Below are 54,961 nucleotides of genomic sequence, written 5' to 3' on the forward strand. Positions count from 1 at the left end.
GGCCAGCACCGCGCCCAGGCCCACGGCCACGACCACGAACTGGAACAGGATGCCCATGATCAGGCCGGCCGTGTTCCAGTAGCCGCGCGCGAACCCGTACTTCAGCCCGGAAGACATGGCCGAGATCGCGCCCGCGCCGGGCGAGAACGAAATGGCCCAGGAGGCCAGGAAAAACGTCAACCAGGTGGATAAGGGCATGGCGCGGGTCCGTGATCGCGGTTCTGGGGTTGCCGGTGATATTACTTGCTCAGCAGCGCGGCGCGCGCGGGGCGTCCCGCGCCGCCATTGCCGGCCGGACGGGCGGCGCCTTCCGGACGGCGATGGTTCTGCTGCGGGCGGTTTTCGTTGCGGCCGGCGTGGGCCGGGCGGTCGGCGGGCTTGCCGTCGCGCGGGGCGTGGCTGGCGCGGCCTTCGCCGGCGCGGGCCGGCGCCGGCGCGCGGCCGCCGGCGGCCGAACGGGGCTGGCCCTGGGCCGGACGTCCGCGCCCGCCATTGGCGTTGCCGCCGCGGCCGTTGCGGTTGCCGCCGCGCGGGCTGCGGTTGTCTTCCTCGCGCTCCTGGCGCTCGTAGGCGGCGGCGCTGGTGGCGGGCGGGGTCCAGCCTTCGACCGGCTTGCGCTCGATGGTCTTCTTGATCAGGCGCTCGATGTCCTTGAGCAGCTTGATTTCGCTGTTGTCGACCAGCGAGACCGCGGCGCCGGTGGCGCCGGCGCGGCCGGTGCGGCCGATGCGGTGCACGTAGTCCTCGGGCACGTTGGGCAGCTCGAAGTTCACCACCTGGGGCAGCTGGTCGATGTCCAGGCCGCGCGCGGCGATGTCAGTGGCCACCAGCACCGCCACGGAGCTGTCCTTGAAGCCGGCCAGCGCGCGGGTGCGGGCCGACTGGCTCTTGTTGCCGTGGATGGCGGCGGCGGTCAGGCCGTCCTTGACCAGCTTTTCGGCCAGGCGGTTGGCGCCGTGCTTGGTGCGCGTGAACACCAGCACCTGGTGCCAGCCGCTTTCGCGGATGATGTGGCTGAGCAGGTCGCGCTTGTGGTGCTGTTCCACCATGTGCACGGTCTGGGTGACCAGCTCGGTGGCGGTGTTGCGCGGGGTCACGGAGACCTCGCCGGGATTGTTCAGCACGCCGCGCGCCAGGGTGCGGATGTCGTCGGAGAAGGTGGCCGAGAACAGCAGGTTCTGGCGCTGCTTGGGCAGCAGCGCGAGGATCTTGCGGATATCGCGGATGAAGCCCATGTCCAGCATGCGGTCGGCTTCGTCCAGCACCAGGATCTCGACGCCGGACAGGTCGATGGTTTTCTGGCCGCAGTGGTCCAGCAGGCGGCCGGGCGTGGCCACCAGGATGTCCAGCGGCTTTCTCAGCGCGGAGATCTGCGGGTTGATATTGACGCCGCCGAACATCACCATGGACGTCAGCGACGTGTACTTGCCGTAGGTCTGCACCGATTCCGCGACCTGCGCGGTCAGTTCGCGCGTCGGGGTCAGGATCAGGCAGCGCGGGCGGCCGGGCTTTCTCTGCTCGGGTTTTTTCTGCATCAGCAGATGCAGGATGGGCAGCGTGAAACCGGCGGTCTTGCCGGTGCCCGTCTGGGCGGCGGCCAGCAGGTCGCCGCCTTTGAGCACCTGCGGAATGGCCTGGGCCTGAATGGGAGTGGGCGCGGTATAGCCGGTCTCGGCGATGGCACGCAACAGGGAATCAGCCAGCCCGAGGTCGGCGAAAGGGGAAGAGGTAGTCAAGACAACTCCAACGGCAGCCCGTCGCTCAAGTTGAGAGACTCCAATCCAGGCGGACGAACAAGGAGAAAAGGGAAGCGCCCTGATGGGCGAGGCTTGGCAGCGAAGGGCCTAGCGGACGTGTGCAGATTGGCAAAACACACGCAACGATTGTAGCCGATGTGGCGCTGCAGCACCGGTTCACGGGGGCGGATGCGTATCACCAGGTAACAAATAGCAGCGCCTGTGCACCAAATAAGTGTTTTCCCTAGGCTCCACTCCCTATAATCCGTGCGCTTTCCTCCATATTTGAAGAACAAAGGGTTGTTATGAAGAAATCGGCAGTAGTGGGCGTGGTCGTCGCGCTGGGCGCGGTCTGGACCGGCACGGCGTGGTACACGGGCCAGAAGGCCGAGGCCTTCGTCAAGCAATCGGTCGAGCAGGCCAACGTCGAACTGCAGAAATTCGGCGAGAAGTGGGGCGTGGCCGCCGTGGTCGAGCTGGTGTCGTTCGAGCGCGGCGTGTTCTCGTCGACCGAGCGCTACCGCGTGAAGATCACCGAGCCCGCGGCCGACGGCAAGCCGGCCCAGGAACATGAGATCCAGTTCGTCGAGCACCTGGACCACGGCCCGTTCCCGCTGTCGAACCTGAAGTCCGGCTCCTTCGCCCCGGCCATGGTGGCCAGCCGCTTCCAGCTCGAAGAAACGCCCGCCGTCAAGGATTGGTTCGCCGCCACCAAGGGCGTCGTGCCGCTGTCGGGCGCCTACAGCGTCAGCTACGCCAGGAACGTCGCCGGCACGTTCGACATGGCGCCGGTCGAGTTCGCCAAGGACGACACCAGCCTGTCGTTCTCGGGCATGAAGGGCGACGTCACCTACGCCACCGACAGCAAGCACGGCACCATCGCGCTGGCCGCCGAAAGCCTGGTGGCCGCCGGCCCGGCCTCCGAGGACAGCGACATCGAGCGCATGGCCCTGCAGGGCCTGACGCTGACCAGCGACATGACGCCCGGCAAGAACGACATGTATGTGGGCAGCCAGAAGCTGGGCATCAAGAACTGGACCATCACGTCCAAGGAAAAGCCGCCGGTCCAGCTCAAGGACACCAGCATGGCCGTCGACATGACCGAAGCCGACGCCACCGTGGGCGCCAAGATGGTGCTCGACCTGGGCATGATCAACATCCAGGAAAAGGACATGGCCGGCGCCAAGCTGGTCATCGACGCCCAGCGCCTGGACGCCAAGGCGTTCAAGGCCATCAACGACGTCTACGAAGCCGCTTCGCGCCGCATGCTGCAAAGCGATGACGAAGAGCAGGCGCCCGAGTTCACCGATGAAGAGAAGCAGGTGCTCAAGACCAACGTCGAACTGCTGCTGGCCGGCAACCCGACGCTGAACGTGGCGCCGCTGGAAGTGCGCACCGCCAACGGCACCTCGACCTTCACGCTGGACCTGGACCTGACCAAGCCCGCCACGATGGACGGCGAGTTCGCCGACACCGCCAAGGATGTGGTGCGCAAGCTCGCGGCCAGGCTGGTGCTGTCCAAGGCCAACCTGAGCGACCTGATGGCCATCGAGCCGCAGGTGCGCGGCGTGCCGGCCGAGCAGGCCCTGCAGACCGCCAAGGGCCAGGCCGAGATGGTGGGCACCATGGCCACGGCGATGGGCCTGGCCAAGATCGAAAACGACAACATCGTGACCTACCTGAACTACGCCGACGGCCAGGTGGACTTCAACGGCAAGAAGATGCCGGTCGAGCAGTTCCTGATGATGGTGCTGAGCGGCGCGATGGGCGGGGGGCGCTGAGCGTCTGCCGCAGTCGTGGCCAAGGCCGCCGCGCATCGGGCGCGGCGGCTTTTTTCATGGCGCGTCCGCGCGCCGGATCACGACGGCAAGGCGCCCGCGGCCAGCTCCCCGTGGCGCAGCACGGCCACGTGGAAGCGCTTGTCGGCGGCCTTGAGAATGTCCTGCGTGGGGTCGCCCTGCACCAGCAGCAGGTCGGCCACGTTGCCTTCGGCGATCACGCCGTGGCGGTCCAGTCCCATCAGGTCGTGGCCGCGCGAAGTGCCCGCGATCAGCGCGTCGACCGGCGTCATGCCGAATTCCACCATGTAGGCCAGCTCCATGGCGTTCTCGCCGTGCAGGTTGAAAGGCGTGCCGGCGTCGGTGCCCATGGCGATGCGGCCGCCCGCCTTGTAGTACATCTGGAAGGACTCGCGGTGGCGCTGCTCGACCGCGCGGGCCTTCTCCACCGCATAGGCCGGAATCCCGTTGTCGGCGTTGGCGATGATGTTGCGCACCGCGGCGATGGTGGGCACCAGGTAGGTTTCGGCCTCCAGCATTTCGCGCAGGCAGTCGTCGTCCATGAAGATGCCGTGCTCGATCGAGTCGATGCCGGCGCGCACCGCGTTCAGGATGCCTTGCGTGCCCTGTGCATGGCTGGCGGTGCTCTTGCGAAAGCGCTTGGCCTCGTGCACGCCCGCCTTCATTTCCTCCGCGCTGTAGTGCGCGTCCATGGGGCTTACGCCCGGCGTCATCACGCCGCCGGTGGCCATGATCTTCACCAGGTCGCAGCCGGCGTGAACCTGCTCGCGCACCGCCTTGATCACTTCCTCGCAGCCGTCGGCGACGCGGCCGATGCGGTTGCCGTGGCCGCCCGTCATGCAGATGATGCGGCCCGAGGCGCGGATGGTCGGCCCGGAAAACACGCCGCGCGCGATCGCGTCGCGGACCCCGAATTCCAGGTAGTCCTTGCCGCCGCAATCGCGCACCGCGGTGACGCCGCCGCGCAGGCTGGCCTGGGCGTTCTCCAGCGCCGTCAGCGTGATCTGGGCAGGCCCCTGTTTGCTCAGTTGCGCGTTGGGATCGGCGCCGCCGGTATAGACCAGGTGGACGTGGCAATCGGCCAGGCTGGGCATCAGCGTCATGCCCTCGGTGCGTACCCTGGCGCCGGCGTAGCCGGAGAATTCGCCGGCCGGCGCCACCCGCGCCACGCGCTGGCCTTCGACCAGCACGCCGTGCCCGGGCAGCAGCGCGCCCTTGCCGTCGAATACCTGGCCGCCGATGAAAAGCGTCTGTGGTGTCGTCATGTCCGCTCCGGATTGGGTTAGCCCGCCACCACGTCCAGCCCCTCCCGGGACATGGACTGCAGGCGCGGCATGAGCCCCAGCAGATGTTTGCTGTACGGATGCTGGGGCCGCTCGAACAGGTCTTCGGTGGCGGCGACTTCCAGCAGTTCGCCGTAGCGCATCACGCCCACGCGGTCGCACATCTGGCGGATCACCGGCAGATCGTGGCTGATGAACAGCATGGTCAGCCCCAGCTCTTCCTGCAGGTCCTTGAGCAGGTTGAGGATCTGCGCCTGGATCGAGACGTCCAGGGCCGAGGTCGGCTCGTCGCAGATCAGGAAGCGGGGGCGCGTGGCCAGGGCGCGCGCGATGCAGATGCGCTGGCGCTGCCCGCCCGAGAACTCGTGCGGAAAGCGTTCGGCCGCGCGCCCGCCCAGGCCGACCACGTCGAGCAGGTCGGCCACGATGCGGCGCGCCTCGGCCTCGCTGGCGGCCAGCTTGTGGAAGCGGATCGGCTCGGCCACGATGTCCAGCACGCGCATGCGCGGATTGAGCGAGGAGAACGGGTCCTGGAAGATCATCTGGATCTGCCGCCGGAACGGGTTGAGCTGCCTTTCCCCCTTGAGTGCGGTCAGTTCGACGCCGCCAAAATTCACCGACCCCGCGCTGGGCGTGTACAGCCCGGAAATCAGGCGCGCCACGGTGGATTTGCCCGAGCCCGATTCGCCCACCAGGCCGAACACCTCGCCTTCGGCGATGGAAAAATTGACGCGCTTGACCGCGTCCAGCGTGCGCTGGTTGCGCTTGAAGAACGCGCTCTTGAGCACGAAGCGCATGCTCAGGTCGCGCACCTGCACCAGCGGGCCGTCCGTGCGCGCGCCGAAGTCGCGCCGCTGCCCCAGCCAGTGCGTGGCCAGGTCCAGCGGCTGCGACGGCGTCTTGACGTCCTCGATGTAGGTGACCAGCGGAAACCGCTTGAGCTTGATGTCCGGGCGCGGCACGGCCGAGATCAGGCTGCGCGTGTAGGGATGGTCGGGGTCGCCCAGGATCTTGGCGGTGGGGCCCTGCTCGACCAGCTTGCCGTGGTACAGCACCGCGACGCGGTCGGTCACGTCCGCGATCACGCCCATGTCGTGGGTGATGATGATCATGCCCACCTGCTCTTCGCGGCACAGGCGCTTGAGCAGCTCCAGGATCTGCGCCTGGATCGACACGTCCAGCGCGGTGGTGGGTTCGTCGGCGATGATGACTTCGGGTTCGCAGCACAGGGCCAGCGCGATCACCACGCGCTGGCGCATGCCGCCGGAGAACTGGTGCGGGTATTGCTTGACGCGCAGCTCGGGCTGGTCGATGCCGACCTGTTCCAGCAGCTGCACGGCGCGTTTCTGCGCCTGGGCGTGCGACAGGTTCAGGTGCACCTGCATGGTTTCGACCAGCTGGCTTTCCACCGTCTGCAACGGGTCCAGCGAAGTCAGCGGGTCCTGGAAGATCATGCCGATGCGGCGGCCGCGCACGCGGCGCTGCTGCGCCGGGCTCAGGGTGTCGATGCGTTCGCCGTTGAGCAGCACCTCGCCGCCGGCCAGCCGTCCCGGCGCTTCCAGCAGCCCGATCACGGCGTTGCCGATGGTCGATTTGCCGGCGCCGGATTCGCCCACCACGCCCAGGATTTCGCCTTTTTCCAGCGCCAGCGATACGCCGTCCACCGCCACCAGCGTGCCGCGGCGGCTGGGGAATTCGATGCGGATGTCTTCGATGTTCAACAGGGCCATGGCGTCCTCAGCGCAGCTTGGGGTTGAGCGCGTCGCGCAGCCAGTCGCCCAGCAGGTTGACCGACAGCACCAGCGCCACCAGCGCGATGCCGGGGAAGATGGAGATCCACCACATGCCCGAGAACAGATAGCTGTTGCCGATGCGGATCAGCGTGCCCAGCGACGGCGCGGTCGGCGGCACGCCCACGCCCAGGAACGACAGCGTGGCTTCGGTGATGATGGCGATCGCCAGGTGGATGGTGGCGATGACCAGCACCGGTCCCATGACGTTGGGCAGGATGTGGCGGCGCAGGATGGTGATCGGGCCGATGCCGATCAGGCGCGCCGCCTGCACGTATTCCTTGTTGCGCTCGACCAGCGTGGAGCCGCGCACCGTGCGCGCATACTGCACCCAGCCGGAGATGCCGATGGCGAAGATCAGCACGTACAGCGCGAGCTGGTCATGCAGGTCGCGCGGCAGCAGGCCGCGCGCCACGCCGTCGATCAGCAGCGCCACCAGGATGGCGGGAAACGACAGCTGCACGTCGGCGATGCGCATGATGAAGCTGTCGACCCGGCCGCCGGCATAGCCGCTGATCAGGCCCAGCGTCACGCCCAGCACCATCGAGAACAGCACCGAAGCGAAGCCCACCAGCAGCGACACGCGCGAGCCGTACAGCACGGCCGACAGGATGTCGCGGCCCTGGTCGTCGGTGCCGAGCAGGAAATCCGGGCTGCCGCCCTCTTCCCAGGACGGCGGGGTGTTGGCGTCCATGATGCTCAGGGAAGCCAGGTCGAAGGGGTTGTGCGGCGCGACGATGGGCGCGAACAGCGCGCCCAGCAGGATGGCCAGCGTGACGATGGCGGCGATGATGGCGCCGGGCGTGCGCTTGAAGCTGTGCCACAGGTCGCTGTCGGCGGCGCGCGAAAAGAAAGGGGCGATGCGGGCGATCATGCTGATTCCTTTATTTTCTCTGCACGCGCAGGCGCGGGTCGACGGCGAAGTACAGCAGGTCGACGATCAGGTTGATGACCACGAACATGAAGGCGATCAGCACCAGGTAGGCCGCCATCACGGGGATGTCCACCATGCTGATGGCCTGGATGAACAGCAGCCCCATGCCGGGCCACTGGAACACGGTTTCCGTGATGATGGCGAAGGCGATGATGGAGCCCAGCTGCAGCCCCGTGATCGTGATGACCGGCACCATGGTGTTCTTGAGCGCGTGGCGGAAATTGATCAGCCGTTCGGGCAGGCCGCGGGCGCGCGCGAACTTGATGAAGTCGGCGCGCAGCACCTCCAGCATCTCGGCGCGCACCAGGCGCATGATCAGCGTCATCTGGAACAGCGCCAGCGTGATGGCCGGCATGATCAGCGCCTGCCAGCCCGACTTGGTCAGAAAGCCCGTGGTCCACCATCCCAGGCTCACCACGTCGCCGCGGCCGAAGCTGGGCAGCCAGCGCAGCTGCACGCCGAAGAACAGGATGAGCAATATGCCGATCAAAAAGGTGGGCAGCGAGATGCCGGCCAGCGATATCGCCATGAAGGCCTTGGACAGCACGCCGTGGCGCTTGAGCGCGGTGTAGATTCCCATCGGGATGCCCAGCACCAGCGCCATCACCGCGGAAACGAAAGACAGTTCCAGCGTGGCCGGCATGCGTTCTTCGAGCAGTTCGCTGACGGGGCGGCGATGGCGGTACGAGATGCCGAAATCGCCGCGCACGGCGTCGGCCACGAAATGCGCGTACTGCACCACGAAGGGATCGTCCAGGCCCAGCTGCTCGCGCAGCTGCGCCCGTTGTTCGGGCGTCGTGTCCTGGCCGACCATGCTGGCGATGGGATCGCCCACGTAGCGGAACATGGCGAACGCGATCAGCGCCACCGTCAACATCACCAGCACCGACTGGATAAGCCGTTGCGCAATAAAGGAAAGCATTAGGAGTGCCCCTCTGGTTCGGATAACGCCGGGCCGCGTTTCGCTGCTTGCGCAAAGCGGGGCTGGGCCGGGCGCGCCCGGGCGGCGCGCGCCGACCGGGCCTTTGCGTCAAGCCGTCAGGGCATCACGACGTCGCGCAGGTCGAGCACGTCGTCGGCGCGCTGCACGACCTGGATGTTGTCCTTCACGCCCCAGGACATGGGCTGCTGGTGCAGCGGCAGATAGCCGAAGTCGCTGCGCACGATGCCGAAGGCTTCCTTGATCATCGCGTTGCGCTTGGCCTGGTCGGTCTCGACGCCGATCTTGGCGGTGAGTTCGTCGACCTTCTTGTTGCAGTAGCCGCCCAGGTTGAACTGCCCCGCGGCCGTCTTGGCGTCGCGGCACGACGTCAGGTTCAGCAGCGTGTTGTGCGCGTCGGTCGAGCTTGGCGTCCAGCCCAGCATGTACATGCTGGTCTGGTTGCCGGCCTGCAGCAGGATCTTGCCGAAGTACTTGGACTTGGTCTGCGCCAGCAGATTGATCTTGATGCCCACGCGCGCCAGCATGCCGGCCACCGCCTGGCAGACCTTTTCGTCGTTGACGTAGCGGTCGTTCGGGCAGTCCATGGTGACGGTGAAGCCCTTGGGATACCCGGCCTCGGCCAGCAGCTTCTTGGCGCGTTCGGGGTCCGGCTTGTAGGGCGCGCCGAAGGATTCGTCATAGCCGTTGATCGCCGTGGCGATGAGCGAGCCCAGCGGCTTGGCCGCGCCGCGCATGATCTTTTCGTTGATGGCCTTGGTGTCCACGGCCAGCACCACCGCTTCGCGGACCTTGGGGTCCTTGAACGGGTTCTTGCCCTTGACGTCCGAGAACAGCAGCTCGTCGCGGTCCTGGTCCATGCCGATGAAGATGGCGCGGGCTTCGGGCGCGGTCAGCGGCTTGACGCCCTTGGCGTCTTCCAGGCGCTTCCAGTCCTGCACCGGCACCGGCTGCACCAGGTCCATCTCGCCCGAGATCAGCGCGGCCACGCGCGTCGCTTCCTGCGTGATCGGCTGGAAGATGACCTCGTCCACGTTGGTCTTGATGTTCTTGTTCCAGTAGCCGTCGAAGCGCTTGAGCACCGTCTTCACGTCGGGCTGGCGTTCGGCCAGCATGAAGGGGCCGGTGCCGTTGGCGTGCAGGTTGGCGTAGTTGCCCTGGTTGTCGCCCTTGACGTTGGTGGCCTCGGTGGTCTTGTTCTTCTCCGACCACGACTTGCTCATGATGTACAGGAACACCCACTCGCGCGGCAGGATCGGGTTGGGCGTCGGGGTGATGACCTCGATGGTGTAGTCGTCGATCTTCTTGATGTCGGACGCCTTGGCGCCGTAGCCCTTCATGTCCGAACCGGGGGTCAGGCTGCGCTTCCACGAGAAGATCACGTCGTCTGCCGTGAACGGCGAGCCGTCATGGAACTTCACGCCCTTGCGCAGCTTGAACACCCACTTCGTGGGCTCCGGGTTTTCCCAGCTTTCGGCCAGCAGCGGGGTCAGTTTCAGGTTGCCGTCGTAGCCGGCCAGCGTTTCGTAGATATTGCCCTGGAAGCCCAGCGTGAACGTTTCGTTCAGGGCCATCGGGTCCATGGAAGTGGCGTCGCCCTGGTACGACCAATGGAAGGTCTTGGCGGCGACGGCGCTGGCGCTGAACGCCAGCGATGCCGCGACGGCCGCAGCCAGCGCCGCTTGCTTCAGGTGGGGAAAAGTACGCATAGCCCTCATGCTCCGTGTGATGCGCGGATAGCGCGACAGAAGTGATAGGCCCCTGGCCCCATCGGGGCGGGGCATGGCGTTGCTGCTTACGACGAAAGGCGGAGCGGGGTCGAACGGGATGCAGCGCGAAGCGCGCGCGGGCCGGTGATGGCGCGGCCGGGAATCACTGCGTGGGACTTCGAATTCACGATCGATCCAACCCCTTGTGATTATCATGACGGGGACGGACCCGCCGATGCAAAACGAATCTTATAGACGCATTCGTTTAAGCGTCAATCGGTTTGGATTGGGGTTAGTACGCGCTTGCCGCCGGCCTTGAATGGTGCGTGCCGCGGCCCTGCGGGTCAGGCGGGGAGCGGCGGCTGCGAAGCCAGGGTTTTCGCCAATTCGCCGACGATGCGCTTGCGCCGTTCGCTGTCTTCGTAGTGTTCGCCCAGCGCCGACCACTCGGGCCGGCTGCGCGCTTCTTTCAGCGCTTCGGGCAGCGGGCCCTTGCGCCAGGCCTCGTCATCCGGGCGGTCCAGCTGCAGCGGTTCGCGCGCGGCATGCCCGCGGCGCTCCAGCGCTTCGATCAACTGCCGCTGGCGCAGCGCCAGCAGGCGCAGCACGGCGTCGTCCACGCTCAGTTCGCGCCAGCCGCGCAGCTTGCCGGCCATGCGCTTGCCCAGTTTCTCCACGCCCTGCCACAGGCCGCCGGCGGCGGCCCCGATCAGCATGCCGGTGCCCAGGCTCAGGCCGGCGCTGAGCAGGTCCACCGCGGCGCCCGCCATCGCGCCGGCGGCCGCGCCCATGCCCACCTGCACGCCCATGTCTTTCAAGGCCTGCGGATGGAACAGATCCATGCCCCAGCGTTCGCCGGCCAGCGGCAGCGCATCGCCCGCAAAATCGGAACGACGGAAGTTGTAGAGCGCCAGCAGGGCTTCGACGCAGGCCTGCTCGCGCTGGCGCACCAGCGTGCGCAGGCGCTCGGAAGCGGCGGCCAGCGCCGCTTCGTCGCTGGCGCTGGCCAGGTGCAGCGCGGCCGCGTCGACCAGCAGGTCGGCCAGCATTTCGTAGGCGGCCGCGCGCCGCGCGCGGCGCTGCGCGGCCAGGCTGTCGGCCAGTTGCGCCAGCGCGCCGGCGTGGCGGTCCAGCAGCACCCCGAGCTTGGCGTACAGCTGTTGCTCGCCGTCCAGCGGCGGGGCGACGGTATCGAACTCCACCACCGCGTGCAGCCCCAGGCGGGCCATGGCGTCGCGCCATTCATCGGCGCGGTGCGCCGGCGCGTTGACGAAATTCAGCACCGGCAGCAGCGGCCGGCCGCAGGCGGCCAGGATGGCGAGTTCGTCGCGGTGCTTGCCGAGAACCGGATCGCGCGCGTCGATCACGTACAGCGCGGCGTCGCACTCCAGCATCTTGGCCAGCACCCGCGCTTCCTGTTCGTAGCGGCCATGCGCCTCGGGCGTGTCGAGAAAGCGGCGGATGCGCGCCGGGCCGTCCAGGCGTTCGCCGGGGCGGTCCAGCCGTTCCAGGTACTCCAGCAGCGAGATGCTGTCTTCCATGCCCGGGGTGTCGAACCATTCCAGCACCGCGCGCCCTTCCAGGCGCAGGCGGGCGCCTTCGACGTGGCGCGTGGTGCCGGGGCTGTCGGCGACCTCGCCGAAGCCGGTGTCGCGCGTCAGCGTGCGCAGCAGCGAGGTCTTGCCGGTGTTGGTGTGGCCGACCAGCGCGATCTTGATGAGGGCGTCAGCCATCGCCGGCCTCCAGCCAGGCATAGGGCGCGGCCGACGACTGCACGACGGCCTGGGCCGGCAGACCCAGCGCCAGCAGGCGTTCGCGCCACAGCGGCGCGCGGCTGGCGACAGGGGCCTGCGCCGCTGGCGGGATCAGCCAGACGCGGGTCTGGGCCGCGTGCGCGGCCAGTTCCGCGATCAGCGACAGCGTGCCGCGGTCGGGCGTCTGGCGCGCGTCGCAGGCGATCAGCAGGCGCGTGGCGGCGGTGTTGGCCAGCGCATCCAGCACGCGGTTGCGCTCCTCGCGGGTGTCCAGGTTGCCGGCCTGCTGCACCGCCGCCGGCACGTCCGCGGGCGGCCATTGCAGGTCCTGCGGCAGCTCCAGCCCCAGGATCACGGGGCGGCCGTCCAGGGCGGGCGGCGGGGCCGCGCGCACCCGCGGCTCATGCAGCGGATCGACCGGGCGGTCGATGCCGCTGGACAGGGCGGGCGGCTCCAGCCGGTCGCGCAGCGCCGCGAATCCGGGCAGCGCGGGATCGATGCGCAGGCGGCGCAGCGCGCGCAACGCGGCGGCCGCGCACAGCGTCCCGGCCAGCAGGCGCGGCACGATGCCGTAGACCACCAGCACCCCGATCAGCCAGACCGACCACTGCACCTGCGCGTCGGCGGGCAGGACCTGGGCGCCGTCGCTGGCGCGCACCACCGCGGCGTCCGGCAGCGGAAAGCCGAGCTGCGCCGGCAGCCATCCCACGGCCTGCGTGAGCGTCACGAAGGTGTCGGGCGCCAGCAGCGTGGTGGCCCAGATGAAGCGGTAGCTGGCGGTGGACAGCACCGCCAGCAGCGCGGCCAGGGCCGCGCACAGGGCGGTCAGCCACAGCAGGTGGCTGACGGCGCCGAACAGGCCGCGCAGCGCGCCGGCGCGGGCCAGCAGGTTCAGGAAGGCTTGCGGCACCAGCGCGCCGTCCGGGCCGCGGGCGAGCTTGCGCGTGGCCCACAGCCACAGTCGGCCCAGCCCGGTCGCGCTGGAGGCCTTGAACAGAAAACTCGCCAGCCACAGCAGGAAGGTCAGCGCGTGCAGGCCGAGCAAGGCGCCCAGCGCCCACAGCACGTTGACCGGGCGCGTGCCGTCTCCCAGCGCGCCGAGCGCGGCGGCGGCGCCGGAAACCGCGGCCAGCGCGAACAGCGCGGCCAGGATGGCCAGCGCGCTGCGCCGCCAGGCGTCGACCAGCGGGACGAGCTGCTCGCGTTGCGCCAGCAGCGCGGCGCGGGCCAGGATGCGGGCCGGCAGGCCGGCGTCCAGCTGGCGCACGCGGCGCACTGCGTCGGCGTCTTCCAGCGGGCCCCAGTGCGCTTCGCGCAGGCGGACGAGTTCGGCCAGCCAGTGCGCGCGCAGGCGGCTCGGATCGGCGGATTCAGGGTCGCGAGAGGTCGAAGACGGCATCGCGTCGGGGCAGGCGCGGTCAGGCCCTACGGGCGGTCCCCCATTGTAGACCGCGCGGCCGCGGAAACAGGGCCGGAACTAGTGCGCCGTCCTGTGGGCGCTGCGGTACTGGCCGGGCGTGGCCCCGACCGCGTCGCGGAACACGCGCGCCAGGTGGCTGGCATTGCCGAAACCGCAGGCCTGGGCGATGCCGGCCAGGTCGCCCTTGCCGGCCGCCAGCAGCCCGCGTGCGCGCGCGATGCGCCTGGCCCGCACCCAGGCGTGCGGCGGTTCGCCGAAAGAGGCATGGAACATGCGGGCAAAGTGATAGGTCGACAGCGCGGCCACGCCGGCCAGCTGGTCCAGCGTGAGCGGTTCGGCCAGATGGGCCTCGACGTAGTCCATGACCCGGCGGCGCACGGCGGGCGCCAGGCCGCCCCGGGCCGGCGCGCCGGCCTTGCGCGCCACGCCCTGGTCGAGCAGGTGGTGCAGCACGGTCTCGGCGGCGCTGCTGGCCGCCAGGCGGTCGGCCGGCTGGTTCCAGTCGGTGCCCAGCAACTGCCGGCAGACGTCGATCAGCGACGCGTCCTGGATATAGGTGCGGTCGCGCAGCTCCAGCGTGCGCGGTTCGCGGTCCAGCCGCAGCACCGCCTCGCGCGCCAGGCGTTCGGGCGCGATGTACAGGTGCAGGAAATGCACCGGATCGTTCATGCTCCAGCGCGAGTAATGCTCGGCCGGCAGCACGCAGAACTTGCCGGCGCCGCCGTGCAGCGCATCGTGGCCCAGGCGGAAGGACTTGTCGCCGCCGCGCAGGTAGAGCGACAGCGTGTGGTGGCCCGGCGCGTCGTAGCCCATGGTCTCGCAGGCGCTGCGCGACCATTGCGAGATCGCCATGCCCTCGCCCAGCGTCACGGCGCGCGCCAGCCTCGCGGTGGAGCGCGACAGCGTGCGGAAAACGGAGAAGTCGGTCGGAGCCGATGCGACGGGAGCCATAGGATTGAAATGCTACTGCGATCTCGCGTGCGGCGCGCGCGCGAACCACCAAAAAACCGCAAGAAACGGCAATCCAAAACGCGCCCGGACGCGCATACTGGCCGTCCGTTTCTGCCGCAAGCCCTCAACGTGAACCTGTTCCTGTATTTCCTCACCGTCGTCATCTGGGGCACCACCTGGATCGCCATCAAGTTGCAGCTGGGCGTGGTCGCCATACCGGTATCGATCTTCTACCGCTTCGCGCTGGCCGGATTGATCCTCTTCGGCGCCCTGCTGCTGACCCGCAAGCTGCAGCGGCTGGACCGTCGCGGCCACTGGCTGTGCGTCGGCCAGGGGCTGTGCCTGTTCTGCCTGAACTTCCTGTGCTTCTACACCGCCACGCAATGGATACCCAGCGGCCTGGTGTCGGTGGTGTTTTCCGCGGCCACGCTGTGGAACGCGCTGAACGCCCGCCTGTGGTTCGGCACGCGCATCGCGCCGCGCGTGATGGTGGCCGGCGCGCTCGGCTGCTGCGGCCTGGTGCTGCTGTTCTGGCCGGAACTGGCCGGCCAGGAGGCCAGCCATGAAACCCTGCTGGGCCTGGGCTTCGCGCTGCTGGGCACGTTCTGCTTCTCCACCGGCAACATGCTGTCGTCCCTGCAGCAGCGCGCCGGCATCCGGCCGCTGACCGGCAATGCCTACAGCATGCTGTACGGCGCGGCCATTCTGCTGGCCGGCTGCCTGGCCGCCGGCCTGCCCTTCGAGTTCGACGGCTCGGCCTCGTATGTGGGCGCCCTGCTGTACCTGGCCATTCCCGGCTCGGTGATCGGGTTCACCGCCTACCTGACGCTGGTCGGGCGCATGGGGCCGGCGCGCGCCGCGTACTGCACGGTGCTGTTTCCGGTCGTGGCGCTGAGCGTGTCGGCCTACGCCGAAGGCTATCACTGGACGCCCACGGCGCTGCTCGGCCTGGGCCTGGTGATGCTGGGCAACCTGCTCGTGTTCACGAAATGGTCGCCCTTCGCGCGCCGCGCCGGGATTGCGTCCTAGAAACTGGGTCGGGATTGAGTCCTAAATGCTGCGCAACGCCTCCAGCAGCCGGTCGATCTCCTCCGCGCTGGTCAGGTAGCTGACCGACGCCCGCGCGATCTGCGTCAGGCCGCGGGCCTGCATGTCCAGCGGCGTGTAGGGCACGCCGTTGCTGCCGATGGTCACGCCGCGTTCGGCCAGGGCGCGCTGCACCGATACGGCGTCGCGCCCCGCCATATTGAACGACACCAGCCCCGAGCGCTCGCGGCCTTGGTCCAGCACCGTGATGCCGGCGATGTCCTCCAGTTGGGCGCGCAGCGTCTCGGCCGCCGCGTCGATGCGCATGCGGATCGCGTCCACGCCGATATCCAGCGCTTCCTGCAAGGCGTTGGCCAGGCCGCAGCGCAGCGCCAGCGAGTTCTCGGCGGATTCCAGGCGCGCCGCGTCCTGGCGCAGCACCGGCTGGCCGTCGGCGCCCAGCGGCGCCGAATGCGTGTCGACGCAGGCCGGGATCAGCTTGTCCAGAAAGTCCCGCCGCACGTACAACAGGCCGGTGCCGCGCGGGCCGCGCAAGGCTTTGCGCCCCGCGCCGGACAGCACGTCGCAGCCGATCTCCGCCACGTCCACCGGCAACTGGCCGACGGCCTGGGCCGCGTCCACGAAGTAGGCGATGCCGTGGCGCCGCGCCACCTGTCCGATGGCGGCGGCCGGGTTGATGAGGCCGCCGTTGGCGGGCAGCCAGGTCAGCGCGATCAGGCGCACTCGCTCGTCCAGCATGGCCTCCAGCGCCTGCGGGTCCGCGCAGCCGCTTTCGTCGGAAGGAATGGTCTCCACGATGGCGCCCGTGCGCTGCGCGGCCAGGCGCATGGCCGCCAGATTGCCGCCCCATTCGTGGCGGCCGACCAGAATGCGGTCGCCGGGCCGCCAGGGTGGCAGCGCGGCGAAGGCCGCGCTCCAACCGGGCGAATTGCCGCCGGTCAGCGCGATCTCTTCCGGCTGCGCATTGAGCAGACGCGCCGCCAGCAGGCGGGCGCGCTCGGTCTGTTCGCGCGCGGCCACGCCGGCCTCCATCGGCCCCATCGTGGCTTCGCGCTGCAGATGCGCGTGGATGGCCTCCAGCGTGCCGGTCGAAGGCAGCGATGCGCCCGCATGGTTGAAGTGCACGGTGCTTCGCAGGCCCGGCGTCCGGGCGCGCAGCGATTCCAGGGTGGAGTCGGTAAGAAGGGAAGCAGTCTGAAGGGAAGCAGTCTGGGAGGCGGGCATGAAGGCTTCGGCGAGGCGGTGGAACCCTCATGCTATCGGTTGCGCGGCGTTCGTCCAAATGCAAAAGGCCCGCAACGAATTGCGGGCCTTTCAGTACTGCATTCTTTGGCTCCCCGAGCTGGGCTCGAACCAGCGACCTGCGGATTAACAGTCCGTCGCTCTACCGACTGAGCTATCGGGGAACAGGTAGAGGGGCCGAATTATGCACAAAAAATGGAAAGAATGCAAAACGGGCCGGACGATGCAAGGTGCTTTTACATCATTGCGATTGATAACTGTTCTTATTAATATAAGGCGCGTGCCGACGAGGTGCTACTACTCGCTACAGGAACCCCCATGCATTCCTCATTCCTGAACAAGGCACTGCTAAGCTTCCCGGCGTTCAAGCAGGCCAACCGGAGCACCCTGGAGGCGCTCGCCTCGAGCGCGCGGCGCATGGTGCTATCACCCAAACAGCACTTGTTCCATATGGGCGAGGCCGCGGAACACTTCTTCTGGATCGAGCGCGGTGGCCTCATCATGTACCTGCCCAGCTACAACGGCGACGAGAAAGTCGTGCAGACGCTGGAAGGCGGCTGCCTGGTCGCCGCCACCGTCATGTTCTCAGACAACCGCGACTATCCGCTGTCCGCGCAGGCCAGCGCGCGCACCGTGCTTTACCGCCTGGACCGCGAGCCGCTGCTCGACATGGCGCGCCATTCGCCGGCCTTCGCCTATACGCTGCTGCAGATCGTCTCCAGCCACGTGGTGCACGCCATCAACCGCATCGATCTGCTGACCATCACCAACGCCACGCAGCGCCTGGTCACCTATCTGCTGGACCTGTACCGCGAACACGGCAGCGCATGGATCACGCTGCCGGCCAGCCACGCCGTGCTGGCGCGCCAGCTCAACATGACGCCCGAAAACCTGTCGCGCACGCTGGGCGCGTTCCGGCGCGCCGGGCTGATCGGCGGACGCAATCGCGAACTGGTGCTGCTCGACGTCGACGCGATGTGCCGCCATGCGCGCCTGCCGCCGCCGGGGCCGAAGTTCGCCAGCCGCCACAGCGTGGCCGCGCAGGACAGCGCGCTGTTTCGCTGCTGCTCGCTGCACTGAGGCCCGCGCTTCAGCAGCGCGTGCCGTGGCGCGACATCGGGCTGCGCTGCTTGCCCAGCGGTTCGGCGCAGCCCTGCTGTCCGTCGGTCCGCGGCCCGCACAGCACTGGCCACGCGTGCCACAGATAGGCCGCGAACACGCCGGTCCAGCCCAGGCCGGCGCCCAGCAGCAGCCATGACGCCCACGCGCCCAGCGCCGGCAGGCCGGCCGCGGCGCGCAGCAGGCCGGCCAGCGCCAGCACGGCGGCGGCCACGGGCACCCAGGGACGGCGATCCAGCCAGCGTCCCGCGTGTATGCGTCCGGCCAGGCTCATGATGGTGAAGATGGACAAGCCCATCGCGCCGGCCATCAACACATGGCGTCCCGACGACGCCGGCGCCAGTCCGGTCAGCCACGCCAGCCCCATCGCGCCGTAGCCCAGCGCGACCAGCCAGTAGCTGGCATACAGCATCAGCGCCCAGCGCGTGAAAAGCGCCTTGCCGATATGCCAGTCGTTGAGCAGGTTGAGCATGGCTGCCGCCGCCGCCAGCGCGGTCCAGCCGGTCACCGGCCCGCCGCCCAGCAGCCATTGCGCCACACTGCAGGCCGCGATGCAGAACACCGCCAGATGCCTGCGCGGCGGACGCGCCACGTAGCCGGCCAGCCCGGGCGGCGGCGCGCCGGGGCGGCCCGCTTCGATATAGCCGTTGACCACGTTCATGGATACGCGGCTGCCGGCCAGCACGATCAGAATCATCATCAGGTCTACGCCCACGTGCAGCCAGGCCAGCGCGTCCGCCTGCCGCAGCAGGGCCGTGAAATAGCCCGCCTGCGCCGCGCCCAGCGCGCCCAGCGCCCAGGCGAAGCCCAGGTGGCTGCGCGCCGGATCGCGCCACAGCGCCGGCGCCAGCCGCAGCAGCAGCGCCAGCACGAACGCCAGATTGCAGACGCCCGCCAGCACCACGCCGCTGCCGCCGGGCAGCCATTGCGCGGCCGCGTAGGCCACCCGCGCCGCCAGCCACAGCCCGGCCAGCGCCGCCAGCACGCCGGGCCGCGGCGGCGCGGCGCCCGTGAACTCCGGCACCGCCGTCAACAGAAACCCCGCTACCGCCGCCATGCCGAATCCGTACAGCAGTTCATGGCCATGCCAGAGCAAGACGCCGCCGGGCGGCCGCCAGCCGTCCAGCCCGGGCAGCGCGGACTGCAGCGCCAGCAGCCAGATCGCCAGGAACAGCACCGCGCTCGCGGTGGTCAGTACGAAGAACGGCCGAAAGCCGCAGCTGAACAGAGGATGCCGCAGGTTCATGCGCGCGCGCTCCCGGTTGCAAGGTCGGGCGCCTGCGGCGATGCGTCGGGCAGGCCGAAGCCGGCGCGCATGGCCGGGGTCTGGATGAGCTGCGCCGCCGTCTGGTAGATCCAGGCTTCATCGCGCCGCGACTGCGGCAGGCCGAGGGTGAACTCGTCCTGGATACGTCCGGGCCCCGGCGCCATCATGATGATGCGGTCGGCCAGCCGAACGGCCTCCATCAGGTCGTGCGTAATCATCAGCACGGCGGTGCCGCTGTGCTCGACCTGCCGGCGCAGCATGGCGTAGAACTCGAGTTTCAGACCGATATCCAGGGCCGAGAAAGGCTCGTCGAGCAACAGCAGGTCGGGCGCCAGCGCCAGCGCGCGGCCCAGCGCCACGCGGCTTTGCATGCCGCCGGACAACTCGTGCGGATACTTGCGCAGGTCCTCTTCGGCCAGCCCGAGGCGGCCGGCCCATTCGATGGCGCGCTGCCGCCGCGCCGCGGCGGGCAGGCCCAGCGCCTTCAACCCCATGCCGATATTGCCGACCACGTTCTTCCACGGCATGAGCCGCGGCTGCTGGAACATGCAGCCTATGCCCCGGAACCCGATATGCACCATGCCTTCGGAAGGCGCCAGCAGTCCGGCGACGATATGCAGCAAGGTGCTCTTGCCGCAGCCCGACGGCCCCATCAGCGCCAGCGTCTCGCCCGCGCGCAGATCCAGCGCGATCCCTTCCAGGACCTCGGACAGCCCGTAGCGCTGCGACAGTTCGCGGATGTGCAGCGCGCTCATGGATCGAGGCTGCGCCAGCGTTCGGCCATGCGCTTGAAGGGTTCCAGCAACAGGTATTCGGTCGTCAGCAGCAGCCCCAGCACGGCCACGACCCAGGCCATGGCGGCCGTGCTGTCGAGCTGCCCACGGGCCGCGCCCAGCGCCGCGCCGGTGCCGTCGGCCGCCGCCAGCAGTTCGGCCATCATCACCACTTTCCAGGAAGTGCCCAGCGCCGTGATCCAGGCCGGCAGCAGATACGAGGCCACGTGCGGCAACTGCACGTCGGCCAGCACCGCCCACCACGGCAGGCGGTAAACCCGCGCCACGTCCATGAGCTGGTTGTCCAGCGTGCGCGCGCCCTGCATGGCGCCGGCGAACACGATGGGCAGGCAGGCGATGAACACGGTGAACACCGGCGTCGCATCGCCCACGCCGAACCACAGCATGGCCAGCACCAGCCAGGCGATGGGCGGCATGCCCAGCAGCAGCGTGGCCAGCGGGCGCGACACCATCGCCGCCGTCAGCGAACGGCCCGCCAGCATGCCGAGCACGCTGCCCGCCAGCACCGCGCCGCCCAGCCCCGCCAGGCCCCGGCGCGCCGATATGGCCAGCTCCGGCACGGCCTCGCCCGCGGCCGTCATGGTCGCCAGCTTCATCATGGTCTCGGCCGGCCCCGGCAGGATCAGCGCGCCGTAATGCTGCGCCGCCAGTTCCCACAGGGCGCAGAACAGCAGCAGGCTGGCGATGGCGCCCCAGCCGCTCCAGAGATACGCCAGCACCGCGCCGCACGCGTCAAGCAAGCGGCGCATGGCTGACCCGCGCGTGGCGCATCGGTAGATCCGGCATGGAAAGTCACTCCCTTGAAGGCCGCGAATTCGATCCGCGAGTATCTGCGGCCCGGGAGCCCGGCCGTAATGACAATTGTCATCAACGGGCGGCCCGGCTCGCGAACCCGATGCGCCGCTTCGTCGAATTTTCAATCTTGATAATTATCATTATCGTTACCGATGCTGCGTTCGCACAATGGCCTCGCCACGCAGCCCTACGCACAACGGGTCACGCGGCTCTTCCCTACCCATCACCGTAAACAGGAAAGCCCGGGGGGCCCATGCACGTACCACATCGATTCACCGCCAGGACCTTGAGCTTGCTGCTTGCCGCGCTGGGCGCAACCAGCGTCCACGCGCTGCCGGCGCCCGCCCATCCGGAGGAAAAGCCGAAGGCGCAGCCAGACTCGGGCAAGAACAAGAACGTGCACGAGCTGCAGGAAGTGGTGGTCAAGGGCGATCGCACCGAGGACGAAACCGGGCACGACGACGTCTACGACAAGGACGTCTCGAATCTGTACGTGGACCGCCAGTACATGGAGCGCTATCAGGGCGTCTCGGTAGGCGACGTGTTCGCCGGCATGAACGGCGTCTACAACACCGACAACCGCAACGGCTCGGCGTTGTTCCCGAACATACGCGGCCTAGCCGGCAACGGCCGCATCCCTGTCACGGTGGACGGCACCGAGCAGTCGCTGGACGTCTGGATGGCGCTGCGCGGCATCAACAATCGCAACTACGTGGACCCCAACCTGTTCCGCAGCATCACGGTGGAAAAAGGCCCGTCCCTGACCCGCGACATCAAGAGCGGCATCGGCGGCTCGGTGGCGATCCGCACCATCGAAGCCAAGGACATCATTCCCGAAGGGCGCAACTGGGGCCTGGAATTCAAGGCCAGCACCGCCAGCGGATCGGTCAAGGATACGTCCGATCCCTTCGATATCGTAGGCATGGACTACCGCGACATTCCCGGCGCCTTCTCAGCGGCGCCGCTAGGGGCTCAGGCGGGCGTGGGTTTCACGGTGGCGAGATCGGAATTGCGAGACCGCGGCGAAGTGTCGCGTTTCAATCTGCACGACCGCAAAGTATTCATCAGCGGCGCCTATCGGCACCCGGTATTCGACCTGATGCTGGCCTATAGCGACGCCGTTCGTGGCAACTACTTTGCAGGCACGCGAGGCGCTGAAAATTTCCGCTCAAAGCCGGTCCCCCCCGGTACTTCCCTGCCGCAGAACCTGTATCCCAATTTGGCCAGGCTGTATGCGCCTGGCCGCGAGGTTCCCTATACCAGCACCTCGGCTGAAAGTTTGCTGTTCAAGAACAACTGGCATCTGCCTCACAACCAGAAAATCAGTCTTGCATACACCCGCAACAGGCTGGCGTTCGGCGAGTTGCCGGCTTTGGCGTCGGATTTTTTGATGGGCTTGGTTGATGCATATGATTTCGATATCGCTAGTGTCAAATTTCGATACCCCTATCCTGCCACTCGCGTCGATCAAACCATCTATCGGTTGGGTTATACGTTCAGACCCGAAGGTTCGCGCTGGATGGATCTGAAAGTGGCGCTCTGGCGCACCGTCAACGAGACCACGCGCTACCAGAACGGCGATACCACCTATCGGGTTTCTGAGAGCGATAATCCCTGGGATATTTGGGTGCAGGCATGTGTGTTCGACCCCACCCGTTCAATGTGCAATGTCGCGCCGCCTGCCAAGAAGCCAAACACCGATGGCCGCTACAACATTTTCATCGGCAATCAGCAGGACACCCGTTCAACCCGTACCGGGCTGGATCTGAGCAATCGCTTCCAGTTGACCGACAGCCTGGCGCTGACTGCGGCAGCAGACTGGCAATACGAACGCAAGACGGAATACCTGCCTGTGGATCAAGGCGGAGTAATGCTGGCCCTCAAGGCCTCTGTGGCGCTCGGCCCGGCCTCGGGCCGGCGCGAGGAGTACGGGGCGGGCCTGAATCTGGATTGGCAGGCCACCGAGAAGCTGCGCATCAGCACCGGGATACGCTATGGCAGCTATTGGAGCTTCGACGACGAAACCGACCAGGCCCGGGCCAGGAAGAACCCAGACTGGGCCCGCAAACAGATCGTTACGAGCCAGCTCGTTTATCACCAGCAGCTGGCCAGCGACGAGGAACTGGCGAGGTACTCCCGAGCAGTGGAGGCGGGCGCGGACTCGATAGAGTACGAGGAATGGGAAAAATACCGAACCGCCAATCGATTCGCCGGTGCAAATCCCAATCCTGATCTGGATACCGGGCTGCAATACTGGCTCGTCGAAACACCGGTCCCCCTTAGGAACGGCAAGGTCGACCGCTACGAAAACCCCTATTACAACGGCCAGCTCGATCTGGACGCAACCACGGTAGCGCAAGGCGGCACGCATCGGAAGTACAAGGCCATGAAAAACGCCGCCGTCATGTACGGTCACCGCATGCCCGCCGATCCCTGGAAGCGCCCCGATAAACGGCGCGGCCGCGCCTGGTCGTCGCAACTGGTGGCCTCGTACCAATTGGCCGAGCGCGCCCGCCTCTATGGCCGGCTGGCCAGCACCGCTCGCTTTCCCAGCATCCTGGAAGTCGCCAATCGCGGTGTGTGGGGTGAATTTCCGGTCAAGACCAAGCCCGAGCGCAGCCAGGCCTGGGAAACAGGACTGGCCTACAACCTGGGCGGGCTGCTGCAAGCCGTGCCCCAGGCCGACGTCAAGCTTAGCTACTACCACAACAGCATACGCAACTTCTACGACCGTACCGAAAGCATGAACGTCATCCAGTTCGATCGCAAGATCATGAGCGGGCTGGAGTTCCAAAGCCGGTTCGACAGTGGCCGCTTCTTCGGCAATCTGGGCGCCACCCTGCGGCTGCGCCAGGATATGTGCGATGCCGATTTCGCGGTGCAACTCGACCCCAGCTTCCACAGTTTCTCCACATGCATGCCTGGCGGCTTTCCAGGCAGCATGTCCTATTACGCACTGCAGCCTCGATATTCGATCAACCTGGACCTGGGGACGCGTCTGCTGGAGCGCAAGCTGAACCTGGGCGTGCGCATGCGCTATCACAGCCGCGCCGAGAACAAGAAGCTGGAACGTATTTCCCAGAGCGGGAGCGGCATATTGAACATGCGTCCCTACTACTGGGACCCGGTAATGCTGTTCGACCTGTATGCCGAATACAACTTCAGCCGCCGCGCCAGCGCGCGCCTGAGCGTGGAAAACCTGACCGATCTGTACTACCTCGACCCGCTTTCCAAGGTCGCGTCCCCGGGGCCGGGCCGCACCGTGCGGCTGGACGTGGCGCTGCGCTATTGAACGTGTTTTTGCCGGTTTTCGTGAAAACCGGCGCCTTCCCACTCCTCTCTACGGAGAATCATCATGAAGAAAACCCTTATCGCCACCGCCATCCTCGCCGTGGCCGCCTCGTCGGCGATGCACGCGCAAGCGGCCAACGTGCAGGGCGGCTCGTCGAATGGAACGATGGTCACCGTCGGCTACTCCAACTTCCCGCTCTTCATCACCACCCTCGGCTACACCGGGTTGAGCATGATGCGCACGGATGGCTGGCGCTCCTCCTACATCGACGTACATGGCGGACCGGTAAGCATCGTCGGAAGCCGGTCGGTGGCCAATAGCTCCGGTGCGTACTACGCGACCGTCCCCGTGTTTTCGTTCATCAAGGTCGCCCAGGTTTGGCACAGCACCCGCGATAGCGCGGCCAATGTCTACAGCATCCGCCAGGTGATGACCCCTTACTTGCCATTCTGGCCGCAATTCGGCGGCCTGGTCGTAGGCCAGGTCAAGGGCACCTCCAAGGGCAACGGCGTGTACTTCGGCGAATGGTCCAGGTCCGTTCCCTATCTCAACGCGGGCAACAGCACCGACCTGAACATGACCAGCGGCAGCCGCACCGTATGGTACGCGGGCGACAACGCCGTTACCCGCATGCCGACGCTGGTCGCCGCCAAGTATGACGTGACCGGCATCCGTCAGACCGGCGTGGGCGACAACATGCCGTACGCGCCCAAGCTGTACAAGGGTGTGCTCACCGCCAACTACAGCGGCGGCCGTGGCACGATCGATGGCGCCATCGCACGGGGCCGCGACCGTGTCGACTTCGCCGGCACCACCATTGCCTCCAACGGCAAGTTCACCAAGGGTGGCGCGATCGAAGGCCGCTTCTACAACAACGCGGAGGCGCTGGCCGGCATCTACAAGGGCCAGACCGCCGCCGACCACGTCGCGTTCGGGGGCTCACGCCGTTAAACCCCAGGCCCACAACTGAAGCAACAGGAGGACGAGCACGGGCCTCGCGCCGCCGCACCGGAAACCGTCGGTTGCGGCGGCGCATAAAGGGCCTGCTGAACTTCGTACTCATTCCTTCCCCGGCCCGATACCCCATGCACATGATTTTTCGCCGCGGCGCCGCGCTGTGCCTGCTGTTGACCTGCCTGCCCGCTGCGTATGCCAGCGACGACGATACCCGCTACCTGCTCGAACGGACACGCCGCGCGACCGAGCAGCGCGTGCGGCAATTCGGCGAGCCCGTTGCGCCGCCCGGCGCGGTGGTGCACGAAGGCAAGATCTACGAAGTGCAGACGAACCTGCAGGATCTGGAACCCGCCATCTATATCGCCTTGAATACCGGCCAGTGGGAACGGCTGGTCGAATTCGTCGGCCGTTATCGGCTGTTGCGCGACCATCGTCCGGCGCTGGTCGATATGGCCGAAGGGCTGCTGGCCCGCCAGGCTGGCGCCATCGCATTGGCGGTACGCCGGCTGCAGGCCGCGCACGCCGCCGATCCCGAGGACGCCCGCATCCGCCTGGAACTGGCGCGGCTGCTGTTCGAAGACAATCGCGATGCCGAGGCGCGCGCCATGTTCGAGCAGGTACAGCGCGGCATGCTGCCCGACTACGGCCGCATGCAGACGCAGCAGTACCTGTCCGCGCTGGGCGCCCGCGCCGGCTGGCATGGCGGCGTAGCGGTCGGCACGGGCTACGACAGCAACATCAATCAGGCCAACGGCGCCCGAACCTGCTTGAGCCGGTTCCTGAGCCTGTGCCTCAATGACCGCAAGATGCCGGACCCCATCGGTTCCAGCCTGGTGAACTATGAGCTTGTGCTGGAGCGCCGCGACAATCTGGCCGGCAACCACAACCTGCTGTTGCGGCCGATCAGCTACGGAACCTATTACCGCCGCGGCGACGCGGACGCCAGTTCGCTGGTCCGCAACTACAGCAGCGCCACCTCGGTGCTGTATCTGGGCTACCAGTACCTGGACGCGCGCAACAACATCAGCCTGCTGCCCTATGTGGAGCACTATTTCCGCGACGGCTGCACCTATTATCTGGCCGGCGGGCTGCAATGGGAGTGGCGTCGCAGCCTCGCAAGAAAATGGCAGATGAACGTTCTGCTGGACGCGCGCCGCTTTCGTTATCGCGCGCGGGCGCGGTTCATCAACAGCGACTACAGCCAATACCAGGCCGGGTTGTCGGTCAGTTACCTGCCGCGGGCTTCGACCTCGATCACCGCCGGCGTGGACGTGGTGCGCAAGGCGTTTGCGCTCAAGCCGGCCAGCGGCAAGGAAGTGGTGCTGCGCGCCGGCGTCTTTCATGCTTTCAGGGGCAAGCCCGGTTTCTACCTGAACGCGCAAGGCATTTTCCGCATCGGCCGTAATGACGCCTACGACGGATTCCTGGGGGGACGCCGAGGCGACCGGTTGCAGGTCTATCTGGTGACGCTGGGCGCCGAGGGCTGGAAGATAGGCGGCATGACGCCGGAGTTGCGGCTGCGGCGCAGCATCAATCGCAGCAATCCGGACTGGGCCTACAACTACGCCCAGAACGAAGTGGGGCTGACGCTGCGCCGCGTGTTCTGAGCCGCCTCAGCCGTAGAAATCCGCGGCGGGCAGCTTGCCGCCGATCAAGCCGGGCTGGACTTCATGCACGCGCTGGAAGAAATACTCCAGTTCGGCGCGCACGCTGGCCGCGGCCATGGGCTTGTCGCGCGAGGCCTTCAAGGCGTCGGCCACGGCCTGCGGGGTCAGCATGCGGATATGTTTGGCGACCAGTTCGCCGCAGGCCTCGGGGTTTTCGAGGCACCAGGCCTGCGATGCGGCGTATTGCCGGTGCACCCGTTCGCACAGTGCGGCATTGCCCAGCGCCTTGCCCAACGCCGCGAGTCCGGCCTGGGGAATGCGCGGTTCGCGTTTCAAGACCCTGCCCCATTCCGCGGACAGATCCAGGCCGCGATGCAGTTTGGGCGCCACGGCGGACATGGGCAGGGACTGCGTCTTGCGCAGCGCCATGGACACGGCGGGCTCGGGCAGCACCGCGTGGCTCACGCGGCGCAGGACCAGCAGCTGGACCGCATCGAACGGGGTGGTGACGTAACGCAGCGAGAAGTCCTTCTGCGGGTCCAGCCCTTGCGCGCGCGCCAGCACGCCGAAGAGGATATCGGGCATGTCGCCGCGAAACGGCACGGCGATTTCCTGGCCGCGAAAGTCGGCCAGCGAGCCCGCTTCGCCATTGCGCGTGACCAGCCACAATATTCCCCACACGGACACGTTCAACAGCCGCAGCGGCACGCCGCGGTTGTACAGGTTGGCGGCCACGTTGGTGGGCGAGGCGATGAAGTCGGCGCCGCCTTCCACCGCCCAGGCGCGCATCTGGTCGGGATTGGTCCAGAGCGCGAACTTGGGCGTCACGCCCTCTTCGGCCAGCGCGCCGGACTCGACCATGTGGATCAGGGGGAACGACACCGTGATCGGCGGCCCGGCCAGCACCAGCCGGTCCGTAGCGGCCGCGGCGCGCGCGCGCACGGCCGGCAGCGCCGCCAAGGCCGCCGCCGCCAGCAAGGCGCGCCGGCTGCGTGAAACGGGCAGTTCCTGATGTGAGTGTTGAGTATGCATGCCGCAAAGCCCTCCGGTTGGTATCCAACCCGCAGTCTTTGTGCTTTGCGTTCAAATGCGAATGATAATTATCAACTTGACGTGGTGGCCGATACGTAGGCGGACAGATGCGACTGCGCCGGGAGATCTATCGCGCGTAAAAAAGGAAGTCCACGGACGTCCTTTTTGAATTCAGGTGGGAATCCGCTGCTTTAGCGGCGATGGCGGACCGGCGTCCTCGAGCGCCCCTTGCCTGATGCCGGCGCTTCCGCTCGTAATTGCCCGCATTCCGAATTCGGTAAGCGTCAGTTCGCGAACTTTGATGACTGCACCCGGTTTCGAAATGAGCTTGGACTCTTTGACGAAAGTCTCGGACGACTTCTTGGTGGCAAGGTTCATATCAATACCTTTTCGTGACAAAGTCGCTAATGGCCTTGGCGCCAGCACCGACAATCTCCACAACATCGTCGCGTTCGAAGAGCGCACGGTCACTTGAATCAAAGTAGATCACGCCAATGGGATGCTGTCCAGATCGGTCCAGAACGGGCACGGCCATTGCCGAGTAGCGGCCGGGACCCAGTTTGCGGGCTTCCGCTTCCGTGTATCCCCATTCGCGCACCAGTTCGGTACGAAGTTGCTCCTCCGTCCCATCCTGACTGGACATTACCAGCGGCTTCTTGCTTCGGATGGCTCTGCCGGTTATGCCGGTATGGATGGAGAACGTCCGGCCAACGCCTTCGCCATTGGCGCCGGCATAGTTGATGATCTGCTCGATCTCCTGTGGCTCATGAATGGGCGGAACGACTCGATGGAAGGTTGCTCGAATGTCAGCGCCGCATCGGCGTTTGGTGCACCATTCGGAAAGCAGGGTATGCACTGCTGACACCGCTGCATAGAGCCCTTCATGGACGACATCCGGGCCATCTTTCTGGTCTTCGGCGCGAGCGATCACAATCCGGACTATGGCCGACAAGACCAGCCAGACGCAGGCGGCCGTGGCAAGCCCGAACATCCATTGATCGAATTGGGGATCACGCCAGCTTTTTACTGCGGCCGAACCGGCGACAATAATGGGCGGGCCGTTGAACAAGGCTTCTCGGGGCCATTTTTTTTGCCAGAAGCGTTTTTGCCCTGCCCCTGGAAGATGGTTTGTACGCATGCGGCCGAGCCTCCTGGAGCCATAGAGCCGACATGATTGTATCGTCGCGTAGCAGCAGGGATGGCAGGGATTCCCGTCTGGTGCGGGTAAGAACCGGACGAGTCCAGGACTGCGACTTGTCGTTGCCGCCGGGCGCATATGGCTGGCTCGGCATCGCCCGGAAAAGCAAAAGCCCAACCTCGCGGCTGGGCCAAGCGCTTGGAAACATTGGTGCCGGTGAAAGGAATCGAACCCTCGACCTTCTCATTACAAGTGAGCTGCTCTACCAACTGAGCTACACCGGCGATGCGTGCGGGGGCACGCGCAGGGACCGCATTGTAATGAAAAAACGCAGTCCCCGCGTGGGGCGCCCGCCAGGGCGTTACTTGACGATGGTCAGGCGCGGGCGCTTGGGTTCGTCGTCGTCGCCGCCATCGTCGCCGGAGGCGGCGACGGCGTCGGAGCCTTCGGGTGCAGCGGGGGCCGCGGCGCCCTGGGCGCCGGCTTCCGGCGGTTCGTAGGGCTGCACTTCGAAGCCCATGCCTGCGCCGGTTTCGCGCGCGTAGATGGCGCTGACGGCGCCTACGGGTACGTAGACGTTTTCGGTCACGCCGCTGAAGCGGGCCTGGAATTCGATGAATTCATTGCCCAGCACCAGGCGGTTGGTGGCCAGCGTGCCGACGTTCAGTGTGATCTGCCCGTCGCGCACGTGGGCGACGGGCACCATGGTGTGCTCGTCGACCTGCACGGTGATGTACGGCGTGTAGCCGTTGTCGGTGCACCATTCATGCAGCGCGCGGATCAGATATGGTTTGGTCGAAGTTTCACCCATTACAAAACAACCTTAGCGACGCATCACTTTTTCCGAAGGCGTCAGCGCTTCGATATAGGCCGGACGCGAGAAGATGCGTTCGGCGTATTTCTGCAGCGGGGCGGCGTTCTTCGGCAGTTCGATGCCGTAGTGGTCCAGGCGCCAGAGCAGCGGGGCCACGGCCACGTCCAGCATGGAGAACTCTTCGCCCAGCATGTACTTGTTCTTCAGCAGCATGGGGGCGAGCTGGGCCAGGCGGTCGCGGATGTTCTGGCGAGCGTTGGCCAGCTTCTTTTCGTCGGGCTTGGCGCTGCGGTCTTCGAGCGTCGAGACGTGGACGAACAGTTCCTTTTCGAAATTGTAGAGGAACAGGCGGGTGCGGGCGCGCATGACCGGATCGGCGGGCATGAGCTGCGGATGCGGGAAGCGTTCGTCGATGTACTCGTTGATGATGTTCGACTCGTACAGGACCAGGTCGCGCTCGACCAGAATGGGCACTTGACCGTACGGGTTCATCACCGCGATGTCTTCGGGCTTGTTGTACAGGTCGATGTCGCGGATCTCGAAATCCATGCCTTTTTCGAACAACACGAAGCGGCAGCGTTGCGAAAACGGACACGTGGTTCCGGAATAGAGCACCATCATGGCGGTAAGTCCTTTATTGAAAAACGAAAGGCCAGCGCCTTAATCTAGCAGGCGCTGGCCCCAATTGCCAGGCGGGATAGGCGTACTGCCCTATCCGCCTTGTCCGTCCCTAATTACAGCGGGGGACGGCGTAAAACCTGGCGGGGCGTTGCGGTTAGCGTACGTGTTTCCAGTACGAGGCATTGAGGCGCCAGGTAACCAGGAAGAACAGCAGCAGGAACAACATGACGCCGACGCCGAGACGGACGCGGAATGTCTGGACGGGTTCGGCCATCCAGGACATGAACGCGGTCAGGTCGGCGACGTCGTTGTCGTATGTTGCGACTTGGGCCGGGTTGGCGGCCTTGAACTTGGCATCGAAGGTGGCATGGCCCTGGTAGTTGGCTACCGGTTCGGCCTTGACCGTGGAAAAACCCTGTGCATCGTACACCGTGGTGACGCGTTCCCAGGTCTTGGGGGCGCCTTCCTTGCCTTCGACCTCGTGCATGGCGACGGTGGTGAGTTCGCGCGGACCCTGCACTTCCCAGAGGGCGTGCGGCATGCCGACGGACGGGAACACCAGGTTGTTCCAGCCAGTGGCGCGCGAGGTGTCGCGGTAGAACGTGCGCAGGTACGTGTAGATGTAGTCGGACCCGGAAGGGCCGGCGTTCACGGACTTGGCGCGGGCGATCACGGACAGGTCCGGGGGCGTCGTGCCAAACCACTGCTTGGCGTCCTTGGCGGTCATGGCGACGGTCATCATGTCGCCGACCTTTTCGCCGGTGAACAGCAGGCTTTCCTTGATTTGCTGGTCGGTCAGCCCGATGTCCTTGAGCTTGTTGTAGCGCATCGAGGACGCGCTATGGCAGTTCAGGCAGTAGTTGACGAACAGCTTGGCTCCGTTCTGCAGCGACGCCATGTCGTTGACGCGGTACGGGGCCTTGTCCAGCGGGTAGCCGCCCTCGGCGGCGAAAGTGGCGGTACACGTGAGCATCAAGGCCACGGCACCAATCAGCTTCTTGATCATGGTTAATCCGTTATCTGGTGGGCTCAGTGGGCGTGGAACGTAACGCGCTCGGGCACTTTCTTGAAGGTGCCCAGGCGGCTCCAGACCGGCATCAGGAAGAAGAACGCCAGGTACAGCAGCGTGCCGATCTGCGACGTGAGGTTCAACGGCGGACTGGGCGGCTGCGTACCGATGTAGCCGAGCACCAGGAAGTTGACCATGAAGATGCCGTAGATCCACTTGTGCCAGGTGGGGCGGTAGCGGATGGACTTGACCGGGGAATGGTCCAGCCACGGCAGGAAGAACAGGATGACGACCGTGCCGCCCATGGCGACCACGCCCCAGAACTTGGCGTCGATCACGCGCAGCAGCACGGCCACGACGATCAGGATGCCGGGGACGGCGATGCGCATGAAGCCCTTCAGGTTGCTCTTGAGGAGCAGCGCGATGGCGCCCAGCACGGAAGCGCCCGCCAGCACCCAGGTGAATTCGTCGGTGGTGGCGCGCAGCATCGAGTAGAACGGCGTGAAGTACCAGACCGGCGCGATGTGCGGAGGCGTCTTCAGCGAGTCGGCGGGGATGAAGTTGTTGAACTCGAGGAAGTAGCCGCCCATTTCCGGGGCGAAGAACACGATGAACGCGAACACCAGCAGGAAGCCGGCCACGCCCATCAGGTCATGCACGGAATAGAAGGGATGGAACGGGATGCCGTCCTTGGGACGTCCGTACTTGTCCTTCGGGCCCTGTTTGATCTCGATGCCGTCCGGGTTGTTCGAGCCGACTTCGTGCAGCGCCACCAGGTGGGCGGCGACCAGCCCTACCAGCACCAGCGGAATGGCGATGACGTGGAAGGCGAAGAAGCGGTTCAGGGTGGCGTCGGAGACGACGTAGTCGCCGCGGATCCAGATCGACAGTTCGGGGCCGATGAAGGGAATGGCCGAGAACAGGTTCACGATCACCTGGGCGCCCCAGTAGGACATCTGGCCCCAGGGCAGCAGGTAGCCGAAGAAGGCTTCGGCCATCAGACAGAGGAAGATCGCGACGCCGAAGATCCACACCAGTTCGCGCGGCTTGCGGTACGAGCCGTAGAGCAGCCCGCGCAGCATGTGCAGGTAAACGACGACGAAGAACATCGACGCGCCGGTGGAGTGCATGTAGCGCACCAGCCAGCCCCACGGGACTTCGCGCATGATGTATTCGACGGATTGGAACGCACGTTCGGCATCCGGCTTGTAGTGCATGACCAGGAAAATGCCGGTCACGATCTGCAGCACCAGCACCAGCAGGGCCAGTGAGCCGAAGAAATACCAGAAATTGAAGTTCTTAGGTGCGTAGTACTCGGACAGGTGGGCTTTCCAGGTGGAGGTCACCGGAAAGCGCCGGTCCAGCCAGCCCAACAGGCCTGTCGTCTCGACGGTTTTCTCGCCAGCCATCTAACGGCTCCTTCTCTCACGTGGCGTAATGCGGATTTACTTACGTAATGAAAAAAGCGCGACGCGAGCGTCAGGCCTTGTTGTCCTCGTCGACGCCCACGATGATGCGGGTGTCGCTGAGATATTGGTACGGCGGAACTTCGAGGTTGTCGGGGGCGGGCTTGTTCTTGTAGACCCGGCCGGCCAGGTCGAACGTGGAGCCGTGGCAGGGGCACAGGAAGCCGCCTTGCCAGTTGGCGCCCATGCCTCCACCGCCGCCCGTTTCGAAGTGCGCGGTGGGCGAGCAGCCCAGATGAGTGCAGATGCCGACGCAGACGAAGATCTCGGGCTTGCGCGAGCGGCCCTCGTTTTCGGCGTAGGCGGGGGTGAAGCCGGGCCGCTTGGAATCAGGATCGGCCAGCAGGGCGTCCTGGCTCTTGAGGCCGGCGATCTGTTCGGGCGAACGGTGAATGATCCAGACGGGCTTGCCGCGCCATTCGACCGTTTTCATGGCGCCGACGGGAATGTCGCCGATGTCGACTTCCACGGGCGCGCCGGCCGCGCGGGCCTTTTCAGAAGGGGAAAACGTGCTTACCAACGGTATTGCCGTAGCGACACCTGCTACGCCACCCACAGCACAGGCGGTGGTTACCCAGAAACGTCGCGAAGGATCGGGCGGCAGATTTGGATCAACCGCACCGTCATCATCATGCACCAGCGTATCCTGACTCATCTTCCTATCCTTGTTGATGCGCCCGCTCTACGAGTAGCATCACTTCTGCGGCATCGGCTTCGCGGGAATATGTAACAACATAGCAACCGCGTATTATAGCGCCAGCCCACTGGGGGGCGTATCACGAAGGGAGTGCTTTTATGAGCAAAGCGACTGGTTTCGTCAAAGAATTTCGAGATTTCGCGGTAAAAGGGAATGCAGTAGACCTGGCGGTCGGTGTCATCATCGGTGCGGCGTTCGGCAAGATCGTCGACTCGCTGGTCAAGGACATCGTCATGCCGCTGGTTAATTTCGTGCTTGGCGGTTCGGTCGATTTTTCAAACAAGTTCCTGGTCCTGTCGATGCCGGATGGCTACAACGGCCCGATGACGTACGCCGACCTGACCAAGGCAGGCGCCAACGTTTTCGCGTGGGGCAACTTCGTCACGATCATCATCAACTTCGTGTTGCTGGCCTTCGTGATCTTCTGGATGGTCAAGGCCATCTACAAGGCCCGCACCAAGGCCGAGGAAGCGCCGGCCGCACCGGCTGCGACGCCGGAGGACGTGGCGCTGTTGCGCGAAATCCGCGATCTGCTCAAGAAGTAATGAAAAAGCGCCCTGCGGGGCGCTTTTTTTGGCCCCGCCGCCGGGCCGTCCCAAGGCGGGGCAGCCCGGCGGCGTGGGGGCCGTCTTACGCCGGGTTGTCGATATCGACGAATTCGACTTTGATGCCGAAACGCTCCGCCACCGCCTGGCCCAGCGCCTGCACGCCGTAGCGTTCGGTGGCGTGGTGGCCGGCGGCGATGAAGCCCACGCCGGTCTCGCGCGCCAGGTGCACGGTCGATTCCGACACTTCGCCGGTGATGTAGGCGCTGGCGCCCGCGTCCACGGCGTCGGCCAGCATGCCCTGGGCGCCGCCGGTGCACCAGGCGATCCGCGCCAGCGGCTGCTTGGGGTCGCCCACCACCAAGGGCTGGCGGCCCAGGCGTTGGGCGACGCGCTCGCCCAGCTCGCCGAGCGTCTTCAGGCCGCCGGCCTCGCCCAGCCACACCAGATTGTCCGGCCCGCAGGTCTGCGGCGAGCCGTCGTCGCGCAGCGACGGGGCCAGGCCCAGCACGCGGGCCAGTTGCGCGTTGTTGCCCAGCGTCGGGTGCGCGTCCAGCGGCAGGTGATAGGCGTACAGGTTGAGGTCGTTCTTCAGGGCCAGCGCCATGCGGGTGCGGCGCGTGCCGATGACGCGGCGGTCCTCGTTGCGCCACATCCAGCCGTGATGCACCAGCACCGCGTCGGCGCCGCGTTCGACGGCGACGCGCAGCAGGGCTTCGCTGGCCGTCACTCCGGCGATAATGTGTCCGATTCCGGATCGGCCTTCCACCTGCAGCCCGTTGGGACAGTAGTCTTTGAAGCGCGCCGCCTGCAGGGTGTCGTCCAGCCAGCTGGCCAGGACCTGGGAGTCCACTTTACTCATTGCTAGTCCTATCAGAAACATGCGCCGATATTGGCTGATATTCGCTCAGGCCGTCACGGTCTGCCTGGGTATTCTATTCGTCGTCACGACCTTGCGGCCCGACCTGCTGCAGCTTGCCGGGCCGGCCGCGGGAGGGCGGCAGGCCAGCGCCGCGGGCGGCATGCCCGCCGCGCGCGCGCCGGCGGTGGCGTCCTACGCCGACGGGGTGGCGCGCGCCGCGCCGTCCGTGGTCAACGTATACACCACCAAGCACGTGAACGTGCCGCTGATTCCGCTGCCCGACGATCCGGTGCTGCGCCAGCTGTTCGGCCAGATGCCGGGCGTGACCCGGCGGCAGGCCTCGACCAGCCTGGGTTCGGGCGTGATCGTCAACCAGGACGGCTATGTGCTGACCAATTACCACGTGGTGCAGGCGGCCGACGCGATCGAGGTGGCCCTGAGCGACGGCCGCCGCGACGTCGCCAAGGTGGTGGGCGCGGACCCGGACACCGACCTGGCGGTGTTGCGTCTGGCCACGCTGCGATCGCTGCCGGCGGCCACGCTGGCGCCGGACCGCGGCCTGCGCGTGGGCGACGTGGTGCTGGCCATCGGCAATCCGTTCGGCGTGGGGCAGACCACCACGCTGGGCATCGTGTCGGCGCTGGGCCGCAACGGCCTGGGAATCAATACGTACGAGCATTTCATCCAGACCGACGCGGCCATCAATCCGGGCAATTCGGGCGGCGCGCTGATCGACGCGGCGGGCAATCTGGTCGGCATCAATACCGCCATCTATTCCGAGTCCGGGGGCTCGATGGGCATCGGCTTCGCCACGCCCATCGAGATCGCGCGCAAGGTCATGGACGAGATCGTCAAGACCGGCGGGGTCAAGCGCGGCTGGCTTGGCGTGGAACCGCAGGACGTGACGCCGGAGCTGGCGCGCGCGTTCGAACTGGACCGCGACACGACGGGCGTGATCATCGCCGGCGTGATGCGCGACGGGCCGGCCGCGCGCGGCGGGCTGCGGGTGGGCGACATCGTGCAGTCGGTCAACGGCAAGCGCGTGGCCGACACCGCCGGCCTGCTCTCCGAGATCGCCCAGCTGCCGCCGGGCCAGCGCGCCACGCTGGGCATCCTGCGCGGCGGCAAGGCGGCGGAACTGGCGCTGGTGGTGGGCACGCGGCCGGGCAAGCCGCGCTAGTACGCGCGGGTCTTGAGCATCAGGCGCAGCGCCATGAGCACGGCTTTCTTGGTGGCGGGCGGCTGCTGGCGCAGCAGCGCGCGGATTTCGGCGTCGTAGCCGTCGGCTTGGTCTTCCGGCCCCGCGCCGGGGCAGCCGGATGCGTCCGCGCCGGGCATTACGCCGTCGGTCAGCCAGGGCACGCAGGTATCGAGCGCGCGGGCCAGCCGCAGCAAGGTGGCGCGCGACGGCGAATAACCGTCGCGGCGGGTGAGGATGCGGTGGATGCAGGACTGCGGCACGCCGGAGATGCGCGCCAGTTGGCTCTGGCTTTTGATGCCGCGCCACCGCATCAGGGTGTACAGGCGTTGGGAAAGTGACATGGCTGCAATCTAGGATTGCAGCCATGGGCCTACAACGTGAAACGGTCCTGCATGGCTGCGGGACCGTGCGGGCGGCTTATTGGCGTTCGGTCAGGGAGCCGGAGGCTGCTTCGTCGGCCTCGTCCGGTTTGGGTGTGACCATGCGGGCGCAGATCAGGCCGACCTCGTAAAGCAGGCACAGCGGCACGGCCAGCATGAACTGGCTGACCACGTCGGGCGGGGTGACCACCGCGGCGATGACGAAGGCGCCCACCACCACGTAGCCGCGGGCGGACTTCAGCTTGGATAGTTCGACCACGCCCATCTTCACCAGCAGCACGACGGCCACGGGCACTTCGAAGGTGATGCCGAACGCCATGAACATGGTCATGACGAAGCTGAGATAGGCCTCGATGTCCGGCGCCGGCGTGATCGATTGCGGCGCGAAGGTGGCGATGAAGTGGAACACTGTGCGGAACACCACGAAATAGCAGAACGCCATGCCCGCGATGAACAGGAAGGTGCTGGAGACGATGAGCGGCAGCGCCAGGCGCTTTTCGTGCTTGTACAGCCCCGGGGCCACGAAGGCCCAGGCCTGGTACAGCACCACCGGCAGCGCCAGGATGAACGAGGCCATCAGGGTGACCTTGACGGGCACCATGAACGGCGTGATCACGCCGGTGGCGATCATGCGCGTGCCTTCCGGCAGCGAGGCCAGCATGGGCTGGGCCAGCACGTCGTAGATGGCCGATGCGCCGGGGTAGATGAAAAGCACGATGAACACGCAGATCACGGCGGCCACGGCGCGCAGCAGCCGGGTGCGCAGCTCGACCAGGTGGGAGATGAAGGTCTCCTGCTGGCCTTCTTCTTGGGAGGCGTCCTGGGTCACGTCGGAGTTCCGGAGGGCAAGACGGGCTTGGCCTCGTCAGCCTTGGGCGCGCTGGGCGCCGGGGCGGGTTGCGGGGCTGCGGCCGGAGCGGGCTCGGCCGCCGGAGGAAGATCCAGGTCCAGGCTGTGGTTCTGGCCGGGCGGGGCGATGCTGCGTTCGGGCTCGGCCGGCGCGTCGGCCTTGCCGCTGGCGGCGCGGGCGACTTCGTCGAGCTCGGCGCGGAACTGCTGCACCGGCTCCTGCAGCGAGGCCTGGGTCTCGTTCAGGGATTTCTGCACGCCCTGGGCGGCGTCTTCCATTTCGCTTTTGAACTTGCGCAGCTCGTCGAGCTCGATCTCGCGCTGGATATCGGACTTCACGTCGTTGACGTAACGCTGCGCGCGCCCGAGCAGGTGGCCGACGGTGCGGGCCACCTTGGGCAGGCGTTCGGGTCCGATGACGATCAGGGCGACGACGCCGATCACCATCAGTTCAGTGAGGCTGACATCAAACATTCGACGGCCGCTAGGAAGTTGATGCGATGAGGGCCGGCCCGGTCAGGACGGGCCCGGGAGACAGGCGGAGGTTCAGGAGTTGGATTTTTCCTTGGCCTGCACGTCGATGGTGTCGCCGGAGACGCGCTGCTGAGCGATGGGCTCGGCCGGCTTGTCGCCGTTGGCTTCCTTCATGCCTTCCTTGAATCCCTTGACGGCGCCGCCCAGGTCCGAGCCGATGTTGCGCAGCTTCTTGGTGCCGAAGATCAGCGCCACGATGACCAGAACGACCAACCAGTGCCAAATGCTGAAACTACCCATGATGTTTCTCCGAATTACGCGGTGGGGGCCACGCGACCTTTCCAGGGGCGCGGGCCGCCGATGATGTGGAAATGCAGATGCGGGACTTCCTGGCCGCCTTCGACGCCGGAGTTGATCATGATGCGAAATCCGCCATCGGGGCCTGGACTGCAACCGTTTTCCGCGGCTAGCCGCGGCGCCAATGACATCATTCTACCCAACCAACCTGCGTCCTCGGCCGTAATATCCTGCATGGATATGACATGACGTCGAGGGATAAGCAATAAATGTACCGGCGCGGCCGGATTGATGTCGTGGAAGGCGACGAAATCCTCGTCTTCATAGACTTTCTTGGACGGGATATCGCCGGTGGCGATCTTGCAGAAGATACAGTTATCGCTCATTTTTGCGGGTTTCCGTGATCAGTCTTGCGGGCGGCTTGCCTTCTCCGCCAGGCCCGACAGCCCTTCGCGGCGGGCCAGTTCGGCCAGCACGTCTTCGGGGCGCAGGTTGAAGTGGGTCAGCGCGACCAGGCAGTGGAACCACAGGTCGGCGGTTTCGCTGACGATGCGGTCGGGCACGCCATCCTTGGCGGCCATGACCAGCTCCGTGGCTTCTTCGCCGATTTTCTTGAGGAAGGCGTCGGGGCCCTTGGCCAGCAGCTTGGCGGCGTAGGACGCCTTGGGATCGCCGCCGTTTTCGGGACGGCGGGTGGCCAGGGTATCGGCGATGCGCGCCAGGATCTCGGCGGCGCTTGCGGCTTGGTCGGTCATTTGTAGATCAGTTCGGGGTCTTTGAGCACGGGGTCCACGGTGATCCAGGACGCCTGGACGCCCTGGCCTTCCAGGCGGCGGTAGAAGCAGCTGGCGCGCCCGGTGTGGCAGGCGATGCCGCCTTTCTGGTGCACCTTGAGCAGGATCACGTCGCCGTCGCAGTCCAGGCGCAGCTCGCGCACTTCCTGCACGTGGCCGGATTCCTCGCCCTTGCGCCACAGGCGCTGGCGCGAGCGCGACCAGTAAACGGCGCGCCCGGTGGCCGCGGTCTCGGCCAGCGATTCGCGGTTCATCCAGGCCACCATCATGATCTGGCCGTTGTCGGCGTCCTGCGCAATGGCGGGAATGAGGCCGTCGCCGTCGAAGACGACGTCGGCGATCCAGGCGGGTTCGTTGCTCATCTGTCTATCCATAATCGCGCGTGGCGCAACTGAACTGTAATCTTACGGCAATACCTTGTTGCAGGTGCGCGAGTGTCCGCCCTCTGCCAGCAAACGCCGCAGGCGCTCCGGGGGGAGTACTTACAGCCGGACTGGGATACCCAGTCCAGCCATGAACTGTTTGCACTCGCCGACCGTATGCTGGCCGAAATGGAAGATGCTGGCCGCCAGCACCGCGCTGGCGCGGCCGGCGGTGACGCCGTCGGCCAGGTGCTGCAGCGAGCCCACGCCGCCGGAGGCGATCACCGGCACCGGCACGGCGTCGGAGACGGCGCGGGTGAGTTCCAGGTCGAAGCCGGACTTGGTGCCGTCGCGGTCCATGCTGGTCAGCAGGATCTCGCCGGCGCCGTAGGCCGCCATGCGGCGGGCCCAGGCCACGGCGTCCAGGCCGGTGGCCTTGCGTCCGCCATGGGTGAAGACTTCCCAGCGCGCGGGTTCGCCGGCCGCCGACACGCGGCGCGCGTCGATCGCCACCACCACGCATTGCGAGCCGTGGTAGTCGGACGCGGCGCGCACCAGTTCGGGGTTGGCCACCGCGGCGCTGTTGATGCTGATCTTGTCGGCGCCGGCGTTGAGCAGGCGCTGGATGTCGGAGACCTGGCGCACGCCGCCGCCCACGGTCAGCGGGATGAAGACCTGCGAGGCCACCTGCTCGATGATGGGCAGGATCAGATCGCGGCCGTCGCTGGTGGCGGTGATGTCCAGGAAGGTGAGCTCGTCGGCGCCCTGCTCGTTGTAGCGGCGCGCGATTTCGACGGGGTCGCCGGCGTCGGCCAGGTTGACGAAGTTCACGCCCTTGACGACGCGGCCGGCCGTGACGTCGAGGCAGGGGATGATGCGGCGGGTCAGCGCGCTGCCCGCGGGGGTGCTGCTGGAGTCGGTCATTTTGCCAGTTCGTCGGCGCGGGCCTGCGCCGACTGGAAGTCGAGCGTGCCTTCGTAGATGCTGCGGCCCAGGATGGCGCCTTCGACGCCTTCTTCCTCGACGGCGCACAGGGCTTCGATGTCCTGGATGCCGGCGATGCCGCCGGAGGCGTAGACGGGGATGCGCACGTGCTGGGCCAGGCGGACCGTGGCTTCGACGTTGACGCCCGAGAGCATGCCGTCACGGCCGATGTCGGTGTAGATGATGGCCTCGCAGCCGTAGTCCTCGAACTTCTTGGCGAGGTCGAGCACGTCGTGGCGGGTCAGCTTGCTCCAGCCGTCGGTGGCGATCTTGCCGTCGCGCGCGTCCAGGCCGACGATGATCTGGCCGGGGAAGGCGCCGCAGGCGTCCTGCAGGAAGCCGGGGTTCTTGACGGCGGCCGTTCCGATGATGACGTAGGAAATGCCGGCGTCGAGGTAGCGCTCGATGGTGTCGAGATCGCGGATGCCGCCGCCGATCTGCACCGGGATGTCGTCGCCGACGGCGTTCAGGATGGCCTTGATGGGCGCTTCGTTCCTGGGCTTGCCGGCGACGGCGCCGTTCAGGTCTACCAGGTGCAGGCGGCGGGCGCCTTGGTCCAGCCAGCGGGTGGCCATGGCGGCGGGGTCTTCGGAGAACACCGTTGCATCGTCCAGGTCACCCTGGCGCAGGCGCACGCAGCGCCCGTCTTTGAGATCGATGGCGGGGATCAGCAGCATGGTGGGCAGCGAGAAAATATAGGGGTTGAATGGGCGGGCGGACGCAGGCCAGTGCCTACGGCTGCCAGTCTACAAAATTGCGATACAGGCGCAAACCGTGCTCGGCGCTCTTTTCGGGATGGAACTGCACCGCGAAAATGTTAGCTGCCGCCACTGCGCAGGTAAAGGCAAGGCCATAATCGGTTTCACCGACGGTCAGGCCGGCGTCCGCCGGGTCGGCGTAATAGCTATGGACGAAATAGAAGTGCGTTTCGTCCGGAATGCCGGCCCAGATAGGATGAGAGCGCGTCTGGCGCACTTTGTTCCATCCCATGTGCGGGACCTTGAGGCGTTCGGCCCCGGTGCCGGCCGCGCCGGCGGCGCCGGCGTCGGCCAGGCAGGCCTCGTCGCCGCCGGGCAGCGGGTCGGCGAAGCGCGGGCCGGCGAAGCGGCGCACCACGCCGGGAAACAGCCCCAGGCAGGCCGTGCCGCCTTCTTCGCTGGATTCGAACAGCATCTGCTCGCCCACGCACACGCCCAGCAGGGGCTTTTCGCGCGCGGCGCGCACGACGGCCTCGCGCAGGCCGGATTCATTGAGGGTGCGCATGCAGTCCGCCATGGCGCCTTGCCCGGGGAACACGACGCGGTCGGCCGCGGCGATTTCCTGGGGCTGGCTGCAGATGCGGATGTCCGCGTCGGGGGCGGCGTATTTCAGGGCGCGCGCGACGGAATGGAAATTGCCCATCCCGTAGTCGACGATGGCGATAGTGGTCACTTCTTTCTGCCTGGAGCGGTGGATCGCGAACGTTACAGCACGCCCTTGGTGGAGGGCACGGCGTCGCCCATGCGGGGATCGACTTCCAGGGCCATGCGCAGCGCGCGGCCACAGGCCTTGAACACGGTTTCGGCCTGGTGGTGGGCGTTGAAGCCGCGCAGGTTGTCGATGTGCAGCGTGATCAGGGCGTGGTTGACCAGGCCCTGGAAGAATTCGCGGGTGAGGTCCACGTCGAAGTCGCCGATGCGCGCGCGCGTGAACGGGATGTGGTATTCGAGGCCGGGGCGGCCGGAGAAGTCCACCACCACGCGCGACAGTGCTTCGTCCAGCGGCACGTAGGCGTGGCCGTAGCGGCGCAGGCCGGCCTTGGTGCCGGCGGCCTTGGCGATGGCCATGCCCAGCGTGATGCCCACGTCTTCCACCGTGTGGTGCGCATCGATGTGCAGGTCGCCCTCGGCCTTGATGTCGAGGTCGATCAGGCCGTGGCGCGCGATCTGGTCCAGCATGTGGTCGAGGAAGGGCACACCGGTGTCGATCGTCTGCTTGCCGGTGCCGTCGAGGTTGACGGCCACGCGGATGCGGGTTTCGTTGGTGTTGCGGGTGATTTCTGCGGTACGCATGTTAAGCACTCAGAATCTCTTGCAGGGCACAGAGCAAGGCGGCGTTTTCGGCCGGGGCGCCCACCGAGATGCGCAGGCAGTCGGCCAGTAGCGGATGGGCGTTGGAAAAGTTGCGAATCAATATTTTGCGCGTTTTCAGGGCTTGATGCACGGCGTTGCCGTCCAGCTTGCCGGAAAAGCGTACAAGCAGGAAGTTGCCCGCGGACGGGAACACGCGCACGCCGGGCAGCGCCGCCAGGGCCGCGGCCAGCGGTTCGCGGTCGGCGCGCAGGCGCGCGGCCTGCTCGTCGAGCACCGGCTTGTGGCGCAGTACCGCGGTCAGCGCGGCCTGGGTCAGCACGTCCAGGTTGTAGGGCGGGCGGACCTTGTCCAGTTCGGCGATCCAGTCCGGGTGGCCGGCCAGGTAGCCGAAGCGCAGGCCGGCCAGGCCGATCTTGGACACCGTGCGCATGACGAGCACGTTGGGGGCGTCCAGCACCCGCGGCATCCAGGTGGCGTCGGTGAACGGCTGGTAGGCCTCGTCCAGCACCACCAGCCCGGGGGCGGCGGCGATGATGGCGGCGATCGCGTCGTCGGGCCACAGGCCGCCGGTGGGATTGTTGGGCACGGCCAGGAACACCACCTTGGGCTGGTGCGCTTCGATGGCGACCAGCATCGCGGGCAGGTCCAGCTCCAGGTCGGCGGTCAGCGGCACGCCGACGAAACGGGCGTGGTCGAAGCGCGCGGCCATGTCGAAATACACGAACGAGGGCCACGGCGACAGCACGGCCTCGCCGGGATTGCAGCAGGCCTGCACGATGAGGTGGATGAGCTCGTCCGAGCCGTTGCCGAACAGCAGGCCGGCGGCCTCGGGCACGCCGAAAGCCGTTTTCACGGCCTGCCGCAGGGCCGACAGGTCCGCCGCCGGATAGCGGTTCAGCGGCGTGTCGCGCACGGCGCGGGCGATGTCGTCGCGGACTTGCGGCGGCAGCTCGTACGGGCACTCCATGGCGTCGAGCTTGATGCAGCCTTCGGCGTGGGCCACGGGGTAGGCGGCCAGTTCGCGGATGTCCGCGCGGACCGTGCCGGCGATGCGGCCGGCGACGCCTGCCGCCGGGCTCATGGCTGGTCGATCCGGTACTGGGCGCTGGCGGCGTGCGCCTGCAGGCCCTCGCCCAGCGCCAGTTCGGCGGCGATGCGGCCCAGCGTCTGGGCGCCCTGGTGCGAGACCTGGATCAGGCTGGAGCGCTTCTGGAAGTCGTACACGCCCAGCGGCGACGAGAAGCGGGCGGTGCGCGAGGTCGGCAGCACGTGGTTGGGGCCGGCGCAGTAGTCGCCCAGCGCCTCGGAGCTGAAGCGGCCCATGAAGATCGCGCCGGCGTGGCGGATCTGCGCGGTCCATTGCTCGGGCTGCTCGGTGGAGATTTCGAGGTGCTCGGGGGCGATGTCGTTGGCGATGCGGCAGGCCTCTTCGAAGCTGCGGACCTGGATCAGCGCGCCGCGGTTGGCCAGGCTGACGCGCAGGATGTCGGCGCGCGGCATGGTGGGCAGCAGGCGCGCGATGGCGGCCTCGACCTCGTCGATGAAGGCGGCGTCCGGGCACAGCAGGATGGACTGCGCGAGTTCGTCGTGCTCGGCCTGCGAGAACAGGTCCATGGCGATCCAGTCGGCCGGCGTCTTGCCGTCGCAGATGACCAGGATTTCGCTGGGGCCGGCGATCATGTCGATGCCGACCACGCCGAACACGCGGCGCTTGGCGGCGGCGACATAGGCGTTGCCGGGGCCGACGATCTTGTCTACGGCCGGCACGGTGGCGGTGCCGTAGGCCAGCGCGCCCACGGCCTGCGCGCCGCCGATGGCGAACACGCGGTCCACGCCGGCGATGGCGGCGGCGGCCAGCACGATGGGGTTGCGCGCGCCGTCGGGCGTGGGCGTGACCATGACCAGTTCCTGCACGCCGGCGACCTTGGCCGGGATGGCGTTCATCAGCACGGACGAGGGATAGGCGGCCTTGCCGCCGGGCACGTACAGGCCCACGCGGTCCAGCGGGGTGACCTGCTGGCCCAGCATGGTGCCGTCGGCTTCGGTGTAGGTCCAGGTCTCGGCGCGCTGGCGCTCGTGGTAGCTGCGCACGCGGGCCGCGGCGGCCTGCAGCGCGTCGCGCTGGGCGGCCGGCAGCGCGGCCAGCGCGGCCTGCCAGTCGGCTTTGGGAATCTCCAGCGTGGCGGCGGACGCACCGGGCATGCGGTCGAAGCGCTGCGTGTATTCCACCAGCGCGGCGTCGCCGCGGGCGCGCACGTCCGCCAGGATGCCGGCGGCGGCGCGGTCGATGGATTCGTCCTCGGTGGCCTCGAAGGCCAGCAGCTTGGACAGGGCGGATTGGAATCCGGGATCGCGGGAATCGAGACGATTGATCAGGGCCATGGCGTCATGGGGCAGGCGGGGTTGCGGCCGCCGCGGCGTCGCGGCGGGCGGAAATCAGGCGTTGCGGGCGGAGGCTCTTTCGAAGGCGTCCAGCAGCGGTTGCAGGCGCGCGCCGCGGGTCTTGAGCGCCGCCTGGTTCACGATCAGGCGCGAGGAGATCGGCATGATGTCTTCCACGGCGACCAGGTCGTTGGCGCGCAGCGTGCCGCCGGTGGACACCAGGTCGACGATGCAGTCGGCCAGGCCGACCAGCGGCGCCAGCTCCATCGAACCATACAGCTTGATGATGTCGACGTACACGCCCTTGGACGCAAAGTGTTCACGGGCTGAATGCACGTACTTGGTGGCCACGCGCAGGCGCGCGCCCTGGTGCACCGCGCCTTCGTAGTCGAAGCCCTTGCGCACGGCCACGGCCAGGCGGCACTTGGCGATGTTCAGGTCGATCGGCTGGTACAGGCCGCCGGGCTGTTCCTTGGCGTGCTCGATGAGCACGTCCTTGCCCGCGATGCCCAGGTCGGCCGCGCCGTATTGCACGTAGGTGGGCACGTCCGAGGCCCGCACGATGATCAGGCGCAGGCCGGGATCGCTGGTCGGGAGGATGAGCTTGCGCGAGCTTTCCGGATTCTCGGGCACGTCGATGCCGGCCTCGGCCAGCAGCGGCATGGTCTCTTCGAAGATGCGCCCTTTGGACAGGGCCAGGGTCAGGGGGGCGGGCGTGGCCTCTTTCATGCCGTTTCCTTGCCGGTAACGCGTTGGATGTTCGCGCCCAGGGCGCGCAGTTTCACTTCCATCTGGTCGTAGCCGCGATCCAGGTGGTAGATGCGGTCGACCAGGGTTTCGCCTTCGGCCGCCAGGCCGGCGATGACCAGGCTGGCCGAGGCGCGCAGGTCGGTGGCCATGACGGTCGCGCCCGACAGGCGCGGCACGCCGCGCACGATGGCGGTGTGGCCGTCGATGCTGATGTCGGCGCCCATGCGGCGCAGTTCCTGCACGTGCATGTAGCGGTTCTCGAAGATGGTTTCGACGATGACCGAGGTGCCTTCGGCCACGGCGTTCAGGGCCATGACCTGGGCCTGCATGTCGGTGGCGAAGCCGGGGTATTCCTGCGTGCGAAAGCCCACGGCGCGCGGGCGCGAGGACATGGCGCAGCGGATCCAGTCGGGGCCGGTCTCGATGGCCAGGCCGGCCTCGGCCAGCTTGTCCAGCGTGGCGCCGAGGATGCCGGGGTCGGTGTTGCGCAGCACGATGTCGCCGCCGGCCGCGCCCACCGCGCACAGGAAGGTGCCGGCCTCGATGCGGTCGGAGATGACGCGGTGTTCGGCGCCGTGCAGCCGGTCCACGCCGTCGATCACGATGCGGCTGGTGCCGTGGCCCTGGATGCGCGCGCCCATCTTGATGAGCAGCTCGGCCAGGTCGACCACTTCGGGTTCGCAGGCGGCGTTATCCAGCACGGTCCGGCCTTCGGCCAGCACGGCGGCCATCAGCAGGTTTTCGGTGCCGGTGACGGTGACCATGTCGGTGCGCACGGTGGCGCCCTTCAGGCGCTTGGCGCGCGCCACCACGAAACCGTGTTCGATGCTGATTTCGGCGCCCAGCGCGGCCAGGCCCTTGATGTGCTGGTCCACAGGACGCTGGCCGATGGTGCAGCCGCCGGGCAGGCTGACGCGGGCCTCGCCGAAGCGCGCCAGCAGCGGGCCCAGCACCAGGATCGAGGCGCGCATGGTCTTGACCAGTTCGTAGGGCGCTTCGAGATTGTCGACCTGGTTGGCCTGCAGCGTCACGGTCGCGTCGGCGCCGCGCTCGGCGCGCATGCCCATGCGGCCCAGCAGGCGCAGCATGGTGCCGGTGTCGTTCAGGTGCGGCACGTTGCGCAGCGTCACCGCGTCGGCCGTCAGCAGGCCGGCGCACAGGATGGGCAAGGCCGAATTCTTGGCGCCGGAGACGGCGACTTCGCCGTGCAGGCGCGCGCCGCCGGTGATGCGTAGCTTGTCCATTATTTGCCCGCTTGCTGGTATTCGGCGGGCGTCAGGGTGCGCATCGACAACGCGTGGATCTCGGCCTTCATGCGGTCGCCCAGCGCGGCGTAGACCAGCTGGTGGCGCTGGATCAGGCGCTTGCCTTCGAAGGCGGCGCTGACGATGACGGCGTCGAAATGCGAGCCGTCGCCCTGCACGTCGAGATGTTCGCAGGGCAGGCCGTCCGCGATGTATTGGCGGACTTGCGCGGGAGTGGGAAGCATGGACGTCAGTTCCTGAGTTTGTAGCCGCTGGCCAGGAGCCGCAGCGCGTAAAGCGTAAGCGCGAGGAACACCCCCGTCACCACCGCCAGGCTGCGCCAGGGGGAGACGTCCGACACCGAGAAGAATCCGTAGCGGAAACCGTCGATGGTGTAGAAGATGGGGTTCCAGTGGGACACGCCCTGCCAGAAGGCCGGGAGCGTATGGATTGAATAGAATACGCCGGACAGGAAGGTGGCCGGCATGATCAGGAAATTCTGGAAGGCCGCGAGCTGGTCGAATTTCTCGGACCATAGGCCGGCGATCAGGCCCAGCACGCCCATGATGCCGCAGGCCAGCACGGCGAACACGATCAGCCACAGCGGGTTGGCCGGCACCAGCGACACGAAGAACAGCGCCACCACCCACACGCACAGGCCCACGGCCAGGCCGCGCACGATCGCCGCCAGCACGTAGGCCGCGAAGATGTCGCGGTGCGACAGCGGCGGCAGCAGCATGAACACCAGGTTTCCCGTGATGCGGCTCTGGATGAGCGAGGACGAGGGGTTGGCGAACGCGTTCTGCAGCATGCTCATCATCATGAGCCCGGGGATCAGGAATGCGGTGTAGGGCACGCTGCCGTACACCATCACGCGGCCTTCCAGTACGTGGGCGAACACCAGCAGGTACAGCAGCGCCGTGATGACGGGCGCGGCGATAGTCTGGAAGCTCACCTTCCAGAAGCGCAGCAGTTCCTTGCGCAGCAGGGTGGGAAAGCCGGAGCCCGCGTCCAGGCGGGGCTGCACCAGCGGCTGGCCGGCGCTTGCGATGGGCTGGGTCATGACGGGATCTCTTCGGGTTGCGGGGCGGCGGCGGGGTCGTCCTGGTGCATGATGCGCACGAACGCGTCTTCCAGGTCCACGCCGCCCACGCGGGCCAGCAGGGCCTGGGTGGTGTCCAGCGCCACGATGCGTCCGCCCTTGAGCATGGCGATGCGCCCGCACAGGGCCTCGGCCTCTTCGAGGTAGTGGGTGGTCAGCATGATGGTGTGGCCGGCGCGGTTCAGGCGCGAGATGAACTCCCACAGCGTGCGGCGCAGGTCCACGTCCACGCCCGCGGTCGGCTCGTCGAGCACGATCACGGGGGGGCGGTGCACCAGCGCCTGCGCCACCAGCACGCGGCGCTTCATGCCGCCGGACAGCGCCCGCATGTTGGAATCGGCCTTGTCCGCCAGCCCCAGGTTGAAGAGGATTTCATCGATCCAGTCGTCGTTCTTGCGCAGGCCGAAATAGCCGGACTGGATGCGCAGGGTCTCGCGCACCGTGAAGAAGGGGTCGTAGACCAGTTCCTGCGGCACGACGCCCAGGGCTCGCCGTGCCGACTTGTAGTCGGCCACGACGTCGTATCCACAGACCGTGGCGCGCCCGGCGGTGGCGTGCGCCAGCCCGGCCAGGATGGAGATCAGGGTGGTCTTGCCGGCGCCGTTGGGGCCGAGCAGGCCGAAGAACTCGCCGTGCTCGATGTTGAGGCTGACGTTGTCCAGGGCCTGGAAGCCCGATCCGGACGCATGCCCGAGGAGCTTGCGCCAGCCGCTGGCGCGCGGCGAGTAGATCTTGGAGACGTTTTCTAGACAGACGGCTGACATGACGGGAGGGAGTGGCCCGAAAAGAGCGAATTGATCATTATATAAGCGCCCTGCCGCGGCATATGGGGATGGCCCCGGCGCGCGTGGGGACGGATGGTTTATCTGTCCCTGAAATAATCGGCCCGGCGGGCCTGAGGGCGCGCCGGGCCGGACCAGCCTGCATCGGGATCACTGGTTGCGCTGGTTCAGCGCCTGGATCAGGCCGTCGATGCCGTTCTGGTTGATCTGCTGGGCGAACTGGTTGCGGTAGTTTTCGATCAGCCAGATGCCTTCGACGTTCATGTCGTAGATCTTCCAGCCCTGGGCGGTCTTTTCCAGGCGGTAGTCGACGCCGGTCGGCTGGCCGTTGGCCTGGCTGATGAGCGTGCGCACGACCACATCGTCGGCCTTGGGGTCGCCGCGAAACGGCAGCGTGCGCACGGTGGTGCTGGGCGTGACGCGGGTCAGCGCGCCGCTGTAGGTGCGCACCAGCGTGCCGCGGAAGGCTTCGGCCAGGGCGGTCTTCTGCTGCGCGGTGGCCTGGCGCCAGTAGCGGCCGGCGGCCAGGCGGGTGGTCTTCTGGAAGTCGACGTAGGGCAGGATGTGCTGGTTGACGACCTCGTTGATGCGGGCCGTGTTGCCGGCCTTGACCGCCCCGTCGGCCTTGAGCACGTCCAGGGTTTCGTTGGCGGCGGCCAGCACGAACTGCTCGGGCGGGCCGTTGGGGTCGGGCTTGGCCTGCGCGCCGGCGGCGGCCAGGCCCAGCAGGCTCGCGAAGGCCAGGCGCTGCAGCAGGGAAACAAAAGAAATTCGCATCGGGACTCCTTACAGGTACTGATGGCGCGGTTGCGCGGCCTTACTGGGCCGCGGGTTGCGGCGCGGGGGCCGCGGCAGGGGCGGCAGGCGCCGCCGCGGCGTCCTCGCCCTCGTCGTCTTCGTAGTTGGGCAGCGAGGACTCGTCGTCCACCTTGTGGCCCAGCACCATGGCGGCGCGGCGCTGCAGGTAGGCGTCGCGCACGAAGCTGTACGGGTCGAGCGCCACGCGGTCGACCGTGTCGGTCGCGTCCAGCAGGCTGGCGCGCGTGTCGACGATGCGCAGGCCCCACAGCGAGTTGCGCAGGCGCACGTTGTCGATGGCGTCCACGCCCATGTAGCCGTAGGTGGTGCCGGCGTAGTCGCCGATCAGGCCGGCGCCGTCGCGCACGGTGGACGAGCCGAAGAACGGCAGCACCAGGTACGGGCCCTGGCCGAAGCCCCAGACGCCGAGCGTGGTGCCGAAGTCGTTCGGGATGCGGCGCGCGCCGTTGGCCGAGGCCACGTCGAAGCAGCCGCCCACGCCCATGGTGGTGTTGAACAGGAAGCGGCCCAGCGTGTTGACGAAATCGTGGCCGCGGCCCTGCAGGAAACTGTTGGCGCCGGACCAGAGGTCGCCGACGTTGCTGAAGATGTTGTGCACACAGCTGCGCACCGGTTCCGGCGTGACGTAGGTGTAGGCCTGCGCCACCGGCTTGAAGACCGCGCGGTCGACCGTGTCGTTGAACTTGTAGATGCCGCGGTTCATGCCTTCCCAGGGATCGCGGGGGTCCGGGTTCTGCGGCGCGGCGCAGCCCGCCAGCAGCGCGCCAGCCGCCGCGACGGTGGCAATCCGGGAAATCGCTTTCTTATTCATGATCAGGGCATCCGTTTCGGTATTTCTTATGATATTGCGTGCTAGGGCGCGGCTTGTTACCGCGTCTTTCTCATTGTCTTCAATTTGGCGCGGGCGCGGCCGATTCCGGCGAACTCGTGCCCTGCTTCTCGGCCGATCCGTACAGGAACTGGCTGATCAGCTGTTCGAGCACGACGGCGCTCTGGGTGTAGCGGATCTTGCCGCCGTCGGCGAAGTTCTCCTCGTCGCTGCCCGCCGTCAGGCCCAGGTACTGCTCGCCCAGCAGGCCGGAGGTCAGGATGGAGGCCGACGAGTCCTTGGGGAACTGGTAGGCCGTTTCCAGCTTGACCGATACGACCGCCTGGAAGGTCTTGTCGTCGAACGAAATGCCGTCGACGCGGCCCACCACCACGCCCGCGCTCTTGACGGGCGCGCGGACCTTGAGGCCGCCTACGTTATCGAAGTTGGCCGTGACCGTATAGGTCGGGGCGAAGGAAAAGGTGCTCAAGTTGCCGGCGCGCAACGCCAGGAAAGCCAGCGCGACCGCGCCCAGCAATACGAACAGCCCTACCCAGAAGTCGGTTTTTTCGCGTGACATGATCGATCCGTTTCAATTTCCAAACATCAAGGCGGTGAGCAGGAAGTCCAGCCCCAGCACCGCCAGCGAGCCCACCACCACGGTGCGCGTGGTGGCGCGGGCGACGCCCTCGGGAGTCGGCTTGGCCTGCCAGCCTTCGTAAAGCGCGACCAGCGTGACCGCGACGCCGAACACCAGGCTCTTGATGACGCCGTTGGCCACGTCCTTCAGGACGTCCACGCCGTTTTGCATCTGCGACCAGAAGGCGCCGGCGTCCACGCCGATCAGGACCACGCCCACCACCCAGCCGCCCAGGATGCCCACCATGGAGAACACCGCGGCCAGGATGGGCATGGCGATGACGCCGCCCCACAGGCGCGGCACCAGCACCCGGCGTATCGGGTCCACCGCCATGACTTCCATGGCCGCGAGCTGCTCGCCGGCCTTCATGAGGCCGATTTCCGCGGTCAGCGAGGTGCCGGCGCGGCCGGCGAACAGCAGCGCGGTGACGACCGGGCCCAGTTCGCGCACCAGCGACAGCGCCACCAGCAGGCCGAGCGCTTCTTCGGAACCGTAGCGGTTCAGCGTGTAATAGCCCTGCAGCCCCAGCACGAAGCCCACGAACATGCCGGACACGGCGATGATGAGCAGCGAATAATTGCCGATGAAATGAACCTGCTGCGACACCAGGCGGGGGCGCGACAGGGCGATGCCGCTGCGCGCCAGCAAGGCGTTGACGAAGCGGGTGAAGTAGCCGATGCCGGTCACCTGGGCGTGCACCCAGCCGCCCAGCGCGCCGATGGGATTGCGCGATCCGCTCATGCCTTGCGCCTCTGTTGTTGCGAAAGCCACTTCTGGAAAGCCGGCGTTTCGGGGTACTGGAAAGCGACCGGGCCGTCGGGCTCTCCCTTGAGGAATTGCTGCACGTAGGGGTCCTGCGAGGCCGCCAGCGTCTGCGGGGTGCCGGCGGCGGCCAGCCGGCCCTGGCCCACCAGGTAGACCTGGTCGGCGATGGCGAAGGATTCCTGCACGTCGTGCGTGATCAGCACGGAAGCGCAGCCGAGGCGGTCGGCCAGGTTGCGGATCAGGCGGGCGGTGATGCCCATCGAGATCGGGTCCAGGCCGGCGAACGGTTCGTCGTACAGAATCAGTTCGGGTTCCAGCACCACGGCGCGCGCCAGCGCCACGCGCCGCGCCATGCCGCCGGAGATTTCGGAAACCTTGAGGTGCGCGGCGGCGCGCAGGCCCACCGCGTCGAGCTTGTCCAGCACGCGTTCGGTGACTTCCGCCTCGGCCAGCCGGGTGTGTTCGCGCAGCGGGAAGGCGACGTTCTCGAAGACGTTCAGGTCGGTGAAAAGTGCGCCCTGCTGGAACAGCACGCCCATGCGGGTGCGCAGCGACTGCAGTTCGGCGCGGCTGACGCCGGCCATGTCCTGGCCGAAGGCCAGCACGCGGCCGCGCTGCGCGGTGAGCTGGCCGGTGGCCGCGCGCAGCAGCGTGGTCTTGCCCGAGCCCGAGCCGCCCATGATGGCGACCACCTGGCCGGCGCGCACGTCCATGGAAATGTCGCGCAGCACGGTGAAGTCGCCATAGCCGAGCGCCACGCCTTCCAGGCGCAGGGCGAATTCCGGGGTGCTGCTGGTTTGAGCGGGCATGGGCAACGAAAGCGTATTTCGGCGGCGGAGCTTGCCTTGCTGTCTGTTCGACACGTCTGGCGAAGCATGGGGCCGGCGCGGACAAGACAGGCGGCGTCGGGAAGCGCCCTGTTACTCAGATACCGGGAGACAAAGCGAGGCCCTGGCTCCCGACGGCGAGGCGCCATTGTAGCCCGACGCATAGCAATCACAACGCGACAGGCTGTTCGTGGAACAGTGTTTTCGACTCGGGGAACAATCCCTGCCTAGCGCCGCGCCTGGGCGGCCGCCGTCTCCCGGGACAGGCGGGCGATCAGGTCCGCCGTGCTTTCGCGGCGGGCCAGCGGCGCGCCCTGGCCGGCCCACAGGGACAGCACGTCGAGGTTGCCCGCCTTGCCGCCGGCCGTGCGCATGGGTCGGGTCAGCGCGTTCTGCAGCGGATACGGCAGGATGTCGGCGGCGATGGCCTCGGCGTCGCGCATGAAGGCGTTCTCGATGCCGCGCGCCGGCCGCCCGGAAAACGCCCGGGTCACGCGCGACTGTTCCGAGCGCGACGCCGGCAGGGCCGCCTTGTAGGCCTCGCCGATGCCGGATTCCTCGGTGGTCAGGAAGGCCGTCCCCATTTGCGCCAGGTCGGCGCCCAGCGCTAGCGCGGCGGCGATGCCGCGTCCGTCCATGATGCCGCCGGAGGCGATCACCGGCACCGAGACGGCGTCGGCCACCTGCGGCACCAGCGCCATGGTGCCGATCAGCGATTCCTCGAAGCCGCCCAGGAAGGTGCCGCGATGGCCGCCGGCCTCGGCGCCCTGGGCCACCACGGCGTCCACGCCGTCCTGCTCCAGCGCCACCGCTTCGGCCACCGTGGTCGCGGTGCCGACGGTCAGGATGCCGAGCTCGCGGCAGCGCGCCAGCGCCGCCGCCGGCATGCGGCCGAAGGTGAAGCTGAAGACCGCCGGGCGGGCCCGCAGCACCGCCTGGATCTGTTCGGCCAGCGGATCGGGCTGGGGTTCGGGCGCGGCCGGCGCGTCCAGGCCCAGCTGCTGGTGGTAGCGCGCCATCAGCGCCAGCATGCGGGCGGCGTCGCCGCGCATGGGCTGCTCGGGCACCGAGGCGAACAGGTTGATGGCGAACGGCCGCGGCGTGCGGGCGCGGATCGCCTGCGCCGCGGCCTCGATCTGGGCCGGCGTCATGTAGGCCGCCCCGAGCGAACCCAGGGCTCCCGCCGCCGATGCCGCGGACACCAGCTCCACCGTGGTGGCGCCGCCGGCCATGGGGGCCTGGACGATGGGGTGGAGCAGCTTGAGCAGATCAATCAGTCGGGATGCCATGGGGGGACTCCTGGAAGGTTATTGAAGCTGGATGTTTCCGGCCTTGATGACTTTCGCCCACTTCTCGGTTTCGCTCTTGATGAAGGCGCCGAATTCCTCGGGCGTGCCGCCGCCGGCCTGGCTGCCGGTGTCGGCGATGGCCTTCTGCACGTCGGCGTCCTTCAGGATGCGGTTGAACTCGGCGTTGAGCTTGGCGATGATGGGCGCCGGGGTGCCGGCCGGGGCGACGATGCCCTGCCAGTTGTACGACTCGAAGCCGGGCAGGCCCGATTCGGCCATGGTGGGCACGTCGGGCAGCACGGCCAGGCGCTTGGCCGAGGTCACGGCGATCGGGTGGATCTTCTTGCCCTGGATGGCCGGCAGCGCCGAGTAGCCCATTTCGAACATCATCGAGATATGGCCGCCCATGAGGTCGGTGGCGGCCAGGCTGCCGCCCTTGTAGGGCACGTGGATGATGTCGATGCCGGCCTGCTCGCGGAACATCTCGCCGGACAGGTGGTGGGCGCCGCCCACGCCGGACGAGCCGAAGGTCAGCTTGCCGGGCTCTTTCTTGGCCAGCGCGATCAGGTCGGCCAGCGTCTTGACCGGCAGGTCGTTGTTCACGCTCAGCACCAGCGGGCTGTTTTCGATCAGGACGATGGGCGCCAGGTCCTTTTGCGGATCGTAGGGCATGTCCTTCATCAGGGTCGGGTTGACGGCCATGGGCGCCAGGTTGCCGGTGCCGATGGTGTAGCCGTCCGCGGCGGCGCGCGCGATCAGGTTGGTGCCGACCACGCCGCCCGCGCCCGCCTTGTTCTCGACCACGACGGGCTGGCCCAGCGAGTCGCCGAGCTTGCGCGCCAGCAGGCGCACGCGGGTGTCGGCGAAGCCGCCCGGCGCGTAGGGCACGATCATGGTGATGGGTTTGCTCGGCCAGTCGGCCGGCTGGGCCTGGGCGGCGCTGCCCAGGGCGGCGACGGCGGCGATGGCGGCGATCAGGGGACGCAACGGTTTCATGCTGGGAACTCCTCTTTATGCTTTCTTGTGGAACAGCCCTGCGGGCCGACCGCATTATGCCCAGCACTTCCGTCGTCTGTCGTGATTTTTCCCAGGCGCCAGGCCGACAGGCCCAGCAGCGCCGCGCTGCCGCCCAGCACTTGCGGCAGGCCCGCGCCCCAGTGCGCGGCCGCCGCGGCCAGCAGCGGACCCAGTATCTGGCCGGCGGCGAAGGCGGCGGTCATGAGGGCCGCCGCGCGCGGAGCGGCCGCGCCGGCGCCGCGCCGCGCGGCCAGCATGCCGGCCTGCGTGATGACCATGAAGGTGCCGCCCACCAGCAGCGCGGCCAGGATCACGGCGGCGATGTGCTGCCACAGCGCCGCGGCCAGCATGCCCAGGGCCATCAGCGCCTGCGCGGCGCGCCAGACCTGCCTGTGGTCGCGTCCACGCCCCAGCCGCGGGACCAGCAGGCAGGAGGCCGCCGCGGCCAGCCCGAACAGCGGCCAGGCCCAGCCGAAGACGGCCGGGTCCGCAATGGCCTGCTT

Annotated in this window: 56 protein-coding genes, 2 tRNA genes and 1 pseudogene (1 of these 59 running past the window's edge); 8 read left to right on the plus strand and 51 right to left on the minus strand. The window is 67.2% G+C overall.

Annotated features, from left to right (window positions below):
• A pseudogene (locus C1I89_RS11890) lies at positions 1-198 on the minus strand (threonine transporter RhtB); the annotation flags it as partial.
• A 41-nt stretch (positions 199-239) separates the two neighbouring features.
• Positions 240-1,736, minus strand: a complete 1,497-nt coding sequence (locus tag C1I89_RS11895) for a DEAD/DEAH box helicase (protein WP_181390939.1) — start codon at positions 1,734-1,736, stop codon at positions 240-242.
• A gap of 305 nt (positions 1,737-2,041) precedes the next feature.
• Here C1I89_RS11895 and C1I89_RS11900 point away from each other — a divergent pair, with 305 nt between their 5' ends.
• A complete protein-coding gene (locus C1I89_RS11900; protein WP_102772990.1) occupies positions 2,042-3,517 on the plus strand; it encodes a YdgA family protein in 1,476 nt (491 codons plus the stop codon).
• Between the two features lie 77 nt (positions 3,518-3,594).
• Here C1I89_RS11900 and C1I89_RS11905 read toward each other — a convergent pair whose 3' ends face one another.
• The 8 genes from C1I89_RS11905 to C1I89_RS11940 form a co-directional block, all read right to left on the minus strand.
• Complete coding sequence (locus C1I89_RS11905) at positions 3,595-4,800, minus strand: metal-dependent hydrolase family protein (RefSeq protein ID WP_102772991.1); 1,206 nt, start codon at positions 4,798-4,800, stop codon at positions 3,595-3,597.
• A gap of 17 nt (positions 4,801-4,817) precedes the next feature.
• Complete coding sequence (locus C1I89_RS11910) at positions 4,818-6,548, minus strand: ABC transporter ATP-binding protein (RefSeq protein ID WP_102772992.1); 1,731 nt, start codon at positions 6,546-6,548, stop codon at positions 4,818-4,820.
• Between the two features lie 7 nt (positions 6,549-6,555).
• Positions 6,556-7,482: an ABC transporter permease gene (locus C1I89_RS11915; RefSeq protein WP_102772993.1), complete on the minus strand. Its 927-nt coding sequence runs from the start codon at positions 7,480-7,482 to the stop codon at positions 6,556-6,558.
• Between the two features lie 10 nt (positions 7,483-7,492).
• Positions 7,493-8,464, minus strand: a complete 972-nt coding sequence (locus C1I89_RS11920) for an ABC transporter permease (protein WP_102772994.1) — start codon at positions 8,462-8,464, stop codon at positions 7,493-7,495.
• Positions 8,465-8,580: 116 nt separating this feature from the next.
• Positions 8,581-10,191 carry an ABC transporter substrate-binding protein gene (locus tag C1I89_RS11925; protein WP_102772995.1) on the minus strand — a complete coding sequence of 537 codons (1,611 nt, stop codon included), beginning with the start codon at positions 10,189-10,191 and terminating at the stop codon, positions 8,581-8,583.
• A gap of 344 nt (positions 10,192-10,535) precedes the next feature.
• The gene (locus C1I89_RS11930; RefSeq protein ID WP_102772996.1) at positions 10,536-11,924 is read right to left on the minus strand and encodes a GTPase/DUF3482 domain-containing protein; all 1,389 of its coding nucleotides are present in this window, start codon (positions 11,922-11,924) and stop codon (positions 10,536-10,538) included.
• Positions 11,917-13,344: a DUF2868 domain-containing protein gene (locus C1I89_RS11935; RefSeq protein ID WP_102772997.1), complete on the minus strand. Its 1,428-nt coding sequence runs from the start codon at positions 13,342-13,344 to the stop codon at positions 11,917-11,919. Before C1I89_RS11935 ends, C1I89_RS11930 begins: the two co-directional genes overlap by 8 nt.
• A 78-nt stretch (positions 13,345-13,422) precedes the next feature.
• Positions 13,423-14,316, minus strand: coding sequence for a helix-turn-helix domain-containing protein (locus tag C1I89_RS11940; RefSeq protein ID WP_102772998.1), 894 nt, complete (start codon positions 14,314-14,316; stop codon positions 13,423-13,425).
• A 129-nt stretch (positions 14,317-14,445) separates the two neighbouring features.
• Between C1I89_RS11940 and C1I89_RS11945 the strand changes: the two genes are divergently transcribed.
• Positions 14,446-15,345 (plus strand): DMT family transporter, encoded by a 900-nt coding sequence (locus tag C1I89_RS11945; protein ID WP_102773514.1) that lies wholly within the window; start codon positions 14,446-14,448, stop codon positions 15,343-15,345.
• 21 nt (positions 15,346-15,366) lie between these two features.
• Here the strand turns inward: C1I89_RS11945 and C1I89_RS11950 are convergent, their stop codons facing one another.
• Together C1I89_RS11950 and C1I89_RS11955 are read right to left on the minus strand one after the other, a co-directional pair.
• Positions 15,367-16,587, minus strand: coding sequence for an aminotransferase class V-fold PLP-dependent enzyme (locus C1I89_RS11950; RefSeq protein WP_102772999.1), 1,221 nt, complete (start codon positions 16,585-16,587; stop codon positions 15,367-15,369).
• A 106-nt stretch (positions 16,588-16,693) separates the two neighbouring features.
• Positions 16,694-16,769, minus strand: a tRNA-Asn gene (locus C1I89_RS11955).
• 154 nt (positions 16,770-16,923) lie between these two features.
• On the opposite strand from C1I89_RS11955, the gene C1I89_RS11960 reads away from it, so the two are divergent.
• Entirely contained in the window at positions 16,924-17,685 is a 762-nt protein-coding gene (locus C1I89_RS11960) for a Crp/Fnr family transcriptional regulator (protein ID WP_102773000.1), read from the plus strand.
• A gap of 10 nt (positions 17,686-17,695) precedes the next feature.
• Here the strand turns inward: C1I89_RS11960 and C1I89_RS11965 are convergent, their stop codons facing one another.
• From C1I89_RS11965 to C1I89_RS11975, 3 genes are read right to left on the minus strand one after another with little or no spacing between them, the layout of a single operon-like run.
• Entirely contained in the window at positions 17,696-18,970 is a 1,275-nt protein-coding gene (locus C1I89_RS11965) for an NnrS family protein (protein ID WP_102773001.1), read from the minus strand.
• On the minus strand, positions 18,967-19,746 hold the full coding sequence (locus C1I89_RS11970) for an ABC transporter ATP-binding protein (RefSeq protein ID WP_102773002.1): 780 nt from the start codon (positions 19,744-19,746) through the stop codon (positions 18,967-18,969). Before C1I89_RS11970 ends, C1I89_RS11965 begins: the two co-directional genes overlap by 4 nt.
• Positions 19,743-20,534 (minus strand): ABC transporter permease, encoded by a 792-nt coding sequence (locus C1I89_RS11975; RefSeq protein WP_102773003.1) that lies wholly within the window; start codon positions 20,532-20,534, stop codon positions 19,743-19,745. The genes C1I89_RS11970 and C1I89_RS11975 overlap by 4 nt, the downstream gene beginning before the upstream one ends.
• 338 nt (positions 20,535-20,872) lie before the next feature.
• On the opposite strand from C1I89_RS11975, the gene C1I89_RS11980 reads away from it, so the two are divergent.
• From C1I89_RS11980 to C1I89_RS11990, 3 genes are all read left to right on the plus strand, one after another.
• Entirely contained in the window at positions 20,873-23,872 is a 3,000-nt protein-coding gene (locus C1I89_RS11980) for a TonB-dependent receptor domain-containing protein (RefSeq protein ID WP_181390940.1), read from the plus strand.
• A 63-nt stretch (positions 23,873-23,935) separates the two neighbouring features.
• A complete protein-coding gene (locus tag C1I89_RS11985) occupies positions 23,936-24,823 on the plus strand; it encodes a Slam-dependent surface lipoprotein (RefSeq protein WP_102773005.1) in 888 nt (295 codons plus the stop codon).
• Positions 24,824-24,957: 134 nt separating this feature from the next.
• Positions 24,958-26,436 carry a porin family protein gene (locus C1I89_RS11990; RefSeq protein WP_102773006.1) on the plus strand — a complete coding sequence of 493 codons (1,479 nt, stop codon included), beginning with the start codon at positions 24,958-24,960 and terminating at the stop codon, positions 26,434-26,436.
• Positions 26,437-26,442: 6 nt separating this feature from the next.
• On the opposite strand, the gene C1I89_RS11995 is transcribed toward C1I89_RS11990, so the two are convergent.
• The 9 genes from C1I89_RS11995 to petA all read right to left on the minus strand — a co-directional run bounded on the left by C1I89_RS11995 (position 26,443) and on the right by petA (position 33,171).
• Positions 26,443-27,468 carry an ABC transporter substrate-binding protein gene (locus C1I89_RS11995; protein WP_102773007.1) on the minus strand — a complete coding sequence of 342 codons (1,026 nt, stop codon included), beginning with the start codon at positions 27,466-27,468 and terminating at the stop codon, positions 26,443-26,445.
• 171 nt (positions 27,469-27,639) lie between these two features.
• Complete coding sequence (locus C1I89_RS12000) at positions 27,640-27,846, minus strand: sulfatase (RefSeq protein WP_102773008.1); 207 nt, start codon at positions 27,844-27,846, stop codon at positions 27,640-27,642.
• 1 nt (position 27,847) lies between these two features.
• Complete coding sequence (locus C1I89_RS12005; protein WP_258231402.1) at positions 27,848-28,606, minus strand: GAF domain-containing protein; 759 nt, start codon at positions 28,604-28,606, stop codon at positions 27,848-27,850.
• A gap of 208 nt (positions 28,607-28,814) precedes the next feature.
• Positions 28,815-28,890 (minus strand) — tRNA-Thr (locus C1I89_RS12010).
• A 77-nt stretch (positions 28,891-28,967) separates the two neighbouring features.
• Entirely contained in the window at positions 28,968-29,417 is a 450-nt protein-coding gene (locus tag C1I89_RS12015; protein ID WP_102773009.1) for a ClpXP protease specificity-enhancing factor, read from the minus strand.
• A gap of 12 nt (positions 29,418-29,429) precedes the next feature.
• A complete protein-coding gene (locus tag C1I89_RS12020; RefSeq protein ID WP_006216817.1) occupies positions 29,430-30,041 on the minus strand; it encodes a glutathione S-transferase N-terminal domain-containing protein in 612 nt (203 codons plus the stop codon).
• A 154-nt stretch (positions 30,042-30,195) separates the two neighbouring features.
• Complete coding sequence (locus C1I89_RS12025) at positions 30,196-31,047, minus strand: cytochrome c1 (RefSeq protein ID WP_102773010.1); 852 nt, start codon at positions 31,045-31,047, stop codon at positions 30,196-30,198.
• A gap of 23 nt (positions 31,048-31,070) precedes the next feature.
• A complete protein-coding gene (locus C1I89_RS12030) occupies positions 31,071-32,459 on the minus strand; it encodes a cytochrome b (protein ID WP_102773011.1) in 1,389 nt (462 codons plus the stop codon).
• Positions 32,460-32,529: 70 nt separating this feature from the next.
• Positions 32,530-33,171, minus strand: coding sequence for a ubiquinol-cytochrome c reductase iron-sulfur subunit (petA, locus tag C1I89_RS12035; protein WP_102773012.1), 642 nt, complete (start codon positions 33,169-33,171; stop codon positions 32,530-32,532).
• A 140-nt stretch (positions 33,172-33,311) separates the two neighbouring features.
• On the opposite strand from petA, the gene mscL reads away from it, so the two are divergent.
• On the plus strand, positions 33,312-33,758 hold the full coding sequence (mscL, locus tag C1I89_RS12040; protein ID WP_102773013.1) for a large conductance mechanosensitive channel protein MscL: 447 nt from the start codon (positions 33,312-33,314) through the stop codon (positions 33,756-33,758).
• Between the two features lie 85 nt (positions 33,759-33,843).
• Here the strand turns inward: mscL and C1I89_RS12045 are convergent, their stop codons facing one another.
• A complete protein-coding gene (locus C1I89_RS12045) occupies positions 33,844-34,620 on the minus strand; it encodes a Nif3-like dinuclear metal center hexameric protein (protein ID WP_102773014.1) in 777 nt (258 codons plus the stop codon).
• Between the two features lie 19 nt (positions 34,621-34,639).
• Between C1I89_RS12045 and C1I89_RS12050 the strand changes: the two genes are divergently transcribed.
• On the plus strand, positions 34,640-35,800 hold the full coding sequence (locus C1I89_RS12050) for a trypsin-like peptidase domain-containing protein (RefSeq protein WP_102773015.1): 1,161 nt from the start codon (positions 34,640-34,642) through the stop codon (positions 35,798-35,800).
• Here the strand turns inward: C1I89_RS12050 and C1I89_RS12055 are convergent.
• The 26 genes from C1I89_RS12055 to C1I89_RS12180 all read right to left on the minus strand — a co-directional run.
• Positions 35,797-36,162: a helix-turn-helix transcriptional regulator gene (locus C1I89_RS12055; protein ID WP_102773016.1), complete on the minus strand. Its 366-nt coding sequence runs from the start codon at positions 36,160-36,162 to the stop codon at positions 35,797-35,799. The two genes, C1I89_RS12050 and C1I89_RS12055, sit on opposite strands and share 4 nt — an antisense overlap.
• A 76-nt stretch (positions 36,163-36,238) precedes the next feature.
• Complete coding sequence (gene tatC / locus C1I89_RS12060; RefSeq protein ID WP_102773017.1) at positions 36,239-37,030, minus strand: twin-arginine translocase subunit TatC; 792 nt, start codon at positions 37,028-37,030, stop codon at positions 36,239-36,241.
• Positions 37,027-37,524 carry a Sec-independent protein translocase protein TatB gene (gene tatB / locus C1I89_RS12065; protein WP_102773018.1) on the minus strand — a complete coding sequence of 166 codons (498 nt, stop codon included), beginning with the start codon at positions 37,522-37,524 and terminating at the stop codon, positions 37,027-37,029. Before tatB ends, tatC begins: the two co-directional genes overlap by 4 nt.
• A gap of 72 nt (positions 37,525-37,596) precedes the next feature.
• A complete protein-coding gene (gene tatA, locus C1I89_RS12070) occupies positions 37,597-37,824 on the minus strand; it encodes a Sec-independent protein translocase subunit TatA (protein WP_102773019.1) in 228 nt (75 codons plus the stop codon).
• Positions 37,825-37,838: 14 nt separating this feature from the next.
• Complete coding sequence (locus tag C1I89_RS12075) at positions 37,839-38,207, minus strand: histidine triad nucleotide-binding protein (RefSeq protein WP_102773020.1); 369 nt, start codon at positions 38,205-38,207, stop codon at positions 37,839-37,841.
• Between the two features lie 18 nt (positions 38,208-38,225).
• Positions 38,226-38,576: a phosphoribosyl-ATP diphosphatase gene (locus tag C1I89_RS12080; RefSeq protein WP_102773021.1), complete on the minus strand. Its 351-nt coding sequence runs from the start codon at positions 38,574-38,576 to the stop codon at positions 38,226-38,228.
• Positions 38,573-38,977, minus strand: coding sequence for a phosphoribosyl-AMP cyclohydrolase (gene hisI / locus C1I89_RS12085; RefSeq protein WP_102773022.1), 405 nt, complete (start codon positions 38,975-38,977; stop codon positions 38,573-38,575). Before hisI ends, C1I89_RS12080 begins: the two co-directional genes overlap by 4 nt.
• Before the next feature lie 120 nt (positions 38,978-39,097).
• Entirely contained in the window at positions 39,098-39,901 is an 804-nt protein-coding gene (hisF, locus tag C1I89_RS12090; RefSeq protein ID WP_102773023.1) for an imidazole glycerol phosphate synthase subunit HisF, read from the minus strand.
• Positions 39,898-40,638, minus strand: coding sequence for a 1-(5-phosphoribosyl)-5-[(5-phosphoribosylamino)methylideneamino]imidazole-4-carboxamide isomerase (hisA, locus tag C1I89_RS12095; protein WP_102773024.1), 741 nt, complete (start codon positions 40,636-40,638; stop codon positions 39,898-39,900). The genes hisF and hisA overlap by 4 nt, the downstream gene beginning before the upstream one ends.
• A 55-nt stretch (positions 40,639-40,693) precedes the next feature.
• Positions 40,694-41,392 (minus strand): imidazole glycerol phosphate synthase subunit HisH, encoded by a 699-nt coding sequence (locus C1I89_RS12100; protein WP_102773025.1) that lies wholly within the window; start codon positions 41,390-41,392, stop codon positions 40,694-40,696.
• 32 nt (positions 41,393-41,424) lie between these two features.
• Positions 41,425-42,012 carry an imidazoleglycerol-phosphate dehydratase HisB gene (gene hisB, locus C1I89_RS12105; protein ID WP_102773026.1) on the minus strand — a complete coding sequence of 196 codons (588 nt, stop codon included), beginning with the start codon at positions 42,010-42,012 and terminating at the stop codon, positions 41,425-41,427.
• Between the two features lies 1 nt (position 42,013).
• Positions 42,014-43,114: a histidinol-phosphate transaminase gene (gene hisC / locus C1I89_RS12110; RefSeq protein ID WP_102773027.1), complete on the minus strand. Its 1,101-nt coding sequence runs from the start codon at positions 43,112-43,114 to the stop codon at positions 42,014-42,016.
• A complete protein-coding gene (gene hisD, locus C1I89_RS12115; protein ID WP_102773028.1) occupies positions 43,111-44,415 on the minus strand; it encodes a histidinol dehydrogenase in 1,305 nt (434 codons plus the stop codon). Before hisD ends, hisC begins: the two co-directional genes overlap by 4 nt.
• Positions 44,416-44,469: 54 nt before the next feature.
• Positions 44,470-45,144, minus strand: coding sequence for an ATP phosphoribosyltransferase (gene hisG, locus C1I89_RS12120; RefSeq protein WP_102773029.1), 675 nt, complete (start codon positions 45,142-45,144; stop codon positions 44,470-44,472).
• Positions 45,141-46,409, minus strand: coding sequence for a UDP-N-acetylglucosamine 1-carboxyvinyltransferase (gene murA, locus C1I89_RS12125; RefSeq protein WP_102773031.1), 1,269 nt, complete (start codon positions 46,407-46,409; stop codon positions 45,141-45,143). The genes hisG and murA overlap by 4 nt, the downstream gene beginning before the upstream one ends.
• Complete coding sequence (locus tag C1I89_RS12130) at positions 46,409-46,654, minus strand: BolA family protein (RefSeq protein ID WP_059376809.1); 246 nt, start codon at positions 46,652-46,654, stop codon at positions 46,409-46,411. The genes murA and C1I89_RS12130 overlap by 1 nt, the downstream gene beginning before the upstream one ends.
• Positions 46,655-46,659: 5 nt before the next feature.
• Entirely contained in the window at positions 46,660-47,472 is an 813-nt protein-coding gene (locus C1I89_RS12135) for an ABC transporter permease (protein WP_102773032.1), read from the minus strand.
• The gene (locus C1I89_RS12140) at positions 47,469-48,275 is read right to left on the minus strand and encodes an ABC transporter ATP-binding protein (protein ID WP_102773034.1); all 807 of its coding nucleotides are present in this window, start codon (positions 48,273-48,275) and stop codon (positions 47,469-47,471) included. Before C1I89_RS12140 ends, C1I89_RS12135 begins: the two co-directional genes overlap by 4 nt.
• Positions 48,276-48,443: 168 nt before the next feature.
• Entirely contained in the window at positions 48,444-49,070 is a 627-nt protein-coding gene (locus C1I89_RS12145; RefSeq protein WP_102773035.1) for an MlaC/ttg2D family ABC transporter substrate-binding protein, read from the minus strand.
• A 40-nt stretch (positions 49,071-49,110) separates the two neighbouring features.
• Entirely contained in the window at positions 49,111-49,923 is an 813-nt protein-coding gene (locus tag C1I89_RS12150; protein WP_102773036.1) for an MlaA family lipoprotein, read from the minus strand.
• Positions 49,924-50,002: 79 nt separating this feature from the next.
• On the minus strand, positions 50,003-50,500 hold the full coding sequence (mlaD, locus tag C1I89_RS12155) for an outer membrane lipid asymmetry maintenance protein MlaD (RefSeq protein WP_102773037.1): 498 nt from the start codon (positions 50,498-50,500) through the stop codon (positions 50,003-50,005).
• A 12-nt stretch (positions 50,501-50,512) separates the two neighbouring features.
• Positions 50,513-51,301 (minus strand): lipid asymmetry maintenance ABC transporter permease subunit MlaE, encoded by a 789-nt coding sequence (mlaE, locus tag C1I89_RS12160; protein WP_102773038.1) that lies wholly within the window; start codon positions 51,299-51,301, stop codon positions 50,513-50,515.
• Positions 51,298-52,134, minus strand: a complete 837-nt coding sequence (locus tag C1I89_RS12165) for an ABC transporter ATP-binding protein (RefSeq protein ID WP_102773040.1) — start codon at positions 52,132-52,134, stop codon at positions 51,298-51,300. The genes mlaE and C1I89_RS12165 overlap by 4 nt, the downstream gene beginning before the upstream one ends.
• 245 nt (positions 52,135-52,379) lie before the next feature.
• On the minus strand, positions 52,380-53,441 hold the full coding sequence (locus C1I89_RS12170; RefSeq protein ID WP_102773042.1) for an NAD(P)H-dependent flavin oxidoreductase: 1,062 nt from the start codon (positions 53,439-53,441) through the stop codon (positions 52,380-52,382).
• Between the two features lie 18 nt (positions 53,442-53,459).
• Entirely contained in the window at positions 53,460-54,437 is a 978-nt protein-coding gene (locus C1I89_RS12175; RefSeq protein WP_102773043.1) for a Bug family tripartite tricarboxylate transporter substrate binding protein, read from the minus strand.
• Positions 54,434-54,961, minus strand: the 3' portion of a protein-coding gene (locus tag C1I89_RS12180) for a YbfB/YjiJ family MFS transporter (RefSeq protein ID WP_102773045.1). Its footprint extends 717 nt past the window's final position; only the last 528 of its 1,245 coding nucleotides appear in the window; the start codon falls outside the window, past its right edge; the stop codon is at positions 54,434-54,436. Before C1I89_RS12180 ends, C1I89_RS12175 begins: the two co-directional genes overlap by 4 nt.

Source organism: Achromobacter pulmonis (assembly GCF_002885955.2).
Lineage (GTDB): Bacteria > Pseudomonadota > Gammaproteobacteria > Burkholderiales > Burkholderiaceae_B > Achromobacter > Achromobacter pulmonis_A.

What these genes read in the sequence shown, in the direction of transcription:
- C1I89_RS11900 (WP_102772990.1), top strand. Translation starts at nt 2,042, where the DNA reads ATGAAGAAATCGGCAGTAGTGGGCGTGGTCGTCGCGCTGGGCGCGGTC.
- C1I89_RS11905 (WP_102772991.1), bottom strand. Translation starts at nt 4,800, where the DNA reads ATGACGACACCACAGACGCTTTTCATCGGCGGCCAGGTATTCGACGGC.
- C1I89_RS11910 (WP_102772992.1), bottom strand. Translation starts at nt 6,548, where the DNA reads ATGGCCCTGTTGAACATCGAAGACATCCGCATCGAATTCCCCAGCCGC.
- C1I89_RS11915 (WP_102772993.1), bottom strand. Translation starts at nt 7,482, where the DNA reads ATGATCGCCCGCATCGCCCCTTTCTTTTCGCGCGCCGCCGACAGCGAC.
- C1I89_RS11920 (WP_102772994.1), bottom strand. Translation starts at nt 8,464, where the DNA reads ATGCTTTCCTTTATTGCGCAACGGCTTATCCAGTCGGTGCTGGTGATG.
- C1I89_RS11925 (WP_102772995.1), bottom strand. Translation starts at nt 10,191, where the DNA reads ATGCGTACTTTTCCCCACCTGAAGCAAGCGGCGCTGGCTGCGGCCGTC.
- C1I89_RS11930 (WP_102772996.1), bottom strand. Translation starts at nt 11,924, where the DNA reads ATGGCTGACGCCCTCATCAAGATCGCGCTGGTCGGCCACACCAACACC.
- C1I89_RS11935 (WP_102772997.1), bottom strand. Translation starts at nt 13,344, where the DNA reads ATGCCGTCTTCGACCTCTCGCGACCCTGAATCCGCCGATCCGAGCCGC.
- C1I89_RS11940 (WP_102772998.1), bottom strand. Translation starts at nt 14,316, where the DNA reads ATGGCTCCCGTCGCATCGGCTCCGACCGACTTCTCCGTTTTCCGCACG.
- C1I89_RS11950 (WP_102772999.1), bottom strand. Translation starts at nt 16,587, where the DNA reads ATGCCCGCCTCCCAGACTGCTTCCCTTCAGACTGCTTCCCTTCTTACC.
- C1I89_RS11960 (WP_102773000.1), top strand. Translation starts at nt 16,924, where the DNA reads ATGCATTCCTCATTCCTGAACAAGGCACTGCTAAGCTTCCCGGCGTTC.
- C1I89_RS11965 (WP_102773001.1), bottom strand. Translation starts at nt 18,970, where the DNA reads ATGAACCTGCGGCATCCTCTGTTCAGCTGCGGCTTTCGGCCGTTCTTC.
- C1I89_RS11970 (WP_102773002.1), bottom strand. Translation starts at nt 19,746, where the DNA reads ATGAGCGCGCTGCACATCCGCGAACTGTCGCAGCGCTACGGGCTGTCC.
- C1I89_RS11975 (WP_102773003.1), bottom strand. Translation starts at nt 20,534, where the DNA reads ATGCGCCGCTTGCTTGACGCGTGCGGCGCGGTGCTGGCGTATCTCTGG.
- C1I89_RS11985 (WP_102773005.1), top strand. Translation starts at nt 23,936, where the DNA reads ATGAAGAAAACCCTTATCGCCACCGCCATCCTCGCCGTGGCCGCCTCG.
- C1I89_RS11990 (WP_102773006.1), top strand. Translation starts at nt 24,958, where the DNA reads ATGCACATGATTTTTCGCCGCGGCGCCGCGCTGTGCCTGCTGTTGACC.
- C1I89_RS11995 (WP_102773007.1), bottom strand. Translation starts at nt 27,468, where the DNA reads ATGCATACTCAACACTCACATCAGGAACTGCCCGTTTCACGCAGCCGG.
- C1I89_RS12000 (WP_102773008.1), bottom strand. Translation starts at nt 27,846, where the DNA reads ATGAACCTTGCCACCAAGAAGTCGTCCGAGACTTTCGTCAAAGAGTCC.
- C1I89_RS12005 (WP_258231402.1), bottom strand. Translation starts at nt 28,606, where the DNA reads ATGCGTACAAACCATCTTCCAGGGGCAGGGCAAAAACGCTTCTGGCAA.
- C1I89_RS12015 (WP_102773009.1), bottom strand. Translation starts at nt 29,417, where the DNA reads ATGGGTGAAACTTCGACCAAACCATATCTGATCCGCGCGCTGCATGAA.
- C1I89_RS12020 (WP_006216817.1), bottom strand. Translation starts at nt 30,041, where the DNA reads ATGATGGTGCTCTATTCCGGAACCACGTGTCCGTTTTCGCAACGCTGC.
- C1I89_RS12025 (WP_102773010.1), bottom strand. Translation starts at nt 31,047, where the DNA reads ATGATCAAGAAGCTGATTGGTGCCGTGGCCTTGATGCTCACGTGTACC.
- C1I89_RS12030 (WP_102773011.1), bottom strand. Translation starts at nt 32,459, where the DNA reads ATGGCTGGCGAGAAAACCGTCGAGACGACAGGCCTGTTGGGCTGGCTG.
- petA (WP_102773012.1), bottom strand. Translation starts at nt 33,171, where the DNA reads ATGAGTCAGGATACGCTGGTGCATGATGATGACGGTGCGGTTGATCCA.
- mscL (WP_102773013.1), top strand. Translation starts at nt 33,312, where the DNA reads ATGAGCAAAGCGACTGGTTTCGTCAAAGAATTTCGAGATTTCGCGGTA.
- C1I89_RS12045 (WP_102773014.1), bottom strand. Translation starts at nt 34,620, where the DNA reads ATGAGTAAAGTGGACTCCCAGGTCCTGGCCAGCTGGCTGGACGACACC.
- C1I89_RS12050 (WP_102773015.1), top strand. Translation starts at nt 34,640, where the DNA reads ATGCGCCGATATTGGCTGATATTCGCTCAGGCCGTCACGGTCTGCCTG.
- C1I89_RS12055 (WP_102773016.1), bottom strand. Translation starts at nt 36,162, where the DNA reads ATGTCACTTTCCCAACGCCTGTACACCCTGATGCGGTGGCGCGGCATC.
- tatB (WP_102773018.1), bottom strand. Translation starts at nt 37,524, where the DNA reads ATGTTTGATGTCAGCCTCACTGAACTGATGGTGATCGGCGTCGTCGCC.
- tatA (WP_102773019.1), bottom strand. Translation starts at nt 37,824, where the DNA reads ATGGGTAGTTTCAGCATTTGGCACTGGTTGGTCGTTCTGGTCATCGTG.
- C1I89_RS12075 (WP_102773020.1), bottom strand. Translation starts at nt 38,207, where the DNA reads ATGAGCGATAACTGTATCTTCTGCAAGATCGCCACCGGCGATATCCCG.
- C1I89_RS12080 (WP_102773021.1), bottom strand. Translation starts at nt 38,576, where the DNA reads ATGACCGACCAAGCCGCAAGCGCCGCCGAGATCCTGGCGCGCATCGCC.
- hisI (WP_102773022.1), bottom strand. Translation starts at nt 38,977, where the DNA reads ATGAGCAACGAACCCGCCTGGATCGCCGACGTCGTCTTCGACGGCGAC.
- hisF (WP_102773023.1), bottom strand. Translation starts at nt 39,901, where the DNA reads ATGACCGACTCCAGCAGCACCCCCGCGGGCAGCGCGCTGACCCGCCGC.
- hisA (WP_102773024.1), bottom strand. Translation starts at nt 40,638, where the DNA reads ATGCTGCTGATCCCCGCCATCGATCTCAAAGACGGGCGCTGCGTGCGC.
- hisB (WP_102773026.1), bottom strand. Translation starts at nt 42,012, where the DNA reads ATGCGTACCGCAGAAATCACCCGCAACACCAACGAAACCCGCATCCGC.
- hisC (WP_102773027.1), bottom strand. Translation starts at nt 43,114, where the DNA reads ATGAGCCCGGCGGCAGGCGTCGCCGGCCGCATCGCCGGCACGGTCCGC.
- hisD (WP_102773028.1), bottom strand. Translation starts at nt 44,415, where the DNA reads ATGGCCCTGATCAATCGTCTCGATTCCCGCGATCCCGGATTCCAATCC.
- hisG (WP_102773029.1), bottom strand. Translation starts at nt 45,144, where the DNA reads ATGAAAGAGGCCACGCCCGCCCCCCTGACCCTGGCCCTGTCCAAAGGG.
- murA (WP_102773031.1), bottom strand. Translation starts at nt 46,409, where the DNA reads ATGGACAAGCTACGCATCACCGGCGGCGCGCGCCTGCACGGCGAAGTC.
- C1I89_RS12130 (WP_059376809.1), bottom strand. Translation starts at nt 46,654, where the DNA reads ATGCTTCCCACTCCCGCGCAAGTCCGCCAATACATCGCGGACGGCCTG.
- C1I89_RS12135 (WP_102773032.1), bottom strand. Translation starts at nt 47,472, where the DNA reads ATGACCCAGCCCATCGCAAGCGCCGGCCAGCCGCTGGTGCAGCCCCGC.
- C1I89_RS12140 (WP_102773034.1), bottom strand. Translation starts at nt 48,275, where the DNA reads ATGTCAGCCGTCTGTCTAGAAAACGTCTCCAAGATCTACTCGCCGCGC.
- C1I89_RS12145 (WP_102773035.1), bottom strand. Translation starts at nt 49,070, where the DNA reads ATGCGAATTTCTTTTGTTTCCCTGCTGCAGCGCCTGGCCTTCGCGAGC.
- C1I89_RS12150 (WP_102773036.1), bottom strand. Translation starts at nt 49,923, where the DNA reads ATGAATAAGAAAGCGATTTCCCGGATTGCCACCGTCGCGGCGGCTGGC.
- mlaD (WP_102773037.1), bottom strand. Translation starts at nt 50,500, where the DNA reads ATGTCACGCGAAAAAACCGACTTCTGGGTAGGGCTGTTCGTATTGCTG.
- mlaE (WP_102773038.1), bottom strand. Translation starts at nt 51,301, where the DNA reads ATGAGCGGATCGCGCAATCCCATCGGCGCGCTGGGCGGCTGGGTGCAC.
- C1I89_RS12165 (WP_102773040.1), bottom strand. Translation starts at nt 52,134, where the DNA reads ATGCCCGCTCAAACCAGCAGCACCCCGGAATTCGCCCTGCGCCTGGAA.
- C1I89_RS12170 (WP_102773042.1), bottom strand. Translation starts at nt 53,441, where the DNA reads ATGGCATCCCGACTGATTGATCTGCTCAAGCTGCTCCACCCCATCGTC.
- C1I89_RS12175 (WP_102773043.1), bottom strand. Translation starts at nt 54,437, where the DNA reads ATGAAACCGTTGCGTCCCCTGATCGCCGCCATCGCCGCCGTCGCCGCC.